The sequence below is a fragment of the Thioalkalivibrio halophilus genome, from assembly GCF_001995255.1.
Lineage (GTDB): Bacteria > Pseudomonadota > Gammaproteobacteria > Ectothiorhodospirales > Ectothiorhodospiraceae > Thioalkalivibrio > Thioalkalivibrio halophilus.
Map to the genome: position 1 here is coordinate 1 of NZ_MUZR01000044.1, position 55,777 is coordinate 55,777.

At 68.4% G+C, this 55,777-nt stretch carries 51 protein-coding genes; 34 read left to right on the plus strand and 17 right to left on the minus strand.

Features of this window, described 5'->3' with window-relative positions:
• The first annotated feature begins 67 nt into the window (after nt 1–67).
• The 8 genes from B1A74_RS10145 (at nt 68) to B1A74_RS10180 (ending at nt 7,038) form a co-directional block, all read left to right on the plus strand.
• On the plus strand, nt 68–892 hold the full coding sequence (locus B1A74_RS10145; RefSeq protein ID WP_077244563.1) for a CheR family methyltransferase: 825 nt from the start codon (nt 68–70) through the stop codon (nt 890–892).
• Nucleotides 889–1,515 carry a chemoreceptor glutamine deamidase CheD gene (gene cheD / locus B1A74_RS10150; RefSeq protein WP_077244564.1) on the plus strand — a complete coding sequence of 209 codons (627 nt, stop codon included), beginning with the start codon at nt 889–891 and terminating at the stop codon, nt 1,513–1,515. The genes B1A74_RS10145 and cheD overlap by 4 nt, the downstream gene beginning before the upstream one ends.
• Nucleotides 1,512–2,624: a protein-glutamate methylesterase/protein-glutamine glutaminase gene (locus B1A74_RS10155; protein WP_077244565.1), complete on the plus strand. Its 1,113-nt coding sequence runs from the start codon at nt 1,512–1,514 to the stop codon at nt 2,622–2,624. Before cheD ends, B1A74_RS10155 begins: the two co-directional genes overlap by 4 nt.
• Nucleotides 2,621–3,823, plus strand: coding sequence for a methyl-accepting chemotaxis protein (locus tag B1A74_RS10160; protein WP_077244566.1), 1,203 nt, complete (start codon nt 2,621–2,623; stop codon nt 3,821–3,823). The genes B1A74_RS10155 and B1A74_RS10160 overlap by 4 nt, the downstream gene beginning before the upstream one ends.
• 27 nt (nt 3,824–3,850) lie before the next feature.
• A complete protein-coding gene (locus B1A74_RS10165) occupies nt 3,851–4,156 on the plus strand; it encodes an STAS domain-containing protein (RefSeq protein ID WP_018947350.1) in 306 nt (101 codons plus the stop codon).
• A gap of 5 nt (nt 4,157–4,161) precedes the next feature.
• A complete protein-coding gene (locus B1A74_RS10170; protein WP_077244567.1) occupies nt 4,162–5,901 on the plus strand; it encodes a fused response regulator/phosphatase in 1,740 nt (579 codons plus the stop codon).
• A complete protein-coding gene (locus B1A74_RS10175) occupies nt 5,898–6,653 on the plus strand; it encodes an SDR family NAD(P)-dependent oxidoreductase (RefSeq protein WP_077244568.1) in 756 nt (251 codons plus the stop codon). The genes B1A74_RS10170 and B1A74_RS10175 overlap by 4 nt, the downstream gene beginning before the upstream one ends.
• A gap of 181 nt (nt 6,654–6,834) precedes the next feature.
• Nucleotides 6,835–7,038, plus strand: coding sequence for a cold-shock protein (locus tag B1A74_RS10180; protein ID WP_018868787.1), 204 nt, complete (start codon nt 6,835–6,837; stop codon nt 7,036–7,038).
• A 146-nt stretch (nt 7,039–7,184) separates the two neighbouring features.
• On the opposite strand, the gene glnA is transcribed toward B1A74_RS10180, so the two are convergent.
• Both glnA and B1A74_RS10190 read right to left on the minus strand, forming a co-directional pair.
• Complete coding sequence (gene glnA / locus B1A74_RS10185) at nt 7,185–8,594, minus strand: glutamate--ammonia ligase (RefSeq protein WP_077244569.1); 1,410 nt, start codon at nt 8,592–8,594, stop codon at nt 7,185–7,187.
• A gap of 218 nt (nt 8,595–8,812) precedes the next feature.
• The gene (locus B1A74_RS10190; protein ID WP_425274681.1) at nt 8,813–10,009 is read right to left on the minus strand and encodes a cation diffusion facilitator family transporter; all 1,197 of its coding nucleotides are present in this window, start codon (nt 10,007–10,009) and stop codon (nt 8,813–8,815) included.
• A 106-nt stretch (nt 10,010–10,115) separates the two neighbouring features.
• Between B1A74_RS10190 and glyQ the strand changes: the two genes are divergently transcribed.
• The 4 genes from glyQ (at nt 10,116) to B1A74_RS10210 (ending at nt 14,754) form a co-directional block, all read left to right on the plus strand.
• Nucleotides 10,116–11,063: a glycine--tRNA ligase subunit alpha gene (gene glyQ / locus B1A74_RS10195; protein ID WP_077244571.1), complete on the plus strand. Its 948-nt coding sequence runs from the start codon at nt 10,116–10,118 to the stop codon at nt 11,061–11,063.
• Between the two features lie 90 nt (nt 11,064–11,153).
• Nucleotides 11,154–13,235, plus strand: coding sequence for a glycine--tRNA ligase subunit beta (gene glyS, locus B1A74_RS10200; protein WP_077244572.1), 2,082 nt, complete (start codon nt 11,154–11,156; stop codon nt 13,233–13,235).
• Between the two features lie 12 nt (nt 13,236–13,247).
• Nucleotides 13,248–13,988 carry a lysophospholipid acyltransferase family protein gene (locus B1A74_RS10205; protein ID WP_077244573.1) on the plus strand — a complete coding sequence of 247 codons (741 nt, stop codon included), beginning with the start codon at nt 13,248–13,250 and terminating at the stop codon, nt 13,986–13,988.
• 121 nt (nt 13,989–14,109) lie between these two features.
• On the plus strand, nt 14,110–14,754 hold the full coding sequence (locus tag B1A74_RS10210) for an MBL fold metallo-hydrolase (RefSeq protein WP_018947343.1): 645 nt from the start codon (nt 14,110–14,112) through the stop codon (nt 14,752–14,754).
• Nucleotides 14,755–14,779: 25 nt separating this feature from the next.
• Here the strand turns inward: B1A74_RS10210 and B1A74_RS10215 are convergent, their stop codons facing one another.
• From B1A74_RS10215 to B1A74_RS10225, 3 genes are all read right to left on the minus strand, one after another.
• Nucleotides 14,780–15,829 carry a PA2778 family cysteine peptidase gene (locus tag B1A74_RS10215; RefSeq protein WP_077244574.1) on the minus strand — a complete coding sequence of 350 codons (1,050 nt, stop codon included), beginning with the start codon at nt 15,827–15,829 and terminating at the stop codon, nt 14,780–14,782.
• 7 nt (nt 15,830–15,836) lie between these two features.
• Nucleotides 15,837–16,295 (minus strand): PA2779 family protein, encoded by a 459-nt coding sequence (locus tag B1A74_RS10220; RefSeq protein WP_024328574.1) that lies wholly within the window; start codon nt 16,293–16,295, stop codon nt 15,837–15,839.
• 95 nt (nt 16,296–16,390) lie between these two features.
• On the minus strand, nt 16,391–17,656 hold the full coding sequence (locus tag B1A74_RS10225; RefSeq protein ID WP_018947340.1) for a 6-phosphofructokinase: 1,266 nt from the start codon (nt 17,654–17,656) through the stop codon (nt 16,391–16,393).
• Between the two features lie 176 nt (nt 17,657–17,832).
• Here B1A74_RS10225 and B1A74_RS10230 point away from each other — a divergent pair, with 176 nt between their 5' ends.
• A complete protein-coding gene (locus B1A74_RS10230) occupies nt 17,833–18,846 on the plus strand; it encodes a class 1 fructose-bisphosphatase (RefSeq protein WP_018947339.1) in 1,014 nt (337 codons plus the stop codon).
• 517 nt (nt 18,847–19,363) lie between these two features.
• Here B1A74_RS10230 and B1A74_RS10235 read toward each other — a convergent pair.
• From B1A74_RS10235 to B1A74_RS10245, 3 genes are all read right to left on the minus strand, one after another.
• Nucleotides 19,364–20,665 (minus strand): ATP-grasp domain-containing protein, encoded by a 1,302-nt coding sequence (locus tag B1A74_RS10235; RefSeq protein ID WP_077244575.1) that lies wholly within the window; start codon nt 20,663–20,665, stop codon nt 19,364–19,366.
• A gap of 38 nt (nt 20,666–20,703) precedes the next feature.
• Nucleotides 20,704–22,713: a CocE/NonD family hydrolase gene (locus B1A74_RS10240; protein WP_077244594.1), complete on the minus strand. Its 2,010-nt coding sequence runs from the start codon at nt 22,711–22,713 to the stop codon at nt 20,704–20,706.
• A 94-nt stretch (nt 22,714–22,807) separates the two neighbouring features.
• On the minus strand, nt 22,808–23,815 hold the full coding sequence (locus B1A74_RS10245; protein ID WP_018947336.1) for a 2-hydroxyacid dehydrogenase: 1,008 nt from the start codon (nt 23,813–23,815) through the stop codon (nt 22,808–22,810).
• A 217-nt stretch (nt 23,816–24,032) separates the two neighbouring features.
• Here B1A74_RS10245 and B1A74_RS10250 point away from each other — a divergent pair, with 217 nt between their 5' ends.
• From B1A74_RS10250 to B1A74_RS10280, 7 genes are all read left to right on the plus strand, one after another.
• Nucleotides 24,033–25,145 (plus strand): 4Fe-4S dicluster domain-containing protein, encoded by a 1,113-nt coding sequence (locus B1A74_RS10250; RefSeq protein ID WP_077244576.1) that lies wholly within the window; start codon nt 24,033–24,035, stop codon nt 25,143–25,145.
• Complete coding sequence (locus B1A74_RS10255; protein ID WP_077244577.1) at nt 25,142–25,615, plus strand: cyclic nucleotide-binding domain-containing protein; 474 nt, start codon at nt 25,142–25,144, stop codon at nt 25,613–25,615. The genes B1A74_RS10250 and B1A74_RS10255 overlap by 4 nt, the downstream gene beginning before the upstream one ends.
• Nucleotides 25,605–26,465, plus strand: a complete 861-nt coding sequence (locus B1A74_RS10260) for an FAD/NAD(P)-binding protein (protein WP_077244578.1) — start codon at nt 25,605–25,607, stop codon at nt 26,463–26,465. The genes B1A74_RS10255 and B1A74_RS10260 overlap by 11 nt, the downstream gene beginning before the upstream one ends.
• On the plus strand, nt 26,462–27,256 hold the full coding sequence (locus tag B1A74_RS10265) for an NADH-quinone oxidoreductase subunit B family protein (protein ID WP_024328580.1): 795 nt from the start codon (nt 26,462–26,464) through the stop codon (nt 27,254–27,256). The genes B1A74_RS10260 and B1A74_RS10265 overlap by 4 nt, the downstream gene beginning before the upstream one ends.
• Nucleotides 27,253–28,551: a Ni/Fe hydrogenase subunit alpha gene (locus B1A74_RS10270; RefSeq protein WP_077244579.1), complete on the plus strand. Its 1,299-nt coding sequence runs from the start codon at nt 27,253–27,255 to the stop codon at nt 28,549–28,551. Before B1A74_RS10265 ends, B1A74_RS10270 begins: the two co-directional genes overlap by 4 nt.
• A 91-nt stretch (nt 28,552–28,642) precedes the next feature.
• On the plus strand, nt 28,643–28,897 hold the full coding sequence (gene brnA / locus B1A74_RS10275; RefSeq protein ID WP_425274680.1) for a type II toxin-antitoxin system BrnA family antitoxin: 255 nt from the start codon (nt 28,643–28,645) through the stop codon (nt 28,895–28,897).
• Nucleotides 28,898–29,101: 204 nt separating this feature from the next.
• On the plus strand, nt 29,102–29,581 hold the full coding sequence (locus tag B1A74_RS10280) for a hydrogenase maturation protease (protein WP_077244580.1): 480 nt from the start codon (nt 29,102–29,104) through the stop codon (nt 29,579–29,581).
• A 155-nt stretch (nt 29,582–29,736) separates the two neighbouring features.
• Here the strand turns inward: B1A74_RS10280 and B1A74_RS10285 are convergent, their stop codons facing one another.
• Nucleotides 29,737–30,342, minus strand: a complete 606-nt coding sequence (locus B1A74_RS10285; protein WP_077244581.1) for a PEP-CTERM sorting domain-containing protein — start codon at nt 30,340–30,342, stop codon at nt 29,737–29,739.
• Between the two features lie 588 nt (nt 30,343–30,930).
• Here B1A74_RS10285 and B1A74_RS10290 point away from each other — a divergent pair.
• The 4 genes from B1A74_RS10290 to B1A74_RS10305 all read left to right on the plus strand — a co-directional run bounded on the left by B1A74_RS10290 (nt 30,931) and on the right by B1A74_RS10305 (nt 37,712).
• Nucleotides 30,931–33,897 carry a CheR family methyltransferase gene (locus B1A74_RS10290; RefSeq protein WP_018947327.1) on the plus strand — a complete coding sequence of 989 codons (2,967 nt, stop codon included), beginning with the start codon at nt 30,931–30,933 and terminating at the stop codon, nt 33,895–33,897.
• Nucleotides 33,887–36,130: a putative bifunctional diguanylate cyclase/phosphodiesterase gene (locus B1A74_RS10295; protein ID WP_077244582.1), complete on the plus strand. Its 2,244-nt coding sequence runs from the start codon at nt 33,887–33,889 to the stop codon at nt 36,128–36,130. Before B1A74_RS10290 ends, B1A74_RS10295 begins: the two co-directional genes overlap by 11 nt.
• A gap of 148 nt (nt 36,131–36,278) precedes the next feature.
• Nucleotides 36,279–36,488: a DUF3185 family protein gene (locus B1A74_RS10300; RefSeq protein ID WP_018947325.1), complete on the plus strand. Its 210-nt coding sequence runs from the start codon at nt 36,279–36,281 to the stop codon at nt 36,486–36,488.
• Nucleotides 36,489–36,572: 84 nt separating this feature from the next.
• The gene (locus B1A74_RS10305; RefSeq protein WP_018947324.1) at nt 36,573–37,712 is read left to right on the plus strand and encodes an acyl-CoA desaturase; all 1,140 of its coding nucleotides are present in this window, start codon (nt 36,573–36,575) and stop codon (nt 37,710–37,712) included.
• Between the two features lie 92 nt (nt 37,713–37,804).
• Here the strand turns inward: B1A74_RS10305 and B1A74_RS10310 are convergent, their stop codons facing one another.
• Nucleotides 37,805–38,122 carry a hypothetical protein gene (locus B1A74_RS10310; RefSeq protein ID WP_018947323.1) on the minus strand — a complete coding sequence of 106 codons (318 nt, stop codon included), beginning with the start codon at nt 38,120–38,122 and terminating at the stop codon, nt 37,805–37,807.
• 386 nt (nt 38,123–38,508) lie between these two features.
• On the opposite strand from B1A74_RS10310, the gene B1A74_RS10320 reads away from it, so the two are divergent.
• From B1A74_RS10320 to B1A74_RS10360, 9 genes are all read left to right on the plus strand, one after another.
• Entirely contained in the window at nt 38,509–38,769 is a 261-nt protein-coding gene (locus B1A74_RS10320) for a hydrogenase maturation nickel metallochaperone HypA/HybF (RefSeq protein WP_077244583.1), read from the plus strand.
• Nucleotides 38,766–41,114: a carbamoyltransferase HypF gene (gene hypF, locus B1A74_RS10325; protein ID WP_077244584.1), complete on the plus strand. Its 2,349-nt coding sequence runs from the start codon at nt 38,766–38,768 to the stop codon at nt 41,112–41,114. Before B1A74_RS10320 ends, hypF begins: the two co-directional genes overlap by 4 nt.
• A gap of 4 nt (nt 41,115–41,118) precedes the next feature.
• Nucleotides 41,119–41,376, plus strand: a complete 258-nt coding sequence (locus tag B1A74_RS10330; protein ID WP_018947320.1) for a HypC/HybG/HupF family hydrogenase formation chaperone — start codon at nt 41,119–41,121, stop codon at nt 41,374–41,376.
• Nucleotides 41,373–42,461, plus strand: a complete 1,089-nt coding sequence (gene hypD, locus B1A74_RS10335; protein ID WP_077244585.1) for a hydrogenase formation protein HypD — start codon at nt 41,373–41,375, stop codon at nt 42,459–42,461. The genes B1A74_RS10330 and hypD overlap by 4 nt, the downstream gene beginning before the upstream one ends.
• The gene (gene hypE, locus B1A74_RS10340) at nt 42,458–43,462 is read left to right on the plus strand and encodes a hydrogenase expression/formation protein HypE (RefSeq protein ID WP_077244586.1); all 1,005 of its coding nucleotides are present in this window, start codon (nt 42,458–42,460) and stop codon (nt 43,460–43,462) included. Before hypD ends, hypE begins: the two co-directional genes overlap by 4 nt.
• A gap of 58 nt (nt 43,463–43,520) precedes the next feature.
• The gene (locus B1A74_RS10345; protein ID WP_077244587.1) at nt 43,521–43,739 is read left to right on the plus strand and encodes a hypothetical protein; all 219 of its coding nucleotides are present in this window, start codon (nt 43,521–43,523) and stop codon (nt 43,737–43,739) included.
• 114 nt (nt 43,740–43,853) lie between these two features.
• On the plus strand, nt 43,854–44,804 hold the full coding sequence (locus tag B1A74_RS10350; protein ID WP_018868822.1) for a PDC sensor domain-containing protein: 951 nt from the start codon (nt 43,854–43,856) through the stop codon (nt 44,802–44,804).
• A 146-nt stretch (nt 44,805–44,950) separates the two neighbouring features.
• Nucleotides 44,951–45,793, plus strand: a complete 843-nt coding sequence (locus B1A74_RS10355; RefSeq protein WP_018947315.1) for a PP2C family protein-serine/threonine phosphatase — start codon at nt 44,951–44,953, stop codon at nt 45,791–45,793.
• A 63-nt stretch (nt 45,794–45,856) separates the two neighbouring features.
• Nucleotides 45,857–46,900 (plus strand): LysM peptidoglycan-binding domain-containing protein, encoded by a 1,044-nt coding sequence (locus tag B1A74_RS10360; protein WP_024328594.1) that lies wholly within the window; start codon nt 45,857–45,859, stop codon nt 46,898–46,900.
• Nucleotides 46,901–46,926: 26 nt separating this feature from the next.
• On the opposite strand, the gene B1A74_RS10365 is transcribed toward B1A74_RS10360, so the two are convergent.
• The 4 genes from B1A74_RS10365 to B1A74_RS10380 form a co-directional block, all read right to left on the minus strand.
• Nucleotides 46,927–48,627, minus strand: coding sequence for a serine/threonine-protein kinase (locus B1A74_RS10365; RefSeq protein WP_077244588.1), 1,701 nt, complete (start codon nt 48,625–48,627; stop codon nt 46,927–46,929).
• 3 nt (nt 48,628–48,630) lie between these two features.
• Complete coding sequence (locus B1A74_RS10370) at nt 48,631–49,173, minus strand: FHA domain-containing protein (RefSeq protein WP_024328596.1); 543 nt, start codon at nt 49,171–49,173, stop codon at nt 48,631–48,633.
• A 76-nt stretch (nt 49,174–49,249) separates the two neighbouring features.
• A complete protein-coding gene (locus B1A74_RS10375) occupies nt 49,250–49,798 on the minus strand; it encodes a copper chaperone PCu(A)C (RefSeq protein WP_077244589.1) in 549 nt (182 codons plus the stop codon).
• A gap of 18 nt (nt 49,799–49,816) precedes the next feature.
• On the minus strand, nt 49,817–51,802 hold the full coding sequence (locus B1A74_RS10380; RefSeq protein ID WP_077244590.1) for a TonB-dependent copper receptor: 1,986 nt from the start codon (nt 51,800–51,802) through the stop codon (nt 49,817–49,819).
• A gap of 321 nt (nt 51,803–52,123) precedes the next feature.
• On the opposite strand from B1A74_RS10380, the gene B1A74_RS10385 reads away from it, so the two are divergent.
• Nucleotides 52,124–53,092, plus strand: a complete 969-nt coding sequence (locus tag B1A74_RS10385) for a sigma-54 interaction domain-containing protein (RefSeq protein ID WP_077244591.1) — start codon at nt 52,124–52,126, stop codon at nt 53,090–53,092.
• Nucleotides 53,093–53,096: 4 nt separating this feature from the next.
• On the opposite strand, the gene B1A74_RS10390 is transcribed toward B1A74_RS10385, so the two are convergent.
• From B1A74_RS10390 to B1A74_RS10400, 3 genes are all read right to left on the minus strand, one after another.
• Nucleotides 53,097–54,536, minus strand: a complete 1,440-nt coding sequence (locus B1A74_RS10390; RefSeq protein ID WP_024328600.1) for a DUF945 family protein — start codon at nt 54,534–54,536, stop codon at nt 53,097–53,099.
• Nucleotides 54,537–54,602: 66 nt separating this feature from the next.
• Nucleotides 54,603–55,169, minus strand: a complete 567-nt coding sequence (locus B1A74_RS10395; protein ID WP_077244592.1) for an NMCC_0638 family (lipo)protein — start codon at nt 55,167–55,169, stop codon at nt 54,603–54,605.
• 96 nt (nt 55,170–55,265) lie between these two features.
• Nucleotides 55,266–55,637, minus strand: a complete 372-nt coding sequence (locus tag B1A74_RS10400) for a DUF5362 family protein (protein ID WP_077244593.1) — start codon at nt 55,635–55,637, stop codon at nt 55,266–55,268.
• Nucleotides 55,638–55,777: the final 140 nt, after the last annotated feature.

Below are 55,777 nucleotides of genomic sequence, written 5' to 3' on the forward strand. Positions count from 1 at the left end.
AGTCCGCCACCGCGGACAGCGGTGAAGAATGGGAAGAATTCTGAGGCGCACCGGAGACCTTTGCTGAATGGGCCGTTTCGAGAGCCTGAGCGACCGCGATTTCCGGCGCGTCGCCCGCCTGATTGGCGAACGCACCGGGATCATGCTCAACGAGAGCAAGCGGGAGCTGGTCTACAGCCGCCTGGCACGGCGGCTGCGGGCGCTGGGCCTGGAACGCTTCGAGCAGTATCTCGACCGGGTCGAGGGTGGCGACGAGGCCGAGCTCGAAGAGTTCATCAATGCCCTCACCACCAACCTCACGGCGTTCTTTCGCGAGCCGCACCACTTCGAGATGCTGGAGGGATCGGTGTTGCAGGAGATGCGCCGCGCCAACCCGGACGGACCGCTGAAGATCTGGTCGGCCGGCTGTTCCACCGGGGAAGAGCCCTGGTCGATCGCGATGACCCTGGCCGACGCGACGGGCTCGACGGATGCGGCGCGCATCCTCGCGACCGACGTGGACTCGCGCGTGGTCGCGCATGCCGATGCCGGGATCTACGACGGCAGTCGCATCACCGGGATCGCGCGCGAACGCCAGCGGCGCTGGCTGCTGCGCGGCAAGGGCGCGCAGGACGGGAAGGTCCGGATCCGCGATGACCTGCGCTCGATGGCACGATTCCAGCAGCTCAACCTGTTCGACGAATGGCCGATCCGCGGGCCGCTGGATGCGATCTTCTGCCGCAACACGCTGATCTATTTCGACAAGCCGACCCAGAAGGAGCTGGTCGAACGCTTCGCGACCATCCTGCGCCCCGGCGGCTACCTGTTCATCGGCCACTCGGAATCGCTGTACCGGGTGACCGACACGTTCCGCCTGCTGGAACAGACGCTGTACCGGAGGGTTTCGCCATGAGCGCGGTGCCCGAGCTGCATGATGGCGCCTTCGCGCACATCAACCGCTACTGGGATCGCATGAATAATGCCCCGGCGGCCAAGCTGCTGCCCGGGGAATGCTACGTTTCGGTGTCCTCCGCGGAATTGATCACCACGGTGCTGGGCTCCTGCGTGTCGGCCTGCGTATGGTCGCCGAAGGCGGGAGTGGGCGGCATGAACCATTTCATGCTCCCGGAGGGCGAACGCGACAGCGGCTGGGGGCCGGCGGTTTCCAATGCCACGCGCTACGGCACCCACGCGATGGAGTTCCTGGTGAACGAGCTGCTCAAGCTGGGCGCCGAGCGCGACGATCTGCGCATCAAGATGTTCGGGGGCGGGCGCGTGATGGCCGGCATGAGTGACGTGGGCGCGCGCAACATCGCGTTTCTGCGCCGTTACGCGCGCGAAGAAGGGCTCGAGATTCTGGCCGAGGACGTGGGCGGCCCATGGCCGCGCAAGGTAGTGTTCTTCCCCGCCTCGGGACGGGTGCGGCTGAAAAAGCTCGTATCCCTGCACAACAACACCCTGCTCGAACGCGAGCAGGACTACCGCCGCCGCCTCGAAGGCGAGGACGTGGCCGGCGACGTGGAGCTGTTTGAATGAGCACAACGCAGGCCCGTCCCATCCGCGTGATCGTGGTCGACGACTCGGCCCTGATCCGCAAGCTGCTGGCGCGCATCCTCGATCAGGCACCGGACATCGAGGTGGTGGACACCGCCGCCGATCCGTACGACGCCCGCGAGAAGATCAAGCAGCACGATCCGGACGTCCTGACCCTGGACGTGGAGATGCCGAAGATGGACGGCATCACGTTCCTGCGGAATCTGATGCGCCTGCGCCCCATGCCGGTGGTCATGGTCTCCTCGCTGACCGAAGCGGGAGCGGATGTCACCCTCCAGGCACTGGAGCTGGGGGCGGTGGATTTCGTGACCAAGCCGGGCACCGACGTGGCGCATGCCATGGAGGCCTACGCGGACGCCCTGATCGAGAAGATCCGGACCGCGTCACGCATCCGCGTGCAGGCTCGCAGCGCCCCGGCGGAAGCGCCCGCTCAGGTCACCCCGCCGGCGGCCACCGCCGGCGGGGGCCGCCGCTTTCGCACCACCGATCGCGTTATCGCACTGGGTGCTTCCACCGGAGGGACCGAGGCCCTCAAAGAGGTGCTGATGGGACTGCCGCCGGATGCGCCCGGAATCGTGATCACCCAGCACATCCCGGCAGGCTTCAGCCAGGCCTTCGCGGAGCGCATGGACCGCAGCACCGCACTACGGGTGAAGGAGGCCGAGGACGGAGACGTGGTGATGCCGGGGCACGTATTCGTGGCCCCCGGCACGGACTATCACCTGCGCCTGGAGCGGGACGGTGCGCGCTACGTCTGCCGGCTGGACGACCAGGGCCCGGTGAACCGTCATCGGCCCAGCGTGGACGTACTGTTCGAATCCGCCGCGCAATCCGCCGGTTCCAACACCATGGCCGCGCTGTTGACGGGCATGGGCGACGACGGCGCCCGCGGGCTGCTGGCGCTGCGCGAGGCCGGCGCCCACACCATCGCCCAGGACGAAGCGACCAGCCTGGTCTGGGGCATGCCCGGCGAGGCCGTGGAACGCGGCGCGGCCGTACAGGTTCTGCCGCTGGGGCGCATTGCCGAGGCACTGCTGGACGATCATCGCGACACCAGCCGCGCCGGGGCCAACGGAGGAGACACGCCATGACCGACTGGAAACAACGACTGAGCCATCCGGCTCTGCAGCGCGGACTCGCGATCGCCCTGGTAGTGACCCTGCTCGCCGGCATCGCGGGCGTCTGGCTCGCCGGCGCGACCGCGGCTGCGACGTTGCTGGTCATCCCCCTGCTGCTGGGCGCAGCCATCGTGGCGGGTCTGTTTCTGGCCACTGACGGGCATGCGGAAACCGCCGCCGAGGATGATGCCGCGCGCGGCAGGGCCGACGGCGCGGAGTTGTCCGACGAAATCGACCAGGTCATGCGCTTCGAGCTGGGTCAGATCGAACAGGAGATCACCCGGCAGAAGGGACTGATCGAGGAGGCGGTGAAGGAACTGGGGGACAGCTTCAGCGACATGCACCAGATCGCCGAACGCCAGCAGGAACTGATGAGCTCCGATCTGTCCTCCACGAACAACGCGGGGGAAGACGGGAAATCCCAGCCGGAGATCCTGCGCGACCTGACCCGCCAGTCGGACGAGACCCTGCAGATGTTCATCGACACGCTGGTGGAAGTCAGTCGCCAGAGCGTGGAGAGCGCCCACCACATGGAAGACATGAACCAGCACATGGACGGGGTGTTCAAGCTGCTGGACAGTGCCGGCGAGATCGCCGACCAGACCAATCTGCTGGCGCTGAACGCGAGCATCGAGGCCGCACGGGCCGGCGAGGCCGGACGTGGCTTCGCGGTGGTGGCCGACGAGGTGCGCAACCTGTCGAAGCGCTCGGCCACCTTCCACGAGGACATCCGCAAGCAGATCGAGGAGGCGCGCCGGAGCATCCGCCAGGCGCACGACACGGTCCACGCCATGGCCTCGCGCGACATGAGCGACAGCATGGAAGAAAAGGAGCGCGTCGGCTCGCTGTTCGGATACGCCCGCCAGGCCACCGAGGAAATGGAAAACCGCCTGCAGGAAGAAGCGGAGCTGGCCGACCGCATGAACCAGGCGGTCGCCACCGCGGTTCGCTCGCTGCAGTTCGAGGACATCGCGCGTCAGTCCCTGGGCACCGCCGAAGACGCCCTGGCCCATCTGCACGAACTGCAGGGGATCCTCCACGAGGCAAGCTCCACCGACGATGCCCGCGCGATGGCCGAGCGCGTGCGCGCCTGGCGCGAGGATCGCCAGAATCGTCATCATCGCGCCGTGAATCAGGAAAACCTGGACACCGGCGACGTTGAACTCTTCTGACCCCCGAAAACTCCCGACGGAGACCGCATGAGCATCCAGACCCGCACATCGACGGACGGCAGCGAACTGCGCATCGCCATCCACGGCCGTTTCGATTTTGATCAGCATCAGGACTTCCGCAGCGCCTACCGCGACACCCGCGGCGCCGGCATGCGCTACGTCATCGACCTGTCGCAGACGGAGTACATGGACAGCTCCGCGCTGGGCATGCTGCTGCTGTTGCGGGAACACGCCGGCGGCGATAGTGCCGACGTGCGCATCGTCGGGGCGTCCGACGGGGTACGCAAGGTGCTCGACATCGCCAATTTCGGTCGCCTGTTCACCATCGAGTGACGTCCGTGAACGCCTCCTCCGAAAGCGTGCCGCTGGCGTCCGGCGAGGGGCGTGTGCTGATCGTCGACGACGACAAGCACAACCGGCGCCTGCTGAAGATGATGCTGACCGGCGCCGGCTACGACACCGAGGAGGCGACCGACGGCCACCAGGCCGTGGAGCAGGCACGCAACGCTCCCCCGGACCTGATCCTGATGGACGTGATGATGCCGGGGCTGGACGGCTTCGAGTCCACCCGGCAGATCAAGCACGAGTGCGGCGACCGTTTCATCCCGGTGATCATCCTGACCGCCCTGGATGACGAGGACTCCCTGCTGCAGGGTATCCGCGCCGGTGCCGATGATTTCCTTAACAAGCCCCTCAACCTCTCGGTGCTGCGCGCCAAGATCCACGCGATGGAGCGCCTGCGCGACCTGCATCACGGGCTGCGCGAGCGCAACGAGGCCCTGGCCCGGGCCCGGGCGCGCCAGGCATGGGAGGAAGAGACCGCGGAAAGCGTGTTCTCGCGCGCCATCACCGGACGCAATGTGGGCGACGAACGGCTGCACGTACGCCAGTGGGCCGCCGCCACCTTCAGCGGCGACGTGGTGCTGTCGGACTTCACCCCGGACGGCGGCCTGCGGGTACTGGTGGGGGACTTCACCGGCCATGGCCTGGCTGCGGCCATCGGCACCTATCCGGTTTCGGAGACCTTCCATACGCTGACGCGCGAGGGCGTGGGCGACACCGAACTGGTCTTCGAGCTCAACCACGTGCTCCACGGCTTTCTGCCGCCCTCGATGTTCATGGGCGCCGTGCTGGTCACTTTTGAGCCCGACGGGCAGAGCCTGACCGCCTGGAACGGCGGCCTGCCGGATGCCCTGCTGTGCGGCGGCGACGGACGACTGCGCAGCCTGCCCTCGCAGGCGATGCCGCTGGGGATCCTGCCCCGGCTGGAGCTGGACAGCGGCCCTCGGCGTTACGCCGTCGCCGCCGACGAGACCCTGCTCATCGTCACCGACGGGGTTCTGGAAGAGGAAGGCGCGGCCGGCGAGCCGTTCGGCGAGGCACGCCTGCATGGCTGTCTGTGCCATCCGGAGCGCCCACCGGAACGGATCGAACGGCTGGGCGATGCCCTGTCACGGCACATGGGGGACGCGTCACCGGCCGACGACATCACCGCGGTCGCGATCACCTGCGATCCCGAGGTCGTGCTGGAAACCGGTCTCGCGGTACCCCCGGACACGACCGGCAACCGACGCTGGTCCATGGAGGCCGCCGGGGCCGAGCTGGCCCGCGTGGACGTCGCGGAAGAGGCCCGGCAGCAGCTCCGACGCTGGTTCCCGGAGCCCGGCGAACACGTTCAGGCCCTGCAGACGGTGGTCGCCGAGCTCTGCAACAATGCCTTCGAACATGGCGTGCTGGGCCTGTCTTCCGAGATGAAAGCCACCGCGGAGGGCTTTGCCGAGTACTATCGCCTGCGCCAGGAAGGACTCGAGCGCCTGGAAGGGCGCATCGGTATCAGTCTGCGCTATCGCCGCACGGACGACTGGCACTGCGTGCGCATCCGTGTGCGCGACAGTGGCGCGGGCTTCGACCACCAACGGGTACGGCGGGCTCTCGAGGGCGAGAGCGACGAAAGGCTGTGGGGCCGCGGCCTGACCCTGGTGCACCGGTTGTGCCGGCAGATGCGGCACCTCGGGAGCGGCAACGTGGTGGAGGCCGAGTACGCCTGGATGGAACCACTCAGCGAGGAGCAGACATGACATCGACCACTCCGCAATCGGCACTGATTACCGGCAATTCCAGCGGCCTGGGCCTCGGACTCACCCGGGTCCTCGCCGCCGACGGCGCGTCAGTCTACGGCATGAGCCGCCGTGGCTGCCCCGACGACGGGGTCGCCGGCGACGTGCAGATCGACCTGGCGGACTTTGACGCCATCCCGGAGGCCATGGACCGGCTGCTGCAGGGCGTCACCCGTCTGGACCTCGTGATCCTGAACGCGGGCCTGCTCGGACACATCCAGCGCATGCCGGACGCGCCGATGGACGAACTGCGCCTGCTGATGGACGTGAACACGTTTGCCAACAAGGTGATCCTGGATCGTCTGCTGACGCGCGAGATCGCGGTCGGCCAGATCGTCGCCATCTCCTCGGGGGCGGCGGTGTTCGGCAACGCCGGCTGGAGCGGGTATTCGCTGTCCAAGGCCGCGCTGAACATGCTGATGCAGCTCTACTCGCACGAATTCCCCGGCGTGCCGGTGCACTCGCTGGCACCGGGTCTGATCGACACCGCGATGCAGGACTATCTGTGCGACGAGGCCGACAGCGAGACCTTCACTGCCCTGCAGCGGCTCAAGGCCGCACGCGGCACCCGCACCATGCCGGAACCGGAAACCGCGGCACGCGACATTTTCGACGTACTGCCACGGCTGCGCGAGCAGCCCTCCGGAAGCTTTGTCGATATCCGTGCACTCAACGACCCGGAAGAATACGCGCGCCTGACCGGTCGGCGTTGACAGAAAAACTTCATCACACCCCATTGGCTTTTGCCGGCGCAGGGGCGTATAGTCGAATACGTGATTCGCGGTAAGCAGCAACTCCAAGGAAGTCCCCAGTTTTCTGGACCAGTGCTCCCGTTGATCTGTTGGTAGCGTTCCGCAATCACGTTTCTTTAGTTACATGATGAGGTAAGTAGTTGTGAATACCGGTGTTGTTAAGTGGTTCAACGAGAGCAAGGGTTTCGGTTTCATCACCCCCGATGATGGCGGCAAGGACGTGTTCGTGCACTTCTCCGCGATCAACGGTTCGGGCTTCAAGACCCTGGCCGAAGGCCAGAAGGTTTCCTTCGAGATTCAGGAAACCGCCAAGGGTCTGGCCGCGGGTGACGTAACCGCGCTGTAAGACTGCCCGCACGGCGCGCCTCCGGGCGCGCTTCGGGAAGCAGAGGGCCGCCTTCGGGCGGCCCTTTTTTGTGCGCGCTCTCCGCGCACAAAAAAGCCCCGGCGCGAACGCCGGGGCCCGATTGACGGCCGTAAAACCCGCGGGGCTTACAGGCTGTAGTACATGTCGAACTCGATCGGATGGGTGGTCATGCGCATGCGCGTGACGTCTTCCATCTTCAGGTCGATGTAGGCGTCGATCATGTCGTCGGTGAACACCCCGCCCTGGGTCAGGAACGCGCGGTCGCCGTCCAGCGCCTCGAGGGCCTGATCCAGCGAATGGGCGACCTGCGGGATGCCCTTTTCTTCCTCCGGCGGCAGATCGTAGAGGTTCTTGTCCATCGCCTCGCCCGGGTGGATCTTGTTCTGGATGCCGTCGATGCCGGCCATCAGCATCGCGGCGAACGCCAGATACGGGTTGGCGGTGGAGTCCGGGAAGCGCAGCTCGATGCGGCGGGCCTTCGGGCTCATCACGAACGGGATGCGGATGGACGCCGAGCGGTTGCGCGCGGAGTAGGCCAGCATCACCGGCGCCTCGAAGCCCGGCACCAGACGCTTGTAGCTGTTGGTGGACGGATTGGTGAAGGCGTTCAGCGCGCGGGCGTGCTTGATGATGCCGCCGATGTAGTAGAGAGCGGTTTCGGACAGGCCGCCGTACAGGTCACCGGAGAACAGATTCTTGCCGTCCTTCGACAGCGACTGGTGCACGTGCATGCCGGAGCCGTTGTCGCCGACAATCGGCTTGGGCATGAAGGTGGCGGTCTTGCCGTGCATGTGGGCGACGTTCTGCACCACGTACTTGAGCATCTGCACTTCGTCGGACTTCTTGGTCAGGGTCGCCGGGCCGACGCCGATCTCGCACTGGCCGGCGGTCGCCACCTCGTGGTGATGCACTTCGGTCACCAGCCCCATCTCGGTCATCACTTCGCACATGGTGGAGCGGATGTCGTGCAGGCTGTCGACCGGCGGGACCGGGAAGTAGCCACCCTTCACGCCCGGGCGATGGCCGATGTTGCCGTCGTCATACACGCGCTCGGAGTTCCACGAGGCCTCCTGGGAGTCCACGCGGCAGTAGGAGCCGGAGAGGTCGGAGCCCCACTTCACGTCGTCGAAGACAAAGAATTCGTTCTCCGGACCGAACAGCGCGGTGTCGGCGATGCCGGTGCTCTGCAGATAGGCCTCGGCGCGACGCGCCAGGGACCGCGGGCAGCGGTCATAGCCCTGCATGGTGGCCGGCTCCACGACATCGCAGCGGATGTTCATGGTCATGTCCTCGAAGAACGGATCGATGGCCGCGGACTCCGCGTCCGGCATCAGGATCATGTCGGACTCATTGATGCCCTTCCACCCGGAGATGGAGGAACCGTCGAACATCTTGCCTTCCTCGAAGGCGTCTTCGTCGAGGTCGTGGGCCGGCAGGGTCACATGCTGTTCCTTGCCCTTGGAATCGGTAAAACGGAAATCGACGAAGCGGACTTCCTGTTCCTTGATCTGCTTCAGCACTTCGGCTGCGGACATAGTGAGGACTCCTCTGGTCTTCAGTTTGAGACGGTCGATGCCGGTGCGGTCGTCAGAGGCCGAGCGGCGTCTGCCCGATGGTTATGCAGGTGGCGTGCCAGACCGAAAGCCCCGGTTCGGAGTGCCCTGACGCCCTTTTCCGCAGCGACGCCATCACGATCCGCACACCCGCAGTGCATAGAATGCACTATTGTGGTGCGTATACATCAAGCCCGCCCTCATTCGGTGCACGGCCGGTAGAGTATGGTCACCTGGCCCAGCACCGGCTTCAGCGCCGGGTGCTCGCGGAGCTGCCGGGTCAGCAGGTCCGCGCGCCCCTCAAGCCCTGTCCCCGACAGCCCGGGATCCAGGCGCAGGGTAACGGTGGCATGCACCCGCCCGCCCAGATAGTGCAGCGACAGGTGCTCCAGGGCCTCCAGCTCGGGGAAGCCGGACCAGGCTTCGCGCAGCCCGGCCACCAGCTCGGGGCGCAATGGCAGCCGCGAGCTGGCGGCCTGATCCTCGTCGTTTTCGGGATCCACGTGCACGGTTATATCGCAGACTGCGCCCGCATCCTCGGTCACCGCCTGATGGACCGCGTCAGCGATGCGGTGCCCCTCCGACACCGAGATCATCGGTGCGACCTGCACGTGCACGTCGGCCACGGCATCGTCGCCGGAGCGCCGGGTGCGCAGCATGTGGGCGTCCTTTACCCCCGGGACGTCCAGGATGGTGCGGTGGATTCGCTCGACCTCCTCCGGTTCCAGCGCGGTGTCGATGAGTTCCGCGGCGCTGCGCCAGACGAGGCGCCCGGCAATATGCAGGATGAAGCCGGCCACCACCAGCGCCGCGGCCGCGTCAAGCCACGGCCACCCCGCTACCGCACCGGCGACTGCCAGCAGGACAATGACGGAGGAGATCGCATCGGTACGGTGATGCCAGGCGTTGGCTTCCAGCATGCGCGACCCCAGGCGGCGCGCGACCCGATGCGTGTACTGGTACATGCCCTCCTTGGCCACCAGGGTAACCACGGCGAATGCGATGGCCAGCGGCGCCGGACCGGTCAGCTCTTCCGGCCCCAGCAGCCGGCTGCCCGCGCCCCAGGCAATGGCAACGCCGGCGAGAGCGAGAAAGACCCCCACAATAACGGTGGCGAGGGTTTCGATCCGGCCGTGACCATAGGGGTGATTGCGATCAGGGGAGGCGGCCGCATGCCCCGCCGCGACCAGCACCACGGCATCGGTGACCAGGTCCGAGACCGTATGCACGCCGTCGGCGATCAGCGCCTGCGAGTTCAGCAACCATCCGCTGGCCAGCTGGGTGACAGCCAGGCCGGAATTGACCGCAGCGCCGGTCAGCGTCACCCGCCGTGTATCACGATAGCGCGAGCCGTCGCGTGGAGCGTCGGCTGAGTCGTCACTGTGCGTGGCCATCATCCCTCCGGGACGGATCAATCCGCTCATTATGGACCCGCCCGGCGGTGGCCGCACCCGGGCACGGGCCGATATACTGCCGCCCCTGATCCGCTCCGGACCCCCAGCGATGGCGAACGCAAGCGACCGAACCGAGACCGCGAGTCCCACCTTCCAGGACCTGATCCGCCGACTGCAGGATTACTGGAACGACCACGGCTGCGTGGTGATGCAGCCCTACGACATGGAGATGGGCGCCGGGACCTTCCACCCGGCGACCTTCCTGCGCTCGATCGGGCCGGAACCCTGGCGCGCCGCCTACGTACAGCCCAGCCGGCGCCCGACCGACGGGCGCTACGGCGACAATCCCAATCGCCTGCAGCACTACTACCAGTTCCAGGTGCTGCTGAAGCCCTCCCCGGCCGACATCCAGGACCTGTATCTCGGCTCGCTGGAGGCGCTGGGCTTCGACACGCTGACCCACGACGTCCGTTTCGTCGAGGACAACTGGGAGTCCCCGACCCTGGGCGCCTGGGGGCTGGGCTGGGAGGTCTGGCTGAACGGCATGGAGGTGACCCAGTTCACCTACTTCCAGCAGGTGGGCGGGATCGACTGCCACCCCGTCTCCGGCGAGATCACCTACGGGCTGGAGCGTCTGGCGATGTACCTGCAGGGCGTGGAGAGCGTCTACGACCTGGTCTGGACCGTCGGCCCGGACGGGCGCGCGGTCACCTACGGCGACGTCTACCACCAGAACGAGGTGGAACAGTCGAAGTACAACTTCGAGCACGCCGACCGCGAGGCCCTGTTCGCCGCGTTCGACCACCATGCGGCGGAGAGCGACCGCATGATCGAGCTGGGCCTGCCGCTGCCGGCCTACGAGCAGATGCTGCGCGCCTCGCACAGCTTCAACCTGCTGGATGCGCGCGGGGCGATCTCGGTCACCGAGCGCCAGCGCTACATCCTGCGCGTGCGCGAGCTCTCCAGGAACGTCGCGCAGAAATACTATGAATCGCGCGAGGCCCTGGGCTTTCCACTGTGCGCCCCGGGCGACACCGGCAAGTCCGACGCCGCCTGACGCCACCCGACACCGGGGCATACCCCGAACCCGTGCCCGCCGCCGCCCCGAACGGGCGCGCGGGCCCACCGGAACCCGACTGGACCGAACATGGACGAAGCCCGCGAACTTCTGATCGAACTCGGCACCGAGGAACTGCCCCCCACCGCGCTGGCACGCCTGCGCGACGCCCTGGCCGAGGGCCTGACCACCCGCCTGCGCGACGCCGGGCTGGAACCCGGCGAGCCCGAGGCCTTCGCCACGCCCCGACGCCTGGCCGTGCGTTTCCCCGCGGTGCCTGGCCGCCAGCCCGACCAGCTGCAGGAACGCCGCGGCCCGGCCGTGGCCGCCGCCTTCGACGACCAGGGCCAGCCGACCCGCGCGGCGCAGGGCTTCGCCTCCTCCTGCGGGGTGGAAGTGGACCAGCTCGAGCGCGAGGACACCGGCAAGGGCGAATACCTGATCTTCCGCCGCATGCAGCCGGGGCAGGCCCTCGGCGAACTGCTGCCGGAGATGCTGGCCGGGGCCCTGGAACACCTGCCCACGCCCAAGCGCATGCGCTGGGGCGAGAGCACCACGGAATTCGTGCGCCCGGTGCACTGGCTGGTGGTGCTGCACGGCACCGACGTCCTGCCGATGACGGTGCTGGAACAGGATGCCGGCCGCCACACGCGCGGCCACCGTTTCCACCACCCGGCCCCGCTGGAGCTCGCCAGCCCCGCGGACTACGCCGAAAGGCTGCGCGCCGAGGGCCGCGTCGAGCCTTCGTTCGAGTCCCGTCGCGAACGCATCCTGGAGCAGGTCCACGCCACCGCCCGCGAGCTGGGCGGGCGCGCGCTGGTCGACCCGGACATGCTGGACGAGGTCACCGCGCTGGTGGAGTGGCCGGTGGCCCTGGGCGGCAGCTTCGACCGGCGTTTCCTCGAGGTCCCGCAGGAGGCGTTGATCTCCACCATGCAGGACAACCAGAAATACTTCCCGGTGGTGGACGAGGCCGGCCGCCTGCAGCCGCATTTCATCGTCGTCAGCAACATCGAGTCGCGCGATCCCGAAGCAGTACGCGATGGCAACGAGCGCGTGCTGCGCCCGCGCTTCGCGGATGCCGAATTCTTCTGGGAGCAGGACCGCAGGCACCGCCTGGAAGAGCGCCTCGACGAGCTCGGCGCGGTGGTATTCGAGAAGCGCCTGGGCACCCTGCGCGACAAGTCGCAGCGCCTGGAAGCGCTGATGCAGCGCCTCGCCGGCCTGATGGACCTGGATGCGCAGCAGGCGGCGCGCGCCGCGCGGCTGTGCAAATGCGATCTACTGACCCGGATGGTGTTCGAGTTCACCGAACTGCAGGGCACCATGGGGCGCTACTACGCGCTGCACGACCGCGAGGACGAGGCCGTCGCCGACGCGATCGAGCAGCACTACTGGCCGCGCCAGTCCGGCTCCGAACTCCCGGACGGCCCGCTGGCCCAGGCCCTGGCGCTGGCCGACCGCCTCGACACCCTGGTCGGGATCTTCGCCATCGGCAAGCAGCCCAGCGGCACCAAGGACCCGTTCGCGCTGCGCCGGGCCGCGCTGGGGCTGGTGCGCATCCTGGTCGAACGCGAACTCCCGCTCGCCCTGACCCCGCTGCTCGCAGCCGCCGCCGAACCGATCCGCGAGCGCGTAACGGAGGCCGACGAGGCGGTGGAGCCGGTGCGCGAATACATCGTGGAGCGCCTGCGCGGCTACCTGCTGGAACAGGGCCATGCCCACGAGACCATCGAGGCCGTAGCCGCCATCGCCCCCGACGAACCGCTCGACTTCGCGAACCGCGTGCGGGCGGTCTCGCAGTTCCGCGATCGCCCCGAGGCCGGGGCCCTGGCCGCCGCCAACAAACGGATCCACAACCTGCTGCGCAAGGCCGGCGACGAGGCCGCCGGCACGCTGGAGCCCGACGCCCTGGTGGCCGACGAGGAACGCCGGCTGCACCAGGGTCTGCTGGCGGTGCGCCCGGCGGTGGACGCGGCGGTGGCCGACGGCGACTACGTGCGCGCCCTGGGCGAGCTCGCCGGCCTGCGCGAGCGCGTGGACCGCTTCTTCGACGGGGTGATGGTGATGGCCGAGGACCCCGCCGAACGCCGCAACCGCCTGGCGCTGCTGCGGGAACTGCGTCAGGCCTTCGAGACCGTGGCGGACATCGGGCGGCTGGCCACCGGCTGAAGGAGACGGGCGATGCGCTATCTGCGGGCACTCCTGTTTCAGGCGGGGCTGATCAGCTCGTCGCTGGTCTACGGCCTGATCATGCCGCTGCTGATCTGGCCGCTGTCCCATGAACGCCGCTACCGCGTCCTGATCCAGTGGGGCCGCTTCAACATCTGGTGGCTGCGGGTGACCTGCGGGGTGCGCTACCGGGTACGCGGCCTGGAACACGTGGACACCTCGCGCCCCCACGTGGTGATGTCCAAGCATCAGTCGGCGTGGGAGACGCTCGCGTTCGTGTCGATCTTCCCGCGCCAGACCTGGGTGCTCAAGCGCGAGCTGATGCGCATCCCGCTGTTTGGCTGGGCCCTGGCCATGCTCCAGCCGGTACCGATCGACCGCAGTGCCGGTCGCCAGGCCCTGGAGGGCCTGCTCCGGGAAGGCAAGAAACGCCTGGACCAGGGCCTGTGGGTGATCGTGTTCCCCGAGGGCACGCGCGTAAATCCCGGGGAAAAGGGACGCTACCGTCAGGGCGGCGCGCAGCTCGCCGCGCGCGGCGGTTACCCGGTGCTGCCGGTGGCGCTGAACTCCGGTACATACTGGCCGCGGCACGGGATCCTGCGCCGCCCCGGGACCATCGAGGTCTCGGTGGGGCCGCCGATCGAGACGCAGGGTCGTTCGGCCGCCGAGGTGCTGGCGCTGACCGAGGACTGGATCGAAAGCGAGATGGCGCAACTGGAAGCCCGCGACGAGGCCTCCCCGCGGGAGCAGTAACCCGGCGGTCGGCGGCCCGACCATCCGACGATCCCCCGCCGGATTCCCGCCCAAATTGCGCACGGGGCCGCAAGCCCGCAATCTCCCCGGCTACACCCCAGAGGAACCCGGAGACGCCTGCATGTCCGCTTCCCCCGGAACGATCGGTCCGGCACTGGTCGAACTGCGCGAACGCAATATCCACCGCGTCGGCGATGACGAGCCGGCGGTCTGGCTGATCGACGACCGCGAGATGGGCGGCATCCTGGTGAACGCCCCGCCGTTTTCGGACGCCCTGCTGCAGGAGCTGCGCGCGCTCACCGAGCCGCGCTGGCTGTTCCTGCCCAGCCACCGCGGCGCGCGCGACCTCGACGCCTGGCGCGAGGCCGGACTGGAGGTGCTGGCCTACGAGGCCGAGGCACCCGCGATCCGCGCCGCCGGCGGCACCGTGGATACCCCGTTCAACCGCAAGCAGCGGCTGTCGCGCACCATCGACTTCCTGCCGATGGGCGGCGTCACCGAGGGCACCTGCGCCCTGCGGATCAAGAACCTGCCGGGGGCGATCTTCTTCGGTCCCGCGCTGACCCCGGGCGAGGACGGCTGGCCGACCGTGATCCCGGAAGCCACCGACCATTCGGCCGAGGCCCGGCTGTTCGGCTCGCTGGGGATCAAGGACCTGAAATTCGCCTGGGCGTTCTGCGACCGCCACGACCCGGAGACCACGCAAATCGGACCGGACGCCGACCAGCACATCCACGCGCGGGTGGAGGCCCTGTTCGAGGACTGACGCCGCGCCGAGCCGCGTGCCCCTCTCAGTCGGCGCGCCGGCCCGCCGGGCAGTCCGGGACGGGGTCGCATGCCCCGTCGGGGGACGGGGCCGCCCGCTCCAGCGTCCGCAGGGTCGGGGCATACGGGGATGCGTCCTCGCCCCCGCTCAGCGCCACCGCGCAGGCGGCCGCCGCCCGGGCGGGTTCCGTGCAGTCCCGCGCCAGCAGGACATGGGCGAGGTTGTTCCAGGCCGCGTCCACCCCGGGGTCACGCTCGATCAGCTCGCGCAGCGCAGACTCGGCCGCCTCGGGGTCATCCTGCGCCATGGCCACGTTGGCCAGACCGACATAGGCCACCGGGTGATCGGGCCATGCGTCGATCGCCGTGTGGTAACCCGTGGCCGCGGCCGCCAGTGCGCCGGTGACCTCCAGTTCGTTGACCGCGCGCAGCCAGTTCAGCGGCTCCGCGGTGGCCGGCAGCTCATCCGGCGCCACGGGGATGAAGGCCCAGCGCTCGCCGCGCGCCCAGGTCCGTTCGAAACGGGCGAACTCGTTCACGTGGCGCTCGTGGGTCCCGCTGCGCAGGATGATCTCGCCCGCCTCCAGGTCGTAGCCGATGACCACGGCGAAATGCCATTCCGGGAACATCGCGAGCCCGAGGTTCTGGAACACCACCACCGGATGACCGGCCGCGACCTCGCGCAGGACCGCTTCCAGATCCGGCTCCAGGCGATACGCCACCAGATCGCGCGCGCGTACCGCCGCACGCATCTCGGCCTGCAGGGTGCCCTCGCGGGCGGGGAGGTAGACCTCGTCGATCAGCCCTTGCAGCGACACGTCCAGACCGCGCCCCTCGAGCACCGTGGCCAGCGCGGCCGGGCCGCACTGGTAATCCTCCTGCGGGTGGAACGGGGTGTCGCGCAGTTCGACGCGTGGCGGCAGATCCGGGAGGGCCTCAGGTCCGCCGGCCAGGTCACGGCTCTGCGGCGCGGTGGCACAGCCCGTCAGCAGCAACGCCAGCAGCGCGGCGGCCAGCACTCCCCCGACCCCGCCGCGCCAGTGCGCCGCGGGGTGTGCACCTCCCGAACTCTGCATCGAAGGGTCAGCGATCGCGTGACTGCACGAACGGGAACACGTCGGTCACGCCCAGGGCATCGGTGATCACGAACACCACGAAGACGATGGCCAGCACGCCCAGGACTCCGGTAGCCCCCACCGGCTCGGAATCCATGCGTGCCTCCAGCTCCGCCAGCTCGTCATCGGTAAGCCGGGCCACCCGCTCGCGGGCCTGCTCCGGATCCACGCCCATGGCGATCAGCTGCTCCTGCACCGCCGCCTCGTCCAGGCGCTCCAGCAGTTCGGCCCGGGTGTCCTCGGACTGCGTCTGATCGATCAGTGAACGGGTATCCACCATGTGGCCGGTGCCGGCCTCGGCCCGCTCGCCGGTTTCAGCCAGCGCGGGGGTCACCGGCAACAGGGCAAGCCCCAGCGCGAGAAGACCGGCCAGCAAACCGGAGCCGGACGGGACGAAGCGAGTACTTGTAACGATCGAGTTTGTCATGGACAGCCTCCTCGAAGGCACGGGTTGGCCCCCCCCACAACTTTCATCCTACGCCCATCAGGCGCCACGCCAAGCCCTCGAGCCTCCGGAAGTGCTCAGTCGTGATCCACTTCGAATGATGGGCACCGTTTCGGCAGCAATTCGCCGCGGATGCGGGGGTAGGCCGGCAACCCGCGTTCGAACGGCGGCTGGTCCTCTCCCTGGATCAGTGGACGCAGATAGTCGCGCGCGGCCTGGGTGATGCCGTAGCCGTCCGGGGTGATGTATTCGCGCGGCATGCCCTGCTCGATGTCGGCCACGCTCTCCAGCGAGGTCCGCCCCATGCGCCAGCGGTAGGGCTGGGTGGAATCCCGCTGGATGATCGGCATGAAGCTGTGGTGGCCGGCCACCACGCCTTCCACGGCCGCACGCCCGCACGCGTAGGCCTGGTCCACGTCCACCTTCGACGCGATGTGGCGGGCGGCCCGCTGGATGTAGTCCACCACCGCCCAGTGGAGCTTGTGCCCCGTCTTCTCGCGGATCAGCTCGGACAGGCGCGGCGCGGCGCCGCCCAGCTGGGTATAGGCATAGACATCGTGGCTCTGCGCTACCGAGAACAGGCTGCCGTCGGGGTTCTTCAGGCCCTCGGAAACCACCACCACGCAGTAGCCGTGGCGCTCGATGGTGCGGTTGAGGTGTTCCATGAAGTCCGCCTCCTCGAACGGGATCTCGGCGAACAGGATCAGCATCGGCGGCTGGCCGTCGAACTCCTGGGCCAGTGCCGCGGCGGCCGCCAGCCAGCCAGCATGCCGGCCCATCACCTCGAGGATGAAGACCTTGGTCGAGCTGGTATGCATGGACTCCACGTCCAGGCTGGCCTCGCGCACGGTGGTGGCGATGAACTTGGCGGCGGAGCCGAAACCCGGACTGGTATCGGTGATCGCGAGGTCGTTGTCGATGGTCTTGGGCACACCCACCGCGGTGATCGGGTAGCCCATGCGGTCCCCCATCTTCGCGACCTTGAGGGCAGTATCCATGGAGCCGCCGCCCCCGTTGTAAAAGAAATAGCCGATATCGTGGGCGCGGAAGACCTCCACCAGTCGTTCGTACTGCTCGGGATGGGTTTCCGGATCGCCCAGGTCGAAGCGGCAGGACCCGAACGCCCCGCCGGGCGTGTGCCTCAGTGCCTGCAGGGTCAGCGGATCCTCGTGGTCGAGGTCGATCAGCTCCTCGCGCAGCACGCCGAGGATCCCGTCGCGCGCGGCGTAGATCCGTCCGAAATGGGCCGGGTGCCCCCGAACGGCCTCGATCACCCCCCAGGCACTGGCGTTGATGACAGCGGTAACCCCGCCAGACTGGGCGTACAAAGCGTTCTGCGGCATGCCTTTCTCCCTGGATTTCGCTGCATTCGGACCCGCATCGGCCCCCGCGCCGGCATTTGCTACACTATCCCGGTTAAGACCCGGGCCGGGGCGGCGGGTTCGGCCGCCCTCGCGGCAGCCTCTGCCCCAAGAGTGCCCCGAGGTCGCACGGACTCACAACCATCAGGATCGGCAAAATGCATATCGGCACGACACTGACCAACTACATCATCGAAACCCAGCGCGGCATCCAGGGCGCCACCGGCGAGTTCACCGGACTGCTCAACGACATCGCCACCGCCTGCAAGAAGATCTCGGCCCTGGTCGACAAGGGCGACCTGGTCGGCGTCCTCGGCTCGGCCGGTTCCGAGAACGTGCAGGGCGAGACCCAGAAGAAGCTGGACGTGATCACCAACGAGGTGTTCATCGAGGCGCTGTCGCACAACGGTCATGTCGCCGGCCTGGCGTCCGAGGAGATGGACGAGATCCTCGAGCTGCCCAAGGACGCCCCGCGTGGCCACTACCTGGTGCTGTTCGACCCGCTGGACGGCTCCTCCAACATCGACGTGAACGTCTCCGTCGGCACCATCTTCTCCATCCTGAAGGCCCCGGAAGGCGTGCAGGACCCGAAGACCGAGGACTTCCTGCAGCCCGGTACCACCCAGGTGGCCGCCGGCTACTGCCTGTACGGTCCGTCCACCATGATGGTGCTGACCACCGGCCAGGGCGTGAACATGTTCACCCTGGACAAGGACTTCGGCGAGTTCCTGCTGACCAAGGAAAAGGTCCACATCCCCGAGGACACCCAGGAGTTCGCCATCAACATGTCGAACATGCGGTTCTGGGAAGCCCCGATCAAGCGCTACGTCGACGAGTGCCTGGCCGGCAAGGAAGGCGCGCTGGGCAAGGACTACAACATGCGCTGGGTCGCCTCCATGGTCGCCGAGGTGCACCGCATTCTGTCGCGCGGCGGCATCTTCATGTACCCGCTGGACTCCAAGACCACCGCCAAGGGTCAGGAAGGCAAGCTGCGCCTGATGTACGAGGCCAACCCGATGAGCTACATCGTCGAGCAGGCCGGCGGTGCCTCCACCACCGGGCGCCAGCGCATCATGGATCTCCCGCCGAAGGACATCCACCAGCGCGTGCCGGTGGTGCTGGGCGCGAAGAACGACGTGGAGCGCGTGACCCGCTACCACAACGAGGGCTGACCGGCCCGGCGGCCGCGAGGACTTCGCGGCCCGCCGACCCGGCATTGCAGGGCCCGGCCCCTTCGGGGGACCGGGCCTTTTTTGTCGGCCCGTACAGGGTTTTTGGGCCGCACGACACGGCGCCCCGGCTGGCACCCGGCGAGCCCGATGATCGGCCGGAGGGCCGGCCTCCTACGGGTCAGGCGTCAACCGGCAGGAGGCGAGCCCTCTCGCCGATCCGGCCCGAGGAGGCATCAACCGGTAGGAGGCGAGCCCTCTCGCCGATCAGGTCCGGGGAGGCATCAACCGGTGGGAGGCGAGCCCCCTCGCCGATCCGGCCCGGGGAGGCATCAACCGGTGGGAGGCGAGCCCTCTCGCCGATCAGGCCCGGGGAGGCATCAACCGGTGGGAGGCGAGCCCCCTCGCCGATCCGGCCCGGGGAGGCGTCAACCGGCAGGAGGCGAGCCCTCTCGCCGATCCGGCCCGGGGAGGCATCAACCGGTAGGAGGCGAGCCCTCTCGCCGATCCGGCACGAGGGTCAGGTGATGACCGCCTCGGTGTCCTTCTCGATATCGAACTGCAGCACCGACAGGGCCTCGTCGTATTTGTCCAGAAGGTCGGCGCGATCACGCCCGCCGATGAACACGTTGGCGATCTCGAAGCTGTACATGTCCTGGCCCTGAAGGTCCTTGAGGTGCTGGCCGGGCCGCACCGGGATCTTCACCTCGGTGCCGGGCTGGCGGGACTTGAGCCGGGTAACGGCCTCGGCACTGGGGACCCGCCGCACGCGGCCGCTCTCGTGCGTGCGGAACATGAAATGCGCGGCCACGTTGAACTCGCCGTTGCGCTCCATCGGCCGCGGCTTGCGTCCCAGCGCCAGGTCCACCATCACGGAGTGGTGCGAGATGCCGTGCACCTTTTCGAAGATGTCGGAATGAGCCTGGGAGATGCGCGGGTTGATCTCCAGCAGCCACACCTGATCGCCGGTCTGGTCGTAGTAGAACTCGGCGTTGAACGGCGAATTGTCCAGGCCGGTTTGCTGCACCGCCAGGCGCGCGAGATCCATCATGCGGTGCTGGATCTCCAGCGGCAGCGAGGACGGGTATTCGTAGCGCGAGAACGAGGAGCCGTCCTGCTCGGTCACCGAATCGACCACACCGTAGACATTCACCTGCCCGTTGTAGCTGTATCCCTCGAGGGTGCACTGCCAGCCGCCGATGGGTGATTCAGCCACGAAGCTCTCGGGCATCTCGGCGATTTCCGGCGGCGCGCCGGAGCGCTGCATCAGCCAGGCAAAGGGCGCGCCGATGAAGCCACCCTTCTCGCGGCAGATCGGCATGACGGAGCGGAACTGGCGCTCGTCGTTGATCTGGAAGGCGAGGAACGAACGGAACGACTTGATCGGCTTGATCCAGAACGGCGGCAGCATGCCGAGCTTCGACCACGCTTCCTCGTCGTGCGGATCGAAGGCCTGAAAGCGCGGGATATGCTCGGGGATGACCTTGCGCTGTTCCAGCCGGCTCCAGTACTTGTGCTCGCACTTGAGCACGGCTTCCAGCGAGGGCCCGGGCACGCCGAAGCGCTCGGCCAGCAACGGGACCATCACGGTGCCGGGGAAGTCGTAGAAGCTCACGATGGCGTCCACCGGGACCCCGGCCCGCTGGATACGCGCGGCCGCACGTTCCAGCAGGTCGCCCATATCGAAGGCATCGACGTTACGGATGTCGGCGAAATCCAGCGCCGCGTGGAATTCGCACTCGGCGGCCTGGGGCAGGCGTTCCAGCTTGGCCCGGTTGAAGTCGTCCATACCGACCACAAAGACGTGTTTCTTCTCGCTCATGTCGCTCCTCCCGGTTTCCCGGTGTTCGCCGGACCGCTTCAGATCAGGTCGCGCGGGATGCTCTCGTCCCAGCTCTGCGCGTAGACGCGCACGTCACCCTCGTAGGCATCCAGGGTGGCGCGGATCCGGAAGGTGTCGGGGGTAGAGGTAAGCACCGTGCGGGTCACGGTGCGCACCGACCAGTCATCCCGCCGGAAATGCCGGGTCTGCACCACCTCGCCCCGCACGGTGTCGTAGGACTCGCTGCGGTAGCTGTAGCGTTCGTGCACCTCCCGGCCAAAGGTCAGGTCATTGTCATGCAGCTGCAGCACGGGGTCGTTGTTGATCACGTTCAGGGCGACCTCATTGGTCGCCAGGTTGTGCTCGGTCTTCCATTCGCGATGGGCCGGGGCCAGCAGGGTATGCCCCGGGGTGGGGGCATGCCGCGGCTCGCCGAGATCCCGCGGGACAGGGGTATCGGCGCCGGCCCGGCGTTCCGGCAGATGCAGGCAGCAACCTTCCAGATGCAGGGTCAGACGTGCGGGTTCCGGTGCCGGCCACGCCAGCGGCCAGTAGGAACTGGAGACCGACAGGCGAATACGATGGCCGCGACGGAACCGCTGGGCCACCTCGTTCAGCCGGAAGCGGACACGGTAGCGCCGCCCGGGCTCCAGCGGCTGCGGTTCCTCGTGCCCGTCGCGATGTGTCAGATTGCGGATGCCGAAGGTGACGCGCGTGGCCCGGTCCTCCGGGTCCACGTCGGACAGGCGCGCGGCGACCTGGGCCACCGGACGATCGGCCTCGATCTCCAGCTCCAGCTCGGTGTCCCCCAGCAGGTCGAAATCCTGTTCCAGCGGATCGGTCTCGAACACCAGGGCGCCGCCGTCCTCCAGGCGCTGATCCGAAGGCAGGTCGGTGGTCTCGGCGTAGGAACACCACTTGCCGGCGAACAGCCCCACGCTCAGCGGACTGCGGATGGTCAGGGTTTCCGCTTCATCGGTGCGTTCGCCGCCGGCGACCAGGCGCCCCCGGGCCAGACCGAATTCGTGGTAGTGGATGCCGGGGCTGGGCCAGCACTGCTCGGCGACCCACTCACCGGTGATCTCCGGCACCAGCGGGCTGCGCGCGTCGTGCAGCCACAAGCGCGCCATCGGATCGGAATCGACGCCACGGTCGATGCCCTTGAGCCAGTGGTCCCACCAGCGCACGCATTCGCCGAGGAAGTCGATGGTCGGCCCCGGCCCGCCCATGTGCGGATACTTGTGGCCCCAGGGCCCCACCAGCCCGGCGCGCGGTACCTGCAGGTGCTCGAGCAGGCGGAACACCGTATTGGAGTAGCCGTCGGCCCAGCCGCTGACCGCCATCACCGGGACCTGGATCGCGCTGTAGTCCTCGCAGACCGAAGCATGCTTCCAGTAGTCGTCGCGGCGCTGGTGCTCCAGCCAGTTGCGGATCCACAGGCCGGACCCCTCCAGGCGCTCGCGCCACATGTCGCGCCAGCGATCCTCGCCGACCACCCGCGGGTCCGGCGGGCAGGAGTTGAAGCCGAACATGGTCGACGCCCAGGAAAGGTTGTCCGTCAGCAGGCAGCCGCCCATGTAGTGCACGTCGTCGGCATAGCGGTCATCCGACGAACACACCGAGATCACCGCCCCCAGCTCCGGGGGCTGGAGGGCCGCCAGCTGCAGCCCGTTGAAGCCGCCCCAGGACAGACCGAACAGGCCGACCTTGCCCGAACACCACGGCTGCTGCGCGATCCAGCGGATCACCTCCAGGCCGTCTTCCAGTTCCTGCTGCAGGTATTCGTCGGGCAGCACCCCGTCAGAATCACCGCTGCCGCGCAGGTCGACACGCACCCCCGCGTAGCCGTTGCGCGCGAAGAAGCCATGGACTTCTGCATCCCGCAGGGCCTTGTGGTCGTTCTTGCGATACGGGATGTACTCGAGGATCGCGGGGACCGGGTTGTCCCCGGCATCCTCCGGCAGCCAGATGCGTGCAGCCAGGCGGCAGCCGTCGCTCAGCGTGATCCAGGTGTTTTCGATGAGCTTTACGCCGTCGACCTCGTGCATGCTGTTGACCTCCATGCCGTGGCGGCATCCTTACCGGGGATATATTAGCCGGGCCGGCGAAAATCAAGCGCTGCGTCCGCAATGCGGCGCGGCTTCACACCAGGCGGCCGGGCAACTCCTCGTGACCCTCCGGATCGCGCGAGAGCACCTGCAGATTCCGGACCGTGGTTTCGGCGATCCCGGTCAGGCCCTCGTGGGTCAGGAACGCCTGATGCCCGGTGACCAGCACGTTGTCGCGCTGCGTCAGGCGCACCAGCCGTTCGTCGGGTACGCCACCCTCGGTCCCGGACCAGTCACGGAAGAACACCGGACCCTCGTCCTCGTAGACGTCCAGGGCTGCCGCGTCCAGCTGCCCGGAATCCAGCGCCGCCTCCAACGCATCGGTATCCACCAGGGGGCCACGGGCCGTGTTGATCAGGATCGCGCCGCGGGGCATGCGGGCCAGCGTGTCGGCGTTGATCAGGTGCCGGTTGTCGCGCGTCAGCGGGCACATCAGGCAGACCACGTCGGATTCGCTCAGCAGACCGTCGAGATCGGTGTAGGTCACGCCGGCGGCCTGCAGCTCCGGATCGGGGTACGGGTCCATCGCCCGGACCCGGGCCCCGAAACCCTGCATGATTCGGCAGAAGATCGCCCCGATCTTGCCGGTACCAATCACGCCCACGTTGCGCTGCGCGACGTCGAAGCCGGCCAGGTGATTCAGGCGGAAATCGCCGCGCCGGGTGCGCTGCCAGGCGAAATGGGTATGCCGGTTCAGCGTCATCAGCAGAGCCACCGCATGCTCGGCGATCGCACTGGGCGAATACGCCGGCACCCGGCCTGCTCGCATGCCCAGGGAGGCGGCATGCTCGTGATCCAGGTTGTCGTGTCCCGAACAGCGCAGGGCGATCACGCGGATGCCCAGCGCATGCAGGCCGTCCAGAGTGGCCGCACCCAGATCGTCGTTGGTGAACGCACACACCGCATCCGCGCCGGCCGCATCGTTGACCGACTCCGGGGTCAAGCGACGTTCGTCCATCACGGGCTCCATCCCCGCCTCGCGCATTAACGGCACGAGGTGTTCATGGTCATGCTGCTGGGCGCTGAATACGGCCACCTTCATCCGGAATCCTCCTGCGACTGGTTGCTTTGACGTGTGCAGGATCGCACACCCGGACCCCGGCCGTGTCAGCGGCCAGGGCGCCAGACCACGGTCGCGCGATGGCCAGACTCGCCCGGGCGGACGGGTAGAACCTGCGTCGCATTTGGCGCACCATGGAAACTGACCGACCGGACCGCAGCGACGGACCGGACGGGACGGGATTCACCGGAGGGATTCCATGGAAGTGATCGCACCACAAGCCGTGGATACGCTGATCCGCCTGCTGGCCGGTGATGGCTACGAGGTGGTGGGGCCGACACGGCGCGACGGCGCGATCGTCTACGACCGGGTGGGCGGCCTCGAGGACCTGCCGGTGGGCTGGACCGACGAGCAGGCCCCCGGGCACTACCGCCTGCGCGAGCGCGAGGACGGCGCGCTGTTCGGCTACGTGGTCGGGCCGCATTCCTGGAAGAAGTACCTGTTCCCCCCCGAGGAGACCCTGTTCCGGCTGACCCGCCAGCCGGACGGGAGCTTCGTGACCGAGCCCGGCGTATCCGACATCCCCCGCCGCGCCTTCATCGGCATGCGCGCCTGCGAGTTGGCGGCGATCGACGTGCAGGACCGGGTGTTCCTCGGCCAGGCGGTGCAGGACCGCGGCTATGCCGCCCGTCGGCGGGACTTGTTCATGGTCGCGGTCAGTTGTGCCGAGCCGGGAGGCACCTGCTTCTGTGCCTCCATGGACACCGGCCCGCGCGCCCGCAAGGGCTTCGACCTGGCGCTCACCGAGGTGATCGACGCCACCCAGCACTTCCTGGTCGCCGAGGCCGGATCCGACGCGGGGCGTGCGATGCTCGACCGGCTGGAGCCGCGCCCGGCCTCGGACGCCGAGCAGGCCGCCGCCGAACGCGTGTGGGCCGAGGCCCCGAAAAAGATGGGTCGGAGCATGCCCGGTGACGCCCGCGAGGTGCTGAACCGGGCCTTCGAACACCCGCGCTGGGAAGAGACCGCCGAGCGCTGCCTATCCTGCTCCAACTGCACCCTGGTCTGCCCCACCTGCTTCTGCTCGCAGGTCGAGGAGGTGCCCGATCTGGAGGGCCAGCGCACCGAGCGCGTGCGGCGCTGGGATTCCTGCTTCAACCAGGAGCACTCGCACCTGGTCGGCGGGCCCCATCGGGAGTCGGTGGCCGCGCGCTATCGCCAGTGGATCACCCACAAGCTGGCCACCTGGCACGACCAGTTCGACACCTCCGGCTGTGTCGGCTGCGGACGCTGCATCACCTGGTGCCCGGTGGGGATCGACATCACCGAGGAAGTCACCGCGGTGCGCCGCGATCCGGAGGGCCGGGGATGAACGAGCTGCTGGCCATCATCGAGCAAGAGCCCTTCTTCGAGGACATGGCGCCGGAGCACCGGCGCCTGCTGGCCGCCTGTGCGGCGAAGTGCAGCTACACGGCCGGTACCCGGCTGATGCGCGATCACGAGCCGACCGAGACCTTCTGGCTCCTCCGCGAAGGCCAGGTCGCGCTGGAGAGCCCGCTGCGGGAACGCCGCGTCGCGTTCCAGACCCTGGGCCCTGGCGACATCCTCGGCTGGTCCTGGCTGCTGCCGCCGTACCGCGCCAGTTACGACGCCCGAGCGATCACCGATCTGCAAACCCTGCACTTCGATGCCGGCGTGCTGCGCGAACGCATGGAGGCCGACCCGGCGTTCGGCTACGTGCTGATGAAGCACTTCGCCGCGCTGATCGTGCAACGCCTGCAGGCCGCGCGGTTGCAGGCGCTGGATATCTACAGCCACGGCGGGCCCGGGCATGGCAACTGACGCGGCTGCAACCCTGCCGGACCAGGCGATGGCACCAGAGCCATGGCGCATCCACTCGGTGCGCCGCGACGTGGCCAGCAACGAGGTGTTCAGCTGGACGCTGTACCCCGAGCCGGGGATGGAGCCCGACGCCGCGCCGGCACCCGGGCAGTTCAACATGCTCTACCTGTTCGGCGTGGGCGAGGTGCCGATCTCGGTCTCCGCGATCACCGACGACGGCGGCATCGTGCACACCATCCGCGCGGTGGGCAGCGTGACCCGCGCGATGCAGGATCTGGAGGCCAGCGCGGTGGTTGGTCTGCGCGGGCCGTTCGGCACGGCCTGGCCGCTGGAGCAGGCGCGCGGGCGCGACCTGGTGCTGGTCGCCGGCGGCATCGGCCTGGCGCCGCTGCGGCCGGTGATCCACGCGGCGCTGGAACGCCGTTCGGAGTTCGGGCGCGTGGTGGTCTGTTACGGCGCGCGCTCGCCCGGCGACATGATCTTCCGCGACGAGCTGGACGCCTGGACGGCGCGCGATGATGTGGATCTGCGCATCACCGTGGATCGCGGCACCGCCGCCTGGCGCGGCGATGTCGGCGTGGTCACCCAGCTGGTCGATCGCGGCGGCTTCGACCGGCGCAACACCCTGGCGATGGTCTGCGGCCCGGAGGTGATGATGCGCTTCACCGCGTCCTCGCTGGAGCGCCGCGGGCTGAAGCCGGAAGACATCTACGTGTCCATGGAGCGCAACATGCGCTGCGCGGTGGGCTTTTGCGGCCACTGCCAGATCGGGTCGCACTTCGTCTGCCGTGACGGCCCCGTGTTCCCCTACCCGGTGATGGAACCGGCCTTCCGGATACGCGAGCTATGAGTCGGGAAAAGCCCACCCTGGCGGTGTTCAAGTTCGCGTCCTGCGACGGCTGCCAGCTCAGCCTGCTGGACTGCGAGGACGAGCTGCTGGCGGTCACCGACCGGATCCGGATCGCCCACTTCCCCGAGGCCACGCGCACCCGCATCGACGGGCCGTGGGACCTGACACTGGTGGAGGGCTCGATCACCACGCCGCAGGCGGCGGAGGAGATCCGCGAGATCCGCCGCGCCTCGAAGTTCCTCGTGACCATCGGCGCCTGCGCCACCACCGGCGGCATCCAGGCCCTGCGCAACTTCGCGGATGTCGAAGAATTCACCCGCCAGGTCTACGCCCACCCGGAATACATCGAGACCCTGGCCACCTCGGATGCCATCAGCCAGCACGTACCGGTGGACTTCGAGCTGCGCGGCTGCCCGATCGACAAGTACCAGTTGCTGGAGGTCGTCAGCGCCTTCCTCTACGGCCGGCGCCCGCAGGTCTCCAGCGCCAGCGTCTGCGAGGAGTGCAAGCGGGCCGGACAGGTCTGCGTGATGGTCGCCCACGGCACGCCCTGTCTCGGCCCGGTCACCCACGCCGGCTGCGGCGCGTTGTGCCCCGGGTGCAACCGCGGCTGCTATGGCTGCTTCGGGCCCAAGGAGACGCCCAACGCGCCGGGCCTGTCCGGCCAGCTGGAGACACTGGGGATGGACCGCGCTACACGCGTACGCTTCTACCGCACCTTCAACGCCGGCGCCGACGCCTTCCGTGAAGAGAGCGAACGTCAGGAACAGGAAACAGGATCGCAGTCATGAGCGAGACCCGCACCATCGAAGTCGACTACCTCGCCCGCGTGGAGGGCGAGGGCGCGATGTACGTGCGCACCGAGGGCGACCGCGTGGAGGAGGTGAAGCTGTCGATCTTCGAGGCGCCGCGCTTCTTCGAGGGCTTCCTGCGCGGGCGCGACTTCCGCGAGGCCCCGGACATCACCGCGCGCATCTGCGGCATCTGCCCCATCGCCTACCAGATGGGGGCCTCGCTGGCGATGGAGGATATCTGCGGCATCACTGTGGACGGCGTGCTGCAGGACCTGCGGCGGCTGGCCTACTGCGGCGAGTGGATCGAGAGTCACGCCCTGCATGTATTCATGCTCCACCTGCCGGACTTCCTCGGCTATCCGGATGCGGTCACCGCCGCGAAGGACCACCCGGACATGGTGCGCAACGGCCTGCGCATCAAGAAGATCGGCAACTCGATCCTGCGCCTGCTGGGCGGGCGCGAGATCCACCCGGTCAATCTGCGGGTCGGCGGCTTCTACCGCGCGCCAACGCCCGCCGAGGTCGCCGGCCTGCGCGAGGAGCTGACCTGGGGCCTGGAGGCCTCCTGCGAGGTCGCCGAATTCCTCGCCACCCTCGACTACCCGAACCTCGAACGCGACTACGAGTTCGTGTCGCTGGTGCACCCGGACGAATACCCGATCACCCACGGCCGCCTCGGCTCCGCCAGCGGCCTGGACGCCGCCATCCGCGACTACGACGACATCTTCACCGAGGAACACGTCGCCCACTCCAACGCCCTGCACAGCCACCGCTCGGACTCCGGCGAACCGGTGTTCATGGGCCCGCTGGCGCGCTTCGCCCTGAACCGCGAACGCCTGACCCCGCGCGCCGCCGAGCTGGCCGAGCGTGCCGGGCTGGGCGCGGCCTGTCGCAACCCCTTCCGCAGTATCCTGGTGCGCATGATCGAGATCGTGCTCGCCTTCGAGGAGGCCCTGCGCCTGGTCGACGGCTACCGCGCCGCACCGGCCGAGCCCGCCCTGCCGGTCACCCCGCGCGCCGGCACCGGCTTCGGCGCCACCGAGGCCCCGCGCGGCATCTGCTACCACCGCTACACTACCGACGACGCGGGCCTGATCACCGATGCGAAAATCGTCCCGCCCACCTCGGTCAACCAGCCCACCATCGAGGCCGACCTGCGCGAACTGGTGCAGACCCACCTCGACCTGCCGGACGACGAACTGCGCCACCACTGCGAGGTCGCCATCCGCAACTACGATCCCTGCATCTCCTGCGCCACCCACTTCCTCGACCTCACCGTCGACCGCCAGTGAGGCCCAGCACAAGACGGGACGCTTGATTCTGCGCGAGCCAAGATCGTCGTTCTGTTAGAGTAAAGGTATAATTTCTATACCATTCATTCATATGAAAGCGAAGACATTTGACGAGCGCTTTGACAGCGGAGAAGAGATGACCGATGCCCTCGATCTATCCGGGGCCCAGCGGCCGCTCCGCAAACAGCGGCGGGTAAACGTGGACTTCCCGGACTGGATGATCGACTCCCTGGACCGAGAAGCCCGCCGGCTGGGCGTCACCCGCCAGTCGATCATCAAGATCTGGCTTGCGGAGCGGCTGGAAACGACCACTGCCGCCCGGAAAAGCGAGGGCACGCCCCGTTAGCCACCGCCAGGTATCGACCGGGAGCGCCCCGTGGCACGACCATCCGGACAGACCCCTCAGGAAAAACCGCTGTTTTCGGCCTCCGAGACCGAAGAGCGGCACTCGGATCTGAGCGACGGGCGCCGCGAAGAAATTGTCCGGGCGGCACGAAACACCCCCATAGCCCGGGAACGCCCGCAAAAGGGATTGGCTACGGCTCCCGCCGTGCCAATCACCGGCAAAGGGCCGTTGGTCATCGGCATCGGCAACCCCTGGCGCGGCGACGACGGTATCGGCCATGCCGTGGTGGACGCGCTGGCCGACACCCCGGGCCTCGCCACCGCCAAGAGCCACGGCGAGCCTGCCGAACTGATGGAGCTGTGGCAGGGACATGATCCGGTGATCCTCGTCGATGCCATCGTCACCGGCGCCGCCCCCGGCACCCTGCACCGACTGGACGCCCGCGAGCCCCTGCCGCGCGGCGCCCGTTACTCCTCCCACGGCATCGGCCTCGCCGAGGCCGTGGAACTCGCCCGTTCCCTCGGCGAGCTCCCGGAAACTCTCATCGTCCACGGCATCGAACCCGCCCGCCTTGAGGACGGCGCGTGTCTCTCACCCGAGACCCTCGACACCCTTGCCCGGGTCGTCACCCGGATCACAGAGGACCTCGACGAGGCTGTATCCCGATCCCGCCCGGCTCCCTGAATCGGTTCAGCCCAAAGCCAGAAATGCGCCACCCCCTTCCGCAGCCCGCAGGCGTTACGGGAAAGGCCGCACAGACCGGCGCGCGAAGCCGGGCCGCACGTGAAACGGGCCCCGGAATCGCTTCCGGGGCCCGTTGGGGCTGGATCCTCAGGGACTTATGCCATCAATCCCGGGGCCGGCTTCTTGCGCCGGCGCAGGGACCAGCCAAGCATCACGAGACCGAGACCCACGAGAAGCAGCGAGCCGGGCGCCGGGATTTCGCCATGTCCGTTGTCCCGGTAGTAAATCGAGACGTGCGAGATGTCGCGGTCGTTGCCCTGGCCCGGCAACGGAAACGGCGGGCTGGTGAACGGGGTGGCATAGTCTCCATTCAGGGCTCCGGTTGTGATGTCATAGGCGACCAGGTTGGTATTGCCGCCATCCTTGAAGACCATCATCAGGTTATCGAAACTGGCCCAGAAATCGAGGTCCACCAGACCCCAGGTCCCGCTCTCGGCGTCACCGTCGAAACTCACAATGGTGGCCGGGTCACCCGGGTCCGGTGTAAGGGCGTCGCCGTCATCGTCGTACTTGCCGTCGAACGACCAGTCCGAGTAGTCGAAGAACGCGGTATTGTTGATGAGCGTGGGGCTGTCATTCTGGTTGCCACCGAGCGGCTCCAGAATCTGGCAACCCTGGTTGGGATTGACCTTGTTTTCCAGGCCCCCGTCGACGTCCGAACAGTTGATCAAACTGGCGGAAGCCGGTCCAGCCACGAGCATGCTGCCCGCGAGGAGAAAAGCGAGGGTTCCGCTGCGCGAAACTATCTTGTCGATGATAGCTACCTCCATGGTATGCGAGGGCAGATTGTGGTTTGGGTGCTGCACTCATACATGGATATGCAACATTCGCGCCCGACGGAATGGGCGGCCTCTCCCCCTTTGAGAACAAAGGCTTGCGTTTCGGGGCCCAACCAGGGGCACAGGGGCGACCACGAACCGTAAAGTATGTGGACAGCCCCCGGGACGACGAAGAGCACGGCCGGAGGGCTCGCGCGGTGCGGGCGGATGTGCCGCAATGACTGGTGTGGTGCGACATACGGCCGGATTCCTCCCCGGGTTCGATGGGCGTGGCCAACGGCGCTGCCCGGGCCCGGGCGTGCGGGTGCGGCCCGATGCTGTAAAGCGATCGGACAGCCTGTCGGTGCGAGCATGGCCGCTGCGGGGTGAAAAACATCCGGGGCCCGCTTCCCGGGGTGCCACCCCCACAAGTCATTAAATGCAGGGGCTCGAGCGCGAACGTGTACATTGATCAGTGTTTCCCTAGTATGTGGGTATCAGCAAACCCGTTCCGCCGTCCGAGAGCAGTCCATGCCGCCACCGAGCGATGATCCCACAGTCCAGGCCCTGCCAATCGTCGGTGTCGGGGGCTCCGCGGGTTCACTCCAGCCCCTTCAGTCCCTTCTGGCCCACCTGCCTGCCGACACCGGGGCGGCCTACGTCATCGTCACCCACCACCCCAGGGGCGAACGCAGTCTGCTGCCGGAGATCCTGGGGCCGCACACGGCCCTGCCGGTACAGATGGTCGAGGAAGGCGAGGCGCTGGCGCCGGACCGCGTGTATGTAGCGCTTCCGGACGACGGCTGGGTCCTGGTCCGGGGACAGCTGATGCGTTCGCGCGACCCCCTGGAACGCCCCGGCAACGGCCCTCCCCACCCCATTGATACCCTCTTCCGTTCACTGGCGGAGGGGGCAGCACACCGGGCCATCGCGATTGTTCTCTCCGGAACGGGCAGCGACGGCACCCTCGGGGTCCAGGCCATCAAGTCGCGCGAGGGCATGGTCATGGCCCAGGCCACGGATACCGCCGAGTTCGGCGACATGCCGGGCAATGCCATCGCCACCGGGCAGGTGGACTACGTGCTGCCCGCGGCCGACATGCCAGCCACCCTGACCGGCTATCTCCGTTCCCGGGGTGACCGCCAGAAGGCCCTGGCGGATCATGCCCCTCTGATCCCGCAAAACCTGCTGGCCCGGATCCTGAACCAGGTCCGGCAGCGCACCGGCCACGATTTTTCCGGGTACAAGACCAGCACCCTGCATCGCCGCCTGGAACGGCGCATGGACCTGCGGCAGATCGTGGATGCCGAGGAATACCTGACCTATCTGCAGACGCATCCCGAGGAAATCGACCTGCTCTTTCAGGAGTTCCTGATCAGTGTTACCAACTTCTTCCGGGACCCCCCGGTCTGGACCACGCTGGCAGAGAAGCTGCTGCCGGCCATGCTGCAACGGGCAGCCCGGACGGGGCAGGAGTTCCGCGCCTGGGTGGTGGGCTGTGCGACCGGGGAAGAGGCCTACACGCTGGCCATCCTCGTCCGGGAATGTATCGAGCACTGGGAGCAGGCCCCGGAGGTCCGGATCTTCGCCACCGATGTGGATCAGGCGGCCATCAACATCGCACGGGCGGGACGCTATCCGGCGGGCATTGCCCAGGATCTGACCGAGGCACGGGTGCGCCGGCATTTCTCGGCCGAAAACGACGCCTACCGGATCGGCCGGGAGGTGCGGGACATGGTGGTGTTCGCCGAGCACAACGCGCTGCAGGACCCGCCGTTCACCGGGCTGGATCTCATTACCTGCCGCAACCTGTTGATCTATCTGGAGCGTGACCGTCAGGAGCGTCTCCTGGCGCTGTTCCGTTACTCCCTGCGCAGCCAGGGTCTGCTGCTGCTGGGCGCATCGGAAAGCCCGGATTACCACAGCGAGGCCTTCTCGGTCGCGGACAAGGAAAGCCGGATCTTCCGCGTCGCCGAGGGGGGCCTGCCGTCGCTCCTGCCGGAGATGCCGGGGCCCAGCCGTCACCATCGGGCACTGCCCTCCCAGGAAAGCAGCGACAGCCCGGCCACCGGAACCGGGAACAGCCTCGCCCGCAATGTGGAACGCCTGCTGGCCCTGCAGTTCGCTCCGCCGACAGTGGTGGTCAATGACCGCGGGGAGGTGGTGTACATTCACGGACGCACCGGGCGCTTCCTGGAACCCGCCAGCGGCCCCGCGCGGAATCAGATCCTGGAGATGGCTCGGCCGGGGCTGCGGGCGCCGCTGTCCCAGGCGTTGAAGGACGTGACCGGCAGCGATACCGATCACGTGACCCGCGAGGTGCAGGTCCAGACCAACGGCGATACCGAGCCGGTCCGGCTGGAAGTCCGGCGGATCCGGACACCCGCCGCCCTTTCGGGATTCCGCCTGGTGGCCCTGCATTCGGTCCCTGCCGTGGACCCGGCGGAAGCATCCATTGAATCGTGTGCGACGGCAGCCGCCCCGGAAGGCGGCAATACCGCGGACGCGACCCGGCTGAAGCGGGAGCTGGAGGCCCTGCGTCAGGACAAGCAGTTCGCGGTCAAGGAACTGCAGTCCTCCAACGAGGAGCTGCAGTCCCTTAACGAAGAACTGCAGTCCATGAACGAGGAGCACCAGAGCAGCAACGAGGAGCTGGAAGCTGCCAAGGAGGAAGTCGAGTCCCTCAACCAGGAGCTGCGCAGCGTCAATACCGAGCTGCAGACCCGGGTGGATGACCTGACCGAGGCCAACGATGACCTCAAGAACCTCCTGGAGAGCACCCACCTCGCCATCCTGTTCCTGGATGAATCCCTGAACATCAAGCGCTTTACCATGCCCGCGCAGACCCTGATCGCGGTACGCCCCTCCGACATCGGCCGCCCTTTGAGGGAGCTGACCACCAGGCTTTGCTACGACTCCCTCGAGGCGGACGCCGAGGCGGTTCTGGACAGCCTTATCCCCCGCGAGGTGAAGGTGCAGACGCAGACCGGCCACTGGTATCTGCTGCGCATCCAGCCCTACCGCAGCACCCGGAACGTGATCCGCGGGGTGGTGTGTACCTTCCAGGACATTCAGGCCGCTCAGGGGGTAGCCCGTCCCGAGGCATTCTTCCGGGCGGTCGTCGACACCGTTCGCGAGCCCCTGCTGGTCCTGAATTCGGAGTTGCGGGTGGTGTCCGCCAACGACGGCTTTTATCGCAGCTTTCCCCTGACCCCGGAGTCGGTGGAAGGCCGAAGCCTGTTCAAGCTGGCAGACGGGCAGTGGAACCACCCGGAATTGCGGGCCCTGCTGACCGAGGTCCTGCCGCAGAACAAGGCCTTCCACGACTTCGAGCTGACAGCGGATTTCGGCGACCCGGAGTCGACCGGCCTGCTCCTGAACGGCCGTCGCCTGGAACTGGAGGACGACGCGAGCATGATCCTGCTCACCATGGAGTTCCGGAGACCGGTGTCCCGGGCCCCGGAACCCGCCGCAAGGAGCCCCGACCATGGACCATGACGACCCGAAACCCCTTCCGCCCGAGGCCCTGCGCGAAGCGGCCCGTCAGCGCCTGGGGCGCGGCCTGACGGACATCTCCGAACGGACCGATGCGGATACCCGGGCCCTGGTGGCGGAGCTGGAGCTGCATCAGGAGGAGCTGAGGATCCAGAACGAGGTGCTGCAACAGGCACGGGACCACCTGGAAACCGCCCGGGATCGCTACCGGGACCTGTTCCAGCAGGCCCCGATGGGTTACCTGATCCTGGACGACGAGGGTCGGATACGGGAGGCCAACCGGGCCGCCACCGAACTCCTCGCCCCGGGAACCGATGTCACCGACCAGCCCCTGTCCGCTTTCGTGGCCACCGAATCCCAGGATGCACTGCACCTGCACCGCCGTGCACTGACCGGCGCGGGGAAGGCCCATGTTGTGGACGAACTGAACCTGGTGGGCGACGGCTCAAGCCCGCGGACCGTGCGCATGGACACGGTGGCGGAACGCAACAAGGACGCCGCCGAGGCCCGGTTCCGTTGTGCCCTCATGGATATCACGGAACGCCGCCGCGCGGAGGATCAGCTCCGGATCGCGGCCCATGTGTTCGAGGACGCCGGCGAGGCCATCGTGGTGACGGATCCGGCCGGCCGCATCCAGACCGTCAACCAGGCCTTCACCCGCATTACCGGCTACACCAGCAGCGACGCCATGGGCGTCAAAATCGGCCGCCTGCTCAAATCCGGACGCCACAGCCAGGCCTTCTACGAAGAAATGTGGGAAGGCATCAACCAGCGCGGATTCTGGGAGGGGGAGATCTGGAACCGGCGAAAGAACGGGGATGTTTACCCGGAATGGCTGACCATCAACCGCGTGGATGACAATGTCGGCCAGCCCCGTTACTTCGTGACGGTCTTTTCGGACATCAGCCAGCTCAAGGATTCCCACCGGGAGGTCGAATACCTGGCCAACCACGATGCGCTGACCGGCCTGTCGAACCGCAACCTGTTCCAGGACCGACTTCTCCAGGCCATTGCCCAGGCCCGGCGCGACGGGAAACAGGCGGCCCTGCTGTTCCTCGATCTGGACGATTTCAAGACCATCAATGACACCCTGGGCCACGAGGTGGGCGACGAGCTGCTGGTCGAAGTGGCCTCCCGGCTGCAGGAGGTGGTGCGTGACGTGGATACGATCGCGCGCCTGGGCGGCGATGAGTTTACGGTCATCCTCGCCGACACTCACACCGACGAAGCCGCCTCGATTGCCCGGCGCCTGGTGGCGACCCTTGCTCGCCCGTTTGAAGTCCGGGGCCGAAGCCTGCGTGTCACCTGCAGCATCGGCCTGGCGCTGTACCCCGACGACGGCGAGGATGCGGACACCCTGTCCCGCGCAGCCGACATGGCCATGTACCGGGCCAAGGCCGACGGCCGCAACCGGCTGCGTCTGTACGAACCGGCACTGCACCGGCGCCTGATGGAAGACTGCAGCCTGGAGGACGCGCTGCGCCGGGCTCTGGTCAACGACGAACTGCGCCTCGTCTATCAGCCCCAGTTCGACGCAGGCGATCCGGAACGGCTCGTGGGCGCGGAGGCCCTGCTGCGCTGGGAGCACCCGGAGAGGGGAGCGGTCAGCCCGGGACACTTCATACCCGTTGCGGAGAAATCCGACCTGATCACCGAGCTGGGCCGGCGGGTGGAGAAGATCCTGTGCGAACAGGTGGGCGCCTGGCGGGCGGCCGGGCTCGACCCGCCCCCGATCTCCTTTAATGTCTCGCCCCGGGACTTTCGGGAAGGGGAGTTCGCCACGGCGCTGTTCCAGTGCATGACGCACCACGGCATCGGCGCAGATCAGCTCCAGCTGGAGTTCACCGAGGGCACGCTTACCGAGCGCTCCGATATCGTCCACGAGGAGATCCGCAGACTTCACCGACAGGGGATCCACCTGGCCATCGACGATTTCGGGACCGGTTACTCCTCCCTGGTCAACCTCAAGCGGCTCCCCCTCGCCGAGCTCAAGATCGACAAATCCTTCGTGGGCGGGCTGGGCACGGACGAGAACGACGAAGCCATTGCCCGCGCCAGCCTCGCCATGGCACGCGCCCTGGCCCTGCGGACGGTAGCCGAGGGCGTGGAGACCCCGCAGCAGCTGGCCTGGCTGCGGGCGCACGGCTGTGACCGTGTCCAGGGCTTCCTCCTTGCGCATCCTCTCGAGGCGGAGGATTTCCGGGCCATGCTGCAGGGCACCCGAAGAGCCCGATAATCCGGATCCGGGATCATGCCTGCGCGAAGCTGGGGCCGTCGTCGGCAACCCCGCGGGCAAGGGTCTAGACTTCAGGGAAGCACTGATCCGGTGCACGTTCGTGCTGGCACCCCGCTAACCATGACACCGGAGCGCAAGGAGAAAGTCCATGAGTCCGGTTCGCATTCTCGGTATCGTCCTGCTGGTCGCAGGGATCGTGATTCTTTATTTTGGCTGGCAGACTTCGCAGGGCTTGGTCGAACAGGCCCACGAGACCCTGACCGGCCGGTTCACGGATGAAACCACGTGGTATTTCATCGGGGGCGGTGTGGCCGTAGTCCTGGGGCTGCTGCTGACGATATTTGGCGTCAAACGTTAAACCCCGGGCATTTTCCGGGGGCAGGGCTGTCTTACTCGTACAGGCAGGAGCGCCCTGCTCCTCCGTCTCGCAAGCAGGTTTTCCATGTCCGCACACACCCCTCCCGTCGCCTGGACCTCGGCCATCTTTTTCGCCCTGTCGAATCTGGCCGCACTCACGCTGGTGCCCTGGTGGGGTCTCACACAGGGTTTCAGTGGCGCAGCCTGGCTGTTCTTCGGACTGTTCCTGGTATTGAGCGGGCTGGGGATCACGGTCGGCTATCACCGCCTGTGGGCGCATCGCAGCTTCAAGGCGCGTGGCCCGCTGCGCGTGATTCTGGCGCTTTGCGGGGCGCTGGCGCTGCAGAACAGTATCTACAACTGGAGTGCCCGGCACCGCGTGCATCATGGCTACGTGGATGACGTGGAACGCGACCCGCATTCCATCAAGCGCGGCTTCTGGCACGCCCACATGGGATGGATGCTGCGCAACTGGCCCGCCAGCCGGGCCGATTATTCGCGCGCGAAGGACCTGACGAAGGATCCGGTGGTGATGTGGCAGCACCGCCACTACTGGACCCTGGTGTGGGGGCTGAACCTGGGGTTGCCCTTGCTGCTGGGGCTGGTGTTCGGGGACGTGATCGGCATGCTGCTGCTGGCGGGCGTGCTGCGGCTGGTGCTCAGTCACCATTTCACGTTCTTTATCAACTCCCTGGCGCACTGGTGGGGATGGCGCCCCTACAGTGACGAGAATACCGCCGTGGACAACGGCCTGGTCGCGTTGCTCACCTGGGGCGAGGGGTACCACAACTTCCACCATGCCTTTCAGGGCGACTATCGCAACGGGGTGCGCTGGTGGCAGTACGACCCCTCGAAGTGGCTGATCAACCTGCTGGCCTGGACGGGCCTGGTGCATGACCGGCGCTGGACGCCGCGCTTCAAGATCCTGCGCGCGCGGCTGCACACCGAGTTCCGCCGCCTGCTGAACGCCGATGCGGCCGGGCCGATGCACGACACCTGGCGCGCGACCGTGGAACGCGAGTACCAGCACTTCCGCGATACGGTGAACCAGTGGCAGCAGGTGCAGGCGGACAACATGCGGGCCGGTCGCGAGGCCCTGAACGACCGCTGGCTGCGCACGGAACTGCGCACCCGATTCAAGGAGCTGGAGTATCGCCTCAAGATGCAGCGCCGCCGCCTGCGCGCGCTGTCGGCCTGCCACCGGACGCCATCGGCTTCCGCCTGACGCCGTGCCCTCCCGGGAGTTCAGGGACCCGGGGAGTCCATTGAAGCGGACACCCCGGTCGAGCTCGGGCATGCGCCCGCCGCCCCGTCACGCTATGCCGTGTCGTCGGCGATCTTTTTCGCCACGCGATCGGCGACCTTGCCACGCACCACCACCTCGTCGGCTCCGGCCTCACGCGCGGCCTTGAGCATGCTCCCTTCCACATGCGGGCCAAAGGCGAGGATGGCGGCACCCGGACAGCGTTCACGCCAGGTCGACACACTCGCGACGTCCCGTGCACCCAGGTCGATCACGATCAGGTCGGGGGCGGCGGGCTCGCCGCTGCCGGTCACTTCGGCACCGGCCGCGCGCCAGCGCGATTCGAGCCGCACGCGGGTCATCAGGTCGGGGGTGTCGATGTGGATCTGCATGGATGTCGGGCTCCGTTCAGTGGGTGTCCGCCGCCCGTACCCGTCGAACATGCCGGATGACATCCGCGGCGAACGGGATGGAGAGGACAACGCCGGATCGAGGAACCCGGGGTGCCAACCCCGAAGGGGCTCGGCCGCCCGTTGTTGATCAAAACAGGCGCGCGCACGGCGTTGCGGCTCCCTTGTGCAGAATGCTGCACGGCGGTCACCGCGCCTTGTTCGCACGCAAAAGCGACTCGAGCGCGAACGTGCACATGGATCAGTGTTTCCCTGGCAGAAACATCGACGGTTTCCAGGTTTCGTTCTTTTCCATGCCGCCTCCCTGCAGCCATTATAGGAAGGAACCAGTCTACCTTAAGGAAACCGGGACGGGGAGACACTGAACCATGCACGAACATTCGCTGATGGCCGACTTGCTGCGCAAGATCGAACAGGTGGCGGCCGACAACAACGCCGAGCGCGTGACCCGGGTCCGGGTGTGGCTCGGGGCGCTGTCGCATATCACGCCGGAGCATTTCCGCGAGCATTTCGAGGACAGCACCCGCGGCACGCTGGCCGAGGGCGCCGAACTGGAGGTGGAGGCCTCGGACGACGACACCCACCCCGAAGCCCAGCAGATCCTGCTGCGGAACCTGGACGTGGTGTGAACGACCCCGCCCGTGCACGCTGGCGCCTGATCGTCGCGGGCCGGGTGCAGGGCGTCGGGTTCCGGCCGTTCGTCGCCCGTCAGGCCCGTCGGCTGGGGCTGACGGGGGCGGTCGCGAACACCCCGGAAGGGGTCGTGATCGAGATCGAAGGGCCGCAGGCGGCGCTGAGTTCCTTCCGCCGTTCCCTGGAGGAGGACGGCCCGCCGGCCGCACGCGTGGACCTGATCACCGCCACCACGATTCCGCCGCTCGGCGATGCGGATTTTTACGTCCGCACCAATCATGCCGCCGGCGGGGGCGCTCCCGCACTGGCCCCCGACCGCGCGCCCTGCCCGGCGTGTCGGGCCGAAATCCGTGACCCGGCTGCGCGGCGGTTCCGCTATCCGTTCACCGCCTGTGCCGACTGCGGACCGCGCTGGAGCATCGCGACCGACCTGCCCTGGGACCGGGCCCACACCACGCTGGCGGCGTTCCCGCTGTGCCCGGCCTGCCGGACGGAGTTCGAAGATCCGGAGGATCGGCGCTTCCACGCCGAGGCCATGGCCTGCCCCGCCTGCGGCCCGCAACTGACGCTGCGCACGCCGGACGGGGGCGCGCGGAGCACCGGCGACGACGCCCTGCGCGCGGCGGTGGACACCCTGCGCGAAGGGGGCATTCTGGCCCTGAAGGGGACGGGCGGCTTCCAGCTGCTGGTGGATGCCACCCGTCCGGAAGCGGTCGCGCGGCTGCGCCGGCGCAAGCAGCGGCCGGAGAAACCACTGGCGATCATGCTGCCGGGTCGGGCCGAAACGGATACGCTCGCCCGCATCGACGATGTCGAGCGGGCGCTGCTGGAATCCCCGGAGGCCCCCATCGTGCTGGTCGAGGGCCGGCCGGAGGCGCCGCTGGCCGAAGAGGTCGCCCCGGGTCTCGGGCGTCGCGGACTGATGCGCCCGTCCACCCCGCTGCACCTCCTGCTCCTGGACGACTTCGGCGAACCGGTGGTCTGCACTTCCGGGAACCGCAGCGGCGAGCCCCTGTGCGTGGAAGGCGACGAGGCGGTTGCCCGGCTGGGCGATATCGCGGACGCGATCCTGGATCACGACCGGCCGGTCGCACGGGCGCTGGACGACTCCGTGTTCCAGGTCGCCGCCGGCGAACCCCAGTGCCTGCGACTGGGGCGCGGCTGCATGCCAACGCGCGTGCCACTGCCTGCGGGGGAGCCCGCGGTTGCGCCCGCGCCGGTCACCCTGGCCCTGGGCGGGCAGCTCAAGGCCGCGCCCGCCCTGACGCTCGCGAACGAAGTGGTGGCCGGCGCCCATGTCGGCGACCTGGAAAGCGATGCGGCCCTGCGCAGGCTGGACGGGGAGGCGCGGGCCCTCGGCTCGCTCTGCGGGGTGGACATCGAACGGATCGCCTGCGACCGGCACCCGGATTACGCGTCCACACGCCTGGCCGAAACCTGGAACCTGCCGCTCACGCGGGTACAGCATCATCATGCCCATGCGGTGGCGGCCCTCGCGGAGCACGGCGTGCGCGAACCGGCGCTGGCCCTGGTGTGGGACGGGGCCGGGCTGGGCGACGACGGTACGCTGTGGGGCGGCGAGTGCCTGAGTCTCGACCGTGACGGGAGCTGGCGGCGCAGCGGGCATCTGCGACCGTTCCGCCTGCCCGGGGGCGAGGCCGCGATGCGCGAACCGCGGCGCGCGCTGCTGGGCCTGCTGCATGCCCGGTACCACGGCGATCGCGCGGCCCTCGAGGCCAGCCCCGCGCGCGCCCTGTTCACCGCAGCGGAATGGCAGCCGCTGCTCGCCTGCCTGGACCGGGGGATCAACGCCCCGGTGACCTCCAGTGCGGGAAGGCTGTTCGATGCGGTCGCGGCACTCAGCGGCCTGCGCATCGCCGCCGGCTACGAAGGCCAGGCCGCGCTGCGCGTGCAGGAAGCCGCGGAGGCAGCCGGGCCCGCAGACAATGCTGCACAGTACGGCGATACAGACGCGATCACGCTGGATACCGACCTTGCCCCCTGGCAGGGCGACTGGGCCCCGCTGGTCGATGCCCTGCTCGCGGAACGCGCGGCGCGGCCGGTGGACGCGCCCGCACGCATGGCCACGCGGCTGCACCGGGCGCTCGCGGGATTCGCGGTCGCGGCGGCCCGCGCCAATAACCGGGAAACCGTGGCATTGACCGGCGGATGCTTCCAGAATCGGCATTTGCTGCAACAATGCGTGGACGCCCTGCGGGCGGCCGGTTTCCGCCCGCTCTGGCCGCAGCGCATCCCGCCCGGCGACGGCGGGCTGGCGACCGGCCAGGCCGTGATTGCAAGACGGGCGACCTCGCCCGTGCGAACCACCGACGGAGACTGAGACCATGTGCCTGGCCATCCCCGGCCGCATCGACCACGTGGAGGAGGCGGACGATCCGCTGTTCCGCCAGGCGCGCGTCGCGTTCGGCGGCGTCACCCGAACGGTCTCTCTGGCCTGCACGCCGGAGGCCGGGCCGGGCGACTACGTGCTGGTGCATGCCGGCATCGCGATCGCCACCCTCGACGAGGCGGCCGCCGAACGCACCCTGGCGGCGCTGCGCGAAATCCCCGGGCACGATCCGTCCGCTCCGGAGGCTCCGTGAAGCACCTCGACGAATACCGCGACCCGGCGCTGATCCTGCAGCAGGTCGAGGCGATCCGCGCGGCCTGCACCCGGCGCTGGACGCTGATGGAGGTCTGCGGCGGCCAGACCCACGCGATCCTGCGCCACGGGCTGGATGAATTGCTGGCCGACTCGGTCGAGCTGCTCCACGGGCCCGGCTGCCCGGTCTGCGTGACCCCGGCCGAGACCCTTGATCAGGCGGTACTGCTGACCCGCCGCCCGGAGGTGATGCTGTGCACCTTCGGCGACATGCTGCGCGTACCGGGCGCGCTGGGCGACCTGAACGCCGCGCGCGCGGCCGGGGGCGACGTGCGCGTGATCTACTCGCCGCTGGATGCTGTCGCACTGGCGCGGGAACACCCGAAGCGCGAGGTGGTGCTGCTGGCGGTGGGCTTCGAGACCACCGCCCCGGCCGCCGCCATCGCGGTGCTGCAGGCCGAGGCCCTGGGCCTGACCAACCTGTCGCTGCTGGTCTCGCACTCACTGGTGCCGCCGGCGATGGAGGCCCTGCTGACCGACCCGGACAGTCGCATCCAGGGCTTTCTGGCCGCCGGACACGTCTGCACGGTGGAAGGTGCAGACGTCTACCGGACGATCGCCGAACGCTTCCGGATTCCCATCGTGGTGACGGGCTTCGAGCCGGTGGACCTGCTGGCCGGGATTCGGGCCTGCGTGGAGCAGCTGGAACGCGGCGAAGCGCGGGTGGAGAACCGCTACGACCGGGCCGCCCGCGATGACGGCAACGCCGCCGCGCGCGATGCGGTCACCCGCGTGTTCGAGCCGGTGGAACGCGAGTGGCGCGGCATGGGCCGCCTGCCCGCCAGCGGCCTGGGCCTGCGTCCGGAATACGCGCGCTTCGATGCCCTGAAGCGCTTTGACCTGGCCGGGACCGAATCCGGAGGAGACGGTCCCTGTATCGCCGGCCAGGTGCTGCGCGGGCTGAGCCGACCCCCCGACTGTCCGGCCTTCGGCCGCGAATGCACCCCGGATCACCCCCTGGGGGCGCCGATGGTCTCCTCCGAGGGGGCCTGCGCGGCCTACCTCCACTACCGGGGCGAGACATGACCACCGAGGTCGTGCGGCTGGCACATGGCGGCGGGGGCCGGCTGCAGGCCGGGCTGCTGGACGAGGTGATCCTGCCGGCCCTCGGCGCCCGCGCCTGCGGCGCCCCCGATGCCGCCGTGCTCGACGCGCCGGGCGGACGCCTGGCCCTGACCACCGACAGCTTCGTGGTGCGGCCGCTGTTCTTTCCCGGTGGCGACATCGGCCGCCTCGCGGTACACGGCACGGTCAACGACCTGGCGATGGCCGGGGCGCGTCCGCTGTGGCTGACGCTGGGGCTGATCCTCGAGGAGGGGCTCCCGCTGGAGGACCTGCGCCGCGTCCTCGCCTCCGTAAGCGCGGCCGCCGAAGAATGTGGTGTGCAGGTGGTAGCCGGCGACACCAAGGTGGTCGAGGCCGGGCATGGTGACGGGGTCTACATCAACACGAGCGGCGCAGGCGTGGTCCCGGACGGGGTTGGCATCGAACCGACGGCGATCCGGCCGGGCGACGTGCTGCTGGCCAGCGGCGACCTCGGGCGCCACGGTGTGGCCATCCTCGCCGCCCGCGAGAACCTCGGCCTCGAGCCGCCCGTGCCCAGCGACAGCGCGTCGGTCGCTGCAGCCGTGGCGGCCCTGCTGGATGCCGGGGTGGCGGTACATGCACTGCGCGACCCGACCCGTGGCGGCGCCGTTGCCGCGCTGCAGGAGCTGGCCGACGCGTCCGGCTGCCGCCTGGTGCTGGAGGATGAGGCCATCCCCGTACGCGAAGACGTACGCGGGGCCTGCGAGATCCTCGGGCTGGACCCCCTGCACTCGGCCTGCGAGGGCCGGTTCCTCGCGGCCGTCCCGGCGGACCATGCCGAGCAGGCGCTGGCGGTCCTGCAGTCCGTTCCGGTGACCCGGGACGCAGTCGCCATCGGCCGGGCCGTTGCCGGCGATCCGGCGGTGATCCGGCGCCTGGCCACTGGCGTGGAACGCCGACTGGTCCTGCCGGCCGGAGAACAGCTCCCGCGCATCTGCTGAAAACCGCGCCGGCACGCGCTATCGTTGGTCGGGCCCGCCATACCACCGGAGACCGACCATGACCCTTCGCCCCCTCGCTCTCGCCCCGCTGGCCCTGGCCTCCAGTCCGGCGCTCGCGCACCCCGGACATGGGCACGGCGACGGCCATTCCCTGCTGCATTATCTGAGCTCGCCGGAGCATGTCTGGCCCGCGGCCGCGGCCCTGCTGCTGGCCGCCGTAATCGGGGGCGCCTGGCTGTGGCGGCGGTCGCGCCGGCGGAAAGACCCGCGGAGCTGACGGCGGGCACGAATCCTGCTGACAAACCAGTCAACGCTCGGGAGAGCCGGTCACGACAGTGAAAACCCGGTTCGGGGATAATGCGCGCGCACCAAAAGGAATCGGAAACGCACCATGAACGAACTGAAACAGGCCATCGAGCACCAGCGGGAGTACCTGGAAGAGCGGCTGCATGAGCCGCTGAGCGGGATCGCGGCGCGCCTGGTGCCGGCCTGGCCCCGGCGCGAAGAACTGGACTCGATCCTGGAGGACGGGATCCGGCGGATCCCCGAGGCCACATTCATGTACGCGCTCAACACCCGCGGGATCCAGCTGTCCGACAACATCTCCCGCAGCGGCGTGCTGCCCGAGCACTTCGGCCGCGACCGCTCGCAGCGGCCATACATGAAGGAGGCCGTGCCGGCCGATGGTTTCCTGCTGTCCGAGGCCTATATCAGCCTGCTGGGGCGGCGCCCGTCGCTGACCGCCCTGCAGCTCGTCCGCGACGACAACGGCCGGGCCCTGGGTTTCCTCGGCGCGGACTTCGACCTGCGCAACCTGCCGGACCTGTCGGAGGACCTGTACGAGGAATCCAGCGAGTGGCGTCAGATCAAGGGCGACCCGTCGATCCGCGGCACGCTGTTCCAGCAGAGCCGCACCGAAAGCCTGATGGACCGCAACATGGACACCGCGCTGGCCATCCTGGAGGAGCTGTTCACCGAACGCGGCGTGTTCCAGGGCGTGTTCCACTTCTCCAGCTCGCGCGCGACCCTGTGGACCACCGAGGATCCGTACCGCTACCGCATCCTGACCCACGAGTCGCTGGCCGACCCGGATGTCTGCCTGGCCTTCCCCCACGAGCCCTACCCGGAGGAGGCACTGATCCCGCAACGGGACATCGGCCGGGTGCTGGACGGCCTGCGGACCCTGCGTTTCGCCGACGACACCGTGTATCTGCGTTCCGCGTCGCTCAACCTGTTCAACGGCATGGTCAGCCTGACCTTCTCCTGCGACGGCTCGCACTACATGACCTCCGAGGAATTCCTCGGGCGTTCCATCGAATTCTGGCTGGGGGCGACCGGCTGACCCCGCCCGGATCCCTGCGGATCCTTCACGGCCCCGGATGCCACCGGGGCCGTTTCACCCGTTTCGTACTCTCCCGCCCGGGGGTGTCCCGCAATCCCCGAAACCGGCATCATGGCAGGGTCTTCATCCCTCCCGCCGGACTCGACATGGAAACCGCCTCCGCCAGCGACATCGGGGCGCGCCCCGAACAGCAGGATGCCGTCACCGTCCGGGTCTCCGACGACGGTCGCCGCGCACTGCTGGCCGTCGCCGACGGCATGGGCGGCCACGCGGCCGGGGCCTGGGCCTCGCATACCGCCATCGCCACCATCGAGGCGCACTGGGAGCAGTGCAACGGCATGCCCACGCGTCCGGCCCGCTGGCTGGAAACCGTTGCCCGCGCGGCCCACGACGCCCTGCGCGCGGAAATCACCGACGACACCGCCCCGCCCGGGACTACCCTGGTGGTGCTGTTCGTGGATGAGTCCGGTGCGTGGTGGGTGCACTGCGGCGACAGCCGCCTGCTGCATTTCCGTGGCACGCGCCTGATCGAACGCACCCGCGACCACTCGCGGGTGCAGGAGCTGTTCGAGGCCGGGATGATCCGCGAACAGGAAATGGCCACCCACCCGGATCAGAACCACCTGCTCGCGGCGCTGGGCATGCCCGGAGGCCTGCGGCTGGACCACGGACACGCGAAACGCCATCCGGACTCCGCGTTCCTGCTGTGCACCGACGGCTTCTGGGAACAGATCGAGCCGGCGGAGATGGCGGGCCTGCTGGTGTCCGATGACCTGTCCGGCGGGCTCGACGAGGCGGTGCGGGTAGCCGCCAGGCGCGGGGGCCCACGCGGCGACAACATCGCCGTGGCCGCCTGGCGCAGCGGCGCCCCCCGGGGCTTCGATCGCCTGCGCCACCGGGGCGGGTCGCTGGTGCCATCGACGCTGCTGGGCGGGATCATCCTGCTGGCGGTGCTGGCGATCCTGTTCTGGCCGGTCGGCGGCGGATGAACGGAAATCACGGAACCCGTATACTGTATAAACAGTGAAGCAGTTCACATAATGGATCGTCCGATGGCCCCCTCCCGTTTCGTCCGCTCGCTGTTGCTGTTGTCCCTGCTGTCCCTGACGGGCGGCTGTGCAATGCTGGAACAGGAACCGGACGCAGACCCGGAACCGACCCAGGACCCGCAAGCGACGGATGAACCGCGGGAAGCAGCCCGGTCGGACGAAAAACATGCCTCACCGCCGACCCTTGCTGCTATCCTGAGCCGGCTGCAGGCGGGCGAATGGGACCGGGCGGAGACCATGCTGGAGCGGTTCCGGGAATCCCGCCCCGAGGACCCCACCGCGCGCTCGCTGCAGCGTCAGCTCACGGAGGACCCGGAAACGCTGCTCGCCGACGGCGAGACCCGGCATACCGTGGAAGCGGGCGAGACCCTGGGTCTGATCGCCAGGCGCTACACCGGCGACGCCACGCAGTTCGTGATCCTGGCTCGGCTCAACGACATCCGGCGGCCGGAACACCTGACCGTCGGTCAGCAGCTGCGGGTTCCCCCGCCCGCCGACCCCCAGGACGCCGGCGAGCCTGGTGTCACCCCCGATCTCGACGAGCAGCTGCAGGCCCTGGGTGCGGGCGCGGAAGACGGCTCCCGCGAACATGGGGAGTCCTACCGCATGACCATCCGCGCCGACCTCGACGCCGGGCGTCACGAAGCGGCCTACGAGACCGCACGGGCCGCCCGTGAGGCCGCCCCCGATGAGGCCTGGGACGACTGGCTCGACCCGCTGGAACGGGAGGCCGCGGCGGCCCATTACGAACAGCGCGGCCTGGATGCGCGAGACCGGGACGACGCGGACGCGGCCAGGGACTGGCTGGAACGCGCACTGGAGGCGGAACCCGGGCGCGAACCGGCACGAACCGAACTGGCGCGTCTGCGGCGCGCGGAAGCGGAGACCCTGCACTCCGCCGCGATCGTCCACTACCGCAACCAGGAACTCGAGCGGGCCATTGAGCTGTGGGATGCCGCGCTCGAGCTCGATCCCGACTTCGACGCGGCGGAAGGCTATCGCCTGCGCGCCCGCGAGCTGCAGCGGCGCCTGGAGAACATGGAGTAACCGGCCGGCGGCCGGACCGCGGCGGACTATCCGCTGCGTTCGTCACCCCCCGGGTCCGCGCCGGGCGGCCGTTCCGGTGGAGCCACCGGCATGGTCCGCGTGGCGGAGGCATCGTCCTTGTGCCCCGACGGCGCCGGGTCCGCAGCCGCCCGCTTGACCCGCGCTTCCAGCGAATCCGCCATGGCGTTGCAGGCGGAGAAAACGCGTTCGAAGTCGTCCCGCCGCCGCACCCGGATACGGGTATCCAGCCGCCCCTGGGCGATCTGGTCCAGCGCGCCGCGCAGGGTTTCCATCGGCACCTGCAGGCGCCGGGCAAAGACATAGACGCCCAGCAGCACGGCCAGCACGGTCACCACCGTCAGCATGAGCAGCGCCATCATGGTGGTGCGCCCCGCTTCCTGCAGCGAAGAGGTACTGAGCGCCACCTGCAGATGTCCCAGTTCGAAATCCTGGAACCGCACCGGCGCCTCGAACAGGAACACGTCGTTGCCGTCCGGACCGGCGGTGGACCATACCGTGCGCCCCTCGCGCGAGAGCAGAAGATCCTCGGCCGGCGGCTCGTTGCGCGGCTCGCCCAGCGCGTCCGGGTCGGAGCTGGCGACGATACGTCCGTGCCGATCGCTGACGGACAGCAGTTCGATCTCGCGATTGGCCTGCATGTCGCGCAGGCGCGCCTGCATCGCGATGGAATCCTCCAGCAGCAGGTCCTCGGCGCTCTCCACCGCGATGGTGCCCGCGAGCGTGGAACCGTAATCGAAAGCGAGGTCGGTCATCACCTCGTTCTGTTTCTGCTGCACCAGGAAGGCACCCACCGCCAGGGTGACCGCGACCAGAGCCCCCATCACGGCGGTCCAGCGCAGGCGCAGGGGCACGATGCGGCGCCCGGCACCGGCGCGTTCGCGTTCGGCGCGCTCGTCCTCGATGCGCTGCAGATCCACCAGCAGCTCGGCGGCCGACTGATAACGCCGGGACGGGTCGCGTTCCAGCAGCCGGCGCACCACCGCGACCAGGTCTTCCGGGCAGTCGCGGATGATCGGCCGTGGTTCCGGCACCGGCTCTTCCAGGACCCGCTCCAGGACCCGACCGGCCTCGCCATCCAGAAACGGCCGATGCCCGGTGAGCAGTTCGTACAGCACTACGCCCATCGACCACAGATCGCTGCGACCGTCGGCATCACCGCCGCGGATCAGCTCGGGGGCCATGTAATGGGGAGTACCGGCCGACGCGGTGTGGTCCTCGGCGCGCCATTCGGGATCGAACAGGGTCTCGGCAATGCCGAAATCCATCACCTTGATGTTGACCGTGGCACTGGTGACGAGGATGTTTTCCGGCTTGATGTCCCGGTGGATCACGCCATGGCGGTGAGCATAGTCCAGCGCCTCGGCCAGCTGCTGCGCCACCTTGAGAAAATTGCGCAGCAGCAATGGCCGGAACTGTTCGGCGTAGGCATCCAGCGTCTGCCCCTCCACCAGCTCCATGGCGATGAACGGCCGGCCCTCGGCTTCGCCCACGTCGAAGACCGTGACAATACCCGGGTGGGTCAGCGTACCCGCGGCACGGGCCTCGGTCAGGAAGCGCTGGCGGTATTCCGGATCGCAGGCGTAGTCGTCATGCAGGATCTTGATGGCCAGGGTCCGACGGATCTGCGGGTCATACCCCTGATGGACCGTCGCCATCGCGCCGCGGCCCAGCTCCTCGCCAACTTCATACCGGCCGAAGCGGCGCATGGATCAGGCCAGGACCTCCAGCCCGATCCGCACCAGCACCGCCAGCACCAGCACCGCGGCACCGCCCGCCAGCCAGACCCGCCAGCGTGGACGGCGGCCGGCCAGAGGCAGACCCGCCCCGGCATGATCCCGGTGATGAAACACGAATTCGGCCCCGCCGAAGCGCACGCGGTCGCCCTCCCTGAGCGTGGCCTCGTGCACCCGCTCGCCGTTGACCCAGGTGCCATTGGTGGAGAGCAGGTTCATCACCCGGCATTCGCCGTCCTCGTTGATGACCCAGGCGTGCTGGGAGGACACGCTCGGCTCCTGCAGGACGATGTCGTTGTCGGACTGACGCCCCAGCGAATGGCGGCCGGGGCGCATGAGCAGGCGTTGCTGCTTGAACGGCTCGGCGACCCCCACCAGCACCGGCAGGTCACTCTCCTCGACCTCGGTGCCGGCGGGCTCCGGCGGGGCCTCGGGCAGTTCGCCACGCTGGAACAGCATGGTGCCCTGCGGGCCGTTACGGTCGCGGCCCTCGCCCCTTCCCTCGGAATGCTCGTTCATGCTCCCCCCGTGAATGGACATACGGGATGGAGTATGCCCGCACCCCCGGGAGGGTCACAACGATCTGGATCAATCCTCAGTGCCCGTGGTGACCGGACCCGTGGCCATGGCGCGACCCGCCACCATCGCGTACCGTGGCCTCGAAGCCCGCGGTTTCGCCCGCGGCCGTCTCCAGGGTGACCGACACACGCTGATCCCGCTCCAGCGGTTCATGCAGATCGATCAGCATCACGTGCAGGCCACCCGGCTCCAGCGCGGTCTTCCCGCCGGCCGGGATGGTGATGGCCTCGACCTCGCGCATGCGCATCACGCCCGCGTCATCCTGCACGTGGTCGTGCAGCTCGGTGACCCCGGCGACCGGCGATTCGCCCCGGACCAGCTCGACGTCCTCGTCGGTATGGTTGGCAAGGGTCAGATACGCCGCGGTCGAGCCCATGCCCGGCGGCATCATGCGCACCCAGGGCGCCGACACGATTTCCAGGCCCTCCGGACAGTCGCAGGCGAAAGTCTCGTCCGCGCCATGCGCATGTTCTCCGGCCGTCACGCCGGTGGCAGCCAGTGCCAGGAATACGGCACCGGCCAGGGCCAGCCGCCCGGGGCGTTGATATTGCGAGATGTTGGTCATTGCTTATGTCTCCCTCTCTCAGAATTCCACGTTCCACTGGGCCCAGACGGTACGCCCGGGTTCGTTGACCGGCCGGGTGGCCGCTCCCAGTTCGGCACTGCCGCGCTGGATATGCTCGCTGTAGCTACGGTCGAACAGGTTGTCCACGCCCACGGTCAGCTGCGAGTTCCCGAACAGCTCCACCCCGCCGTACAGCGCGACGGTGGCAAAGCCCGAGGTCTCTCCGGTGTCCAGGCTGTAGATCGTACCGTGATCCTCGTGGATGCGGTCCTGACGCATCACGCCGCGCACCTGCAACCCGCCGAAATGCATCCCGGACGCATACTCCGCGCCCAGCGTCGCCTCCGCCGGCGGGGTCTGCGCCAGGGGCACGTCGTCCGTGGTGTTCTCCGAACGCACCCAGGCGGCACTCGCGTTCAAGGTCCACGCCGACGTCATCTCCCAGGCGCCGTCCGCTTCGAAGCCCCAGGTCCGGGCGCCCACGTTGCGCGTGCGATCCCCGGGCTGCGCCACCAGGATGTAGTCATCGAACTCGCCGTAGAAACCGGACAGCGAGGCACGCAGGCGCGACCCGTTCCAGGCAATGCCCATATCCAGCTGGGTCAGCACCTCGGTATCCAGATCGAACACCCGCCGGCGCTCCCAGAAATCCGCCGCACGCTCCGAACGCCCGACACCGACGTGCCAGGCCAGCGGCCGCTGCGCCTGCTCCTGTTCGTAGCGCAGGAAACCGCTGGTGGCGGTCGCGCGCTCGCGGTCGCCGTCGCTGGCGCCACCAAAGCCGTCACGCTGAGCCTCGGCCCGGGTCCGGTCAACCCGCAGGCCGCTTACCACGCGGCGCCGCGCATCCAGCGGGATCTCGAGTTCGCCGAACACCCCTGCGTCGCGGAACCGCGCGGTATCCTCGCGGGCGACATCGCGCCACCCGAAGGCGTCCGGCCCCATCAGGCGGTTCCCGCTGTGGCGGTTGCGGCTGTAATCGAACCCGGCGTGCAGGGCCATGTCCCGCGGCAGCCGGAAATCCCCGGCGAACCGCGCCCCTTCGGTGATGCGTTCGGGGTAGCTGACCATGGGCATGCCCGGCGGCTCCCGCAGGGTGTAGTTGTCCATGACATGGTCGATCTCGTTGCGGAAGACCCGCGCCTCCAGGGTCTCGAACCAGGGCGCGAGGTCGTCACGGGTCAGCGCAAGGCTGTAGCCGGTGCGGTCGAAGCGCACGCCGTCCATGCCACGGTCGTCGTAAGCGGCCTCGGCGTCGGAACGGTCATACGTGAACTCAATGAGGGTCTGCTCGTCAGGGCGCCAGCCGGCGATCCCGGTGCCACTCCAGCGGGAATACCGCGAGTGGACCTCGTTGCCATCGCCGTCGCGGTAATCGTCCTGATCCGAGAAGGTGCCGATGGCACGCAGATAGCCCGCTGAGGACCCGGTCGCCACGTCCGCCACCAGGTCGGTGCGATCGAAACGCCCGACGGTCAGGCCCGCGAATCCGGTGACCTCCCCGGCCTCCGTGAACACCGGCGCGTCCCGCTCGAAACGGACCGTACCGCCCGACACGGCACCATGCCGCACGCTCTGCGGACCCTTGCTCACTTCGATGCGGTCAAAGGCCTGCGGGTAGGCATACGCGGTGGGCGGGTCCATGCGCCCGCCGCAGCCGCCCAGCACCGGATCGTCGTCCAGCAGCAGCGACAGTCGCGAGCCTCCCAGGCCTCGCAGGGCCGGATCGCCGCTGGTACCGCCCTTGCGGCTGGTCACGAATCCGGGGATGGAGGCCAGATACGCCCCGCCATCATGCGCCGGCAACGGAAGCCGGGGCTGGCGTGGATCGGTACTGACCCGCCCGGGCCCCTCCATGGCGGGAACCGTTACCACCACCGGCGCCAGCCGCGGTGGATCCCCGGCCTGCGACGCAGAAGGCCCTTCGGCCGCCACGGGCGCGGCCGCGGCACCGGCGATCGCCAGGGGGATCCAGCGGCACCGGAATCCATGCGAATGCTTCATGATTTCTCTCCGTCCTTGTTCTTTTCATTGGTGTCGTGCGACCGACTCGCCAGCAAGCACCGGGCCAGGTACGGGCACCAACAAGGATCGGGAAGCCGGAACGGCGGACTGCGGCGCCCGAAGCACCATTGGGAACACCACCGGAGGTGGCCGGAACCGCCACGCACACACGGCAGCCCCCGGGACCGGTGCGGGATTTGCCACAGCGGATGGCTTAAACGCCGCAGTTGCGAACCGGACGCGTACGGATTCCCTTGCCCGGGCACGGACTCTGGGGCAGGCTATGCAGTCATGCCGCAAGCGCCTGGCGGCCGGGAGGAGATGTTGGTCGAATCAGCCGAAAATACCGCCGAGCATTTCGTGGGCAGCTCGCCCGAGCTGCAGGCCGTGCTGCGTCAGGCCAGCATGGTGGCGGCCACCGACGCCACGGTACTGGTGCTGGGCGAGAGCGGAACCGGCAAGGAACACCTGGCGCGCCACATCCATGCCCGCAGTCGGCGCCCGGACGGACCGCTGATCACGGTGAACTGCGCGGCCCTGCCCGAAGAGCTGGTGGAGTCCGAGCTGTTCGGCCACCGCCGCGGGGCCTTCACCGGCGCGAACGACCATCAACCCGGGCTGGTACGCCAGGCACATGGCGGCACGCTGCTGCTCGACGAGATCGCCGAACTCCCGGCCGGGGCCCAGGCCAAGCTGCTGCGCTTTCTGGAAAACGGGGAGTGCCAGCCGCTGGGTGCGGCCGAGGCGGAACAGATCGACGTTCGCGTGATCGCCGCGACCCACCAGGATCTGCAGCAGCGCGTGGCCGACGGGCGTTTCCGCGCCGACCTGTACTATCGCCTGCAGGTGGTGCCGCTGGAGATGCCGCCGCTGCGCAGCCGCCAGGGAGACGTGCGCCGTCTGGCCGAACACTTCCGCGTTACTCTGGCGGAACACCACGGCGTGGAACCGCCGCGGTTCACGCCCGCACTGCTGCGCTGGCTCGGCCAGTGGCCCTGGCCCGGCAACGTGCGCGAGCTGAAGAACCTGGTCGAGCGCTGCGTGATCTTCATGAGCGGTACCGAGGTCAACCCGGGCGATCTGCCCGATGCCTGGCTGCAGACCCCGCAGGGCCAGGCCGGGGGGCCGTTCGTGATCCCGCCCGAGGGCCTCAGCCTGGAGCGACTGGAGATGGACCTGATCCGCCAGGCCCTGGAACAGACCGCGGGCAACCGCTCGCGGGCCGCCCGCCTGCTGGGCCTGACCCGCGACACCCTGCTCTACCGCATGAAGAAATACGCGATCGCCTGACCGCTTATCCCTGCAGCAGCAGCATCAGGTCGGTGACCGCCATCATCGGCTCGCCACCGACCACGATCATGCCCTCGGCGACCTCGACGTCCAGCCGCACCCGATCATCCTCCACCGCGAACAGCGGGAACTCGCGCGCGCCCTGCATCAGCATGGCCACGAGCTCCTCGGCCTCGCGATCCAGATCCGCCGCCGGCCGATGCGGCTCACGCAGGGCCATGTCCTCGCGCACCGAGGTACGGATGAGCCCGCGATCCACGCCCGCCTGCAGCGAACCCGACAGATACTCGAGCAGTCCCGGACCCTGCCAGGCCGCGGGCGGGATCTCGCCAGCCCGCAGCGTCAGGCTGCCGTCCAGGGCGTCACCATGGGTGTCCACCACCCGCAGTTCCCGCAGCTCCAGGACAGCTCCGTGCGAGGCGGTATCCATCAGCCACTGCTGGTACAGGGCGTCCACATCCTCCAGCGCGTGCAGACCGGCTTCGACTTCGCGGCCCAGACGCCCGGCCTCGCGGACGGAGGCGGCATCGAGGTCCAGATGCAGCTCGGCGTGGAACTGCTGCAGACCGGTCAGGCCTTCCGCCCGGGTCTCGCCCAGCTCCAGACTCAGGTCACTGCGCGAACGACCGTCGGTCTCGCGGGTCACCCCCGCCAGACGCAGGTCGCGCATGCGGAAAGACTCGTCGTCGAACTCACCCTCGATCCCGTCCAGCGCGAGTTCGGAATCGCCCTCCACCAGCAGCGAATCGACAATGACCAGGTTGTCGCCGCGCATGCGCAGGCCGTCGATCCGCAGATCCATCTCGCCCGGCACGCCGATCCAGGCCCGGGGCAGCTCGGCGTGCAGCGCCTGCAGACCGGCCTCGCCCGCGATCTGCGCGGAGGCCTCCCAGGCGTCCCAGGACAGCTCACCGATGCGATGCTGGCCGGCCATCAGCAGATCGCCGTCATAACCGGTGCCCTGCAGGTGGATCCGGGTGTCGCCCCCGGGGCGATGGGCGAACTCCAGCGTGGCCCAGTGATCCTGCTCCAGTGCGGGCAGGTCGGCCGCCACGGCTTCGGCCCACGGCAGCGTGCCGGCCGCGCGGAACGGCTGGCCGCTGACCCAGCGGGCGAGGCCGTAATCCTCGACCTCCATGCGACCACTGGCACTCACGCTCGGCTCCGGCGTGCCCTGAAGCTCCGCCAGCGGCTCGTGCAGCGGGTTGTCGGACTCCGGGCGATAGCGGAAGCGATAATCGACCGTCCCCGCATCCCGGTCATAAGCGAGCCGGATCACGTCGAACTCGTCCACCGCCGCGGCATCCGCCTCGAAGCGGTCGAGCGCCTCCTGCAGGCTGTCCTGCGCATGCGCCTGAACCAGACGATCACCGCCCGCCCAGGCCGCTCCGCCCAGTACCACGACACCGACGGCCACGCCGGCCTTCGCCAGTCCACTTGCCATAATGACTCCCTTCCTTTGATGGGTGTTGTCAGTGTGCCCCGGGGTGAGCAACGGCCCCGGAGCGGATCAGTCGTCGTCGGCGCTCACCAGGGCCGCCGACCCCATCAGCTGGCCACGGCCGTCATCGTCGGCCGGTGCCAGGCTGAGGGTGAACAGCTGCTTGAGAGGGGCCTCGGGCACCGCCCATTCCCAGGATACGGTACGCGTCGGGCCGCGCCCCGGCACCTCCCGGGTGTCATCGCTAACCTCGCGGGCTTCGATCGGGTCCGGGGCCTCCGAGATCAGACGCACGAACGCCTCGTGCGCATGCTCGACATCGGCGCGACGCGCGTGCACCGCACAGAATGTGTCACCGTCGGGAAGGGCCAGCACGAAACGCCCGGCCTCTGACTCCAGACGCCAGGCGTCGCCTTCCTGCCCGCCCAGAAACGGCGCGGCCACCTCCGGACGCAGCAGATCGTCCTCGTCCTGTTCGGCCCGCAGTGCCTCCAGATCGCTCACTTCGCTCAGACAGGAATCCGCGTAGGCACGCGTAAAGGCATCGGCTTCCGCTTCGCCGGCATCCGGCCCGGCCAGCGCGGGAGCGGGGAGCAGAAGCGAAACGGCGAACAGCACGGCTGGCGAGCGGGTCATCACGAACCTCCGGTCTGGACGATGGACATACCGGAGAAGCTATGACGACGGGCCGCAAAAGGCAATGGGCCGCGGCCGGCGGCCCGACTACCCGGGTCACATGCCCTGAAGCTCGCTCATGCCCATCATCCCCGCGCCGATGCCGAACAGGACACCCAGCACCATCAGCAGGATGTAGACCAGCAGGAGCACGCCCATGATGGTGAAGTGGGTGCGCAGCCGGCCCATGGCATTCTTCGCCTCCAGCTCGTCATCGCGCTCGTAGGCCCGGGTGAAGCTGCCGGCTGCCTGCATCAGCACCACGCCGGCCCAGATCGGGATCCAGGCCACGATGATGCCGACGATCGACAGGGCCGTGAGCACCCCGGACAGGATCAGCATGACCCCGATCAGCTGCATCCAGAACTTGCCGCGATAAACCGGCTCGATGAGTTCGCGCACGCCGGTCGTACTGGTTGTCTCGTTCATGATTCCCCTTTTTCTCTCCCTCGGTGGCAGGTCGCCCGCAGCCGCCGACGCCTTCCCGAAGTGTAGCAGCCGGACCGCGCGAACTTACCTGCATGTTTGCAGGGGGACACAAGCCGGGGCCGAGTTACTGTCGAAAGTGG

Coding starts and splice junctions, on each gene's coding strand:
- B1A74_RS10270 (WP_077244579.1), top strand. CDS start 27,253: ATGAGCGAGACCCGCACCATCGAAGTCGACTACCTCGCCCGCGTGGAG.
- B1A74_RS10380 (WP_077244590.1), bottom strand. CDS start 51,802: ATGAAGCATTCGCATGGATTCCGGTGCCGCTGGATCCCCCTGGCGATC.
- B1A74_RS10145 (WP_077244563.1), top strand. CDS start 68: ATGGGCCGTTTCGAGAGCCTGAGCGACCGCGATTTCCGGCGCGTCGCC.
- B1A74_RS10155 (WP_077244565.1), top strand. CDS start 1,512: ATGAGCACAACGCAGGCCCGTCCCATCCGCGTGATCGTGGTCGACGAC.
- B1A74_RS10160 (WP_077244566.1), top strand. CDS start 2,621: ATGACCGACTGGAAACAACGACTGAGCCATCCGGCTCTGCAGCGCGGA.
- B1A74_RS10390 (WP_024328600.1), bottom strand. CDS start 54,536: ATGGCAAGTGGACTGGCGAAGGCCGGCGTGGCCGTCGGTGTCGTGGTA.
- B1A74_RS10235 (WP_077244575.1), bottom strand. CDS start 20,665: ATGAGCGAGAAGAAACACGTCTTTGTGGTCGGTATGGACGACTTCAAC.
- B1A74_RS10165 (WP_018947350.1), top strand. CDS start 3,851: ATGAGCATCCAGACCCGCACATCGACGGACGGCAGCGAACTGCGCATC.
- B1A74_RS10300 (WP_018947325.1), top strand. CDS start 36,279: ATGAGTCCGGTTCGCATTCTCGGTATCGTCCTGCTGGTCGCAGGGATC.
- B1A74_RS10395 (WP_077244592.1), bottom strand. CDS start 55,169: ATGACCCGCTCGCCAGCCGTGCTGTTCGCCGTTTCGCTTCTGCTCCCC.
- B1A74_RS10360 (WP_024328594.1), top strand. CDS start 45,857: ATGGCCCCCTCCCGTTTCGTCCGCTCGCTGTTGCTGTTGTCCCTGCTG.
- hypE (WP_077244586.1), top strand. CDS start 42,458: ATGACCACCGAGGTCGTGCGGCTGGCACATGGCGGCGGGGGCCGGCTG.
- B1A74_RS10310 (WP_018947323.1), bottom strand. CDS start 38,122: ATGCAGATCCACATCGACACCCCCGACCTGATGACCCGCGTGCGGCTC.
- B1A74_RS10345 (WP_077244587.1), top strand. CDS start 43,521: ATGACCCTTCGCCCCCTCGCTCTCGCCCCGCTGGCCCTGGCCTCCAGT.
- B1A74_RS10320 (WP_077244583.1), top strand. CDS start 38,509: ATGCACGAACATTCGCTGATGGCCGACTTGCTGCGCAAGATCGAACAG.
- brnA (WP_425274680.1), top strand. CDS start 28,643: ATGAAAGCGAAGACATTTGACGAGCGCTTTGACAGCGGAGAAGAGATG.
- B1A74_RS10240 (WP_077244594.1), bottom strand. CDS start 22,713: ATGCACGAGGTCGACGGCGTAAAGCTCATCGAAAACACCTGGATCACG.
- B1A74_RS10190 (WP_425274681.1), bottom strand. CDS start 10,009: ATGATGGCCACGCACAGTGACGACTCAGCCGACGCTCCACGCGACGGC.
- B1A74_RS10215 (WP_077244574.1), bottom strand. CDS start 15,829: ATGCAGAGTTCGGGAGGTGCACACCCCGCGGCGCACTGGCGCGGCGGG.
- B1A74_RS10225 (WP_018947340.1), bottom strand. CDS start 17,656: ATGCCGCAGAACGCTTTGTACGCCCAGTCTGGCGGGGTTACCGCTGTC.
- B1A74_RS10265 (WP_024328580.1), top strand. CDS start 26,462: ATGAGTCGGGAAAAGCCCACCCTGGCGGTGTTCAAGTTCGCGTCCTGC.
- glnA (WP_077244569.1), bottom strand. CDS start 8,594: ATGTCCGCAGCCGAAGTGCTGAAGCAGATCAAGGAACAGGAAGTCCGC.
- B1A74_RS10305 (WP_018947324.1), top strand. CDS start 36,573: ATGTCCGCACACACCCCTCCCGTCGCCTGGACCTCGGCCATCTTTTTC.
- B1A74_RS10230 (WP_018947339.1), top strand. CDS start 17,833: ATGCATATCGGCACGACACTGACCAACTACATCATCGAAACCCAGCGC.
- glyS (WP_077244572.1), top strand. CDS start 11,154: ATGGACGAAGCCCGCGAACTTCTGATCGAACTCGGCACCGAGGAACTG.
- B1A74_RS10370 (WP_024328596.1), bottom strand. CDS start 49,173: ATGAACGAGCATTCCGAGGGAAGGGGCGAGGGCCGCGACCGTAACGGC.
- B1A74_RS10255 (WP_077244577.1), top strand. CDS start 25,142: ATGAACGAGCTGCTGGCCATCATCGAGCAAGAGCCCTTCTTCGAGGAC.
- B1A74_RS10330 (WP_018947320.1), top strand. CDS start 41,119: ATGTGCCTGGCCATCCCCGGCCGCATCGACCACGTGGAGGAGGCGGAC.
- glyQ (WP_077244571.1), top strand. CDS start 10,116: ATGGCGAACGCAAGCGACCGAACCGAGACCGCGAGTCCCACCTTCCAG.
- B1A74_RS10205 (WP_077244573.1), top strand. CDS start 13,248: ATGCGCTATCTGCGGGCACTCCTGTTTCAGGCGGGGCTGATCAGCTCG.
- B1A74_RS10385 (WP_077244591.1), top strand. CDS start 52,124: ATGTTGGTCGAATCAGCCGAAAATACCGCCGAGCATTTCGTGGGCAGC.
- B1A74_RS10295 (WP_077244582.1), top strand. CDS start 33,887: ATGGACCATGACGACCCGAAACCCCTTCCGCCCGAGGCCCTGCGCGAA.
- B1A74_RS10290 (WP_018947327.1), top strand. CDS start 30,931: ATGCCGCCACCGAGCGATGATCCCACAGTCCAGGCCCTGCCAATCGTC.
- B1A74_RS10245 (WP_018947336.1), bottom strand. CDS start 23,815: ATGAAGGTGGCCGTATTCAGCGCCCAGCAGCATGACCATGAACACCTC.
- B1A74_RS10260 (WP_077244578.1), top strand. CDS start 25,605: ATGGCAACTGACGCGGCTGCAACCCTGCCGGACCAGGCGATGGCACCA.
- B1A74_RS10250 (WP_077244576.1), top strand. CDS start 24,033: ATGGAAGTGATCGCACCACAAGCCGTGGATACGCTGATCCGCCTGCTG.
- B1A74_RS10175 (WP_077244568.1), top strand. CDS start 5,898: ATGACATCGACCACTCCGCAATCGGCACTGATTACCGGCAATTCCAGC.
- B1A74_RS10365 (WP_077244588.1), bottom strand. CDS start 48,627: ATGCGCCGCTTCGGCCGGTATGAAGTTGGCGAGGAGCTGGGCCGCGGC.
- B1A74_RS10350 (WP_018868822.1), top strand. CDS start 43,854: ATGAACGAACTGAAACAGGCCATCGAGCACCAGCGGGAGTACCTGGAA.
- B1A74_RS10375 (WP_077244589.1), bottom strand. CDS start 49,798: ATGACCAACATCTCGCAATATCAACGCCCCGGGCGGCTGGCCCTGGCC.
- B1A74_RS10220 (WP_024328574.1), bottom strand. CDS start 16,295: ATGACAAACTCGATCGTTACAAGTACTCGCTTCGTCCCGTCCGGCTCC.
- cheD (WP_077244564.1), top strand. CDS start 889: ATGAGCGCGGTGCCCGAGCTGCATGATGGCGCCTTCGCGCACATCAAC.
- B1A74_RS10285 (WP_077244581.1), bottom strand. CDS start 30,342: ATGCTCGTGGCTGGACCGGCTTCCGCCAGTTTGATCAACTGTTCGGAC.
- B1A74_RS10355 (WP_018947315.1), top strand. CDS start 44,951: ATGGAAACCGCCTCCGCCAGCGACATCGGGGCGCGCCCCGAACAGCAG.
- B1A74_RS10210 (WP_018947343.1), top strand. CDS start 14,110: ATGTCCGCTTCCCCCGGAACGATCGGTCCGGCACTGGTCGAACTGCGC.
- B1A74_RS10400 (WP_077244593.1), bottom strand. CDS start 55,637: ATGAACGAGACAACCAGTACGACCGGCGTGCGCGAACTCATCGAGCCG.